The organism is Prauserella sp. PE36, from assembly GCF_003311655.1.
GTDB classification, from domain to species: domain Bacteria; phylum Actinomycetota; class Actinomycetes; order Mycobacteriales; family Pseudonocardiaceae; genus Prauserella_A; species Prauserella_A endophytica.
Genome location: NZ_QEQT01000050.1, coordinates 1 through 56,259, shown reverse-complemented (window position 1 = coordinate 56,259; position 56,259 = coordinate 1). Strand labels below are relative to the sequence as shown.

Annotated in this window: 54 protein-coding genes (1 of these 54 only partly in view); 30 read left to right on the top strand and 24 right to left on the bottom strand. The window is 71.6% G+C overall.

Annotated elements, in window-relative coordinates:
• The 5 genes in view from DI005_RS11265 to DI005_RS11245 are tightly spaced (at most 36 nt apart) and all read left to right on the top strand, a layout consistent with a single transcriptional unit that may run on beyond the window.
• Positions 1-1,277, top strand: the 3' portion of a protein-coding gene (locus tag DI005_RS11265; protein WP_369973570.1) for an aldehyde dehydrogenase. It extends 157 nt beyond the left edge of the window; only the last 1,277 of its 1,434 coding nucleotides appear in the window; its start codon lies off the left edge, out of view; its stop codon occupies positions 1,275-1,277.
• A 36-nt stretch (positions 1,278-1,313) separates the two neighbouring features.
• Complete coding sequence (locus tag DI005_RS11260; RefSeq protein ID WP_113642077.1) at positions 1,314-1,988, top strand: EthD domain-containing protein; 675 nt, start codon at positions 1,314-1,316, stop codon at positions 1,986-1,988.
• Between the two features lie 22 nt (positions 1,989-2,010).
• On the top strand, positions 2,011-3,612 hold the full coding sequence (locus DI005_RS11255) for an NAD(P)/FAD-dependent oxidoreductase (protein ID WP_147263838.1): 1,602 nt from the start codon (positions 2,011-2,013) through the stop codon (positions 3,610-3,612).
• 11 nt (positions 3,613-3,623) lie between these two features.
• Positions 3,624-4,559 (top strand): alpha/beta hydrolase, encoded by a 936-nt coding sequence (locus tag DI005_RS11250; protein WP_112270535.1) that lies wholly within the window; start codon positions 3,624-3,626, stop codon positions 4,557-4,559.
• 23 nt (positions 4,560-4,582) lie between these two features.
• Positions 4,583-4,885: an EthD family reductase gene (locus tag DI005_RS11245; protein ID WP_199542750.1), complete on the top strand. Its 303-nt coding sequence runs from the start codon at positions 4,583-4,585 to the stop codon at positions 4,883-4,885.
• Positions 4,886-4,990: 105 nt separating this feature from the next.
• Here the strand turns inward: DI005_RS11245 and DI005_RS11240 are convergent, their stop codons facing one another.
• From DI005_RS11240 to DI005_RS11230, 3 genes are all read right to left on the bottom strand, one after another.
• Entirely contained in the window at positions 4,991-5,839 is an 849-nt protein-coding gene (locus DI005_RS11240; RefSeq protein WP_112270531.1) for a TIGR03620 family F420-dependent LLM class oxidoreductase, read from the bottom strand.
• 97 nt (positions 5,840-5,936) lie between these two features.
• A complete protein-coding gene (locus DI005_RS11235) occupies positions 5,937-6,686 on the bottom strand; it encodes an ABC transporter permease (protein ID WP_112270529.1) in 750 nt (249 codons plus the stop codon).
• Complete coding sequence (locus DI005_RS11230; RefSeq protein ID WP_113642075.1) at positions 6,683-7,666, bottom strand: ATP-binding cassette domain-containing protein; 984 nt, start codon at positions 7,664-7,666, stop codon at positions 6,683-6,685. Before DI005_RS11230 ends, DI005_RS11235 begins: the two co-directional genes overlap by 4 nt.
• A gap of 74 nt (positions 7,667-7,740) precedes the next feature.
• Here DI005_RS11230 and DI005_RS11225 point away from each other — a divergent pair, with 74 nt between their 5' ends.
• Positions 7,741-8,721 (top strand): YafY family protein, encoded by a 981-nt coding sequence (locus DI005_RS11225; protein ID WP_199542732.1) that lies wholly within the window; start codon positions 7,741-7,743, stop codon positions 8,719-8,721.
• Here DI005_RS11225 and DI005_RS11220 read toward each other — a convergent pair.
• The 3 genes from DI005_RS11220 to DI005_RS11210 all read right to left on the bottom strand — a co-directional run bounded on the left by DI005_RS11220 (position 8,711) and on the right by DI005_RS11210 (position 10,996).
• Positions 8,711-8,935, bottom strand: a complete 225-nt coding sequence (locus DI005_RS11220; RefSeq protein ID WP_112270523.1) for a DUF5703 family protein — start codon at positions 8,933-8,935, stop codon at positions 8,711-8,713. The two genes, DI005_RS11225 and DI005_RS11220, sit on opposite strands and share 11 nt — an antisense overlap.
• Complete coding sequence (locus DI005_RS11215; protein WP_233520088.1) at positions 8,932-9,963, bottom strand: YncE family protein; 1,032 nt, start codon at positions 9,961-9,963, stop codon at positions 8,932-8,934. The genes DI005_RS11220 and DI005_RS11215 overlap by 4 nt, the downstream gene beginning before the upstream one ends.
• A gap of 70 nt (positions 9,964-10,033) precedes the next feature.
• Complete coding sequence (locus DI005_RS11210) at positions 10,034-10,996, bottom strand: aldo/keto reductase (RefSeq protein WP_170200522.1); 963 nt, start codon at positions 10,994-10,996, stop codon at positions 10,034-10,036.
• 85 nt (positions 10,997-11,081) lie between these two features.
• On the opposite strand from DI005_RS11210, the gene DI005_RS11205 reads away from it, so the two are divergent.
• The 4 genes from DI005_RS11205 to DI005_RS11190 all read left to right on the top strand — a co-directional run bounded on the left by DI005_RS11205 (position 11,082) and on the right by DI005_RS11190 (position 15,861).
• Positions 11,082-12,128, top strand: a complete 1,047-nt coding sequence (locus DI005_RS11205; protein WP_113642219.1) for an LLM class F420-dependent oxidoreductase — start codon at positions 11,082-11,084, stop codon at positions 12,126-12,128.
• Positions 12,128-12,967, top strand: a complete 840-nt coding sequence (locus DI005_RS11200) for an undecaprenyl-diphosphate phosphatase (protein ID WP_113642072.1) — start codon at positions 12,128-12,130, stop codon at positions 12,965-12,967. The genes DI005_RS11205 and DI005_RS11200 overlap by 1 nt, the downstream gene beginning before the upstream one ends.
• A 120-nt stretch (positions 12,968-13,087) precedes the next feature.
• A complete protein-coding gene (locus tag DI005_RS11195; RefSeq protein WP_112270517.1) occupies positions 13,088-13,804 on the top strand; it encodes a histidine phosphatase family protein in 717 nt (238 codons plus the stop codon).
• Positions 13,801-15,861, top strand: coding sequence for a M3 family metallopeptidase (locus DI005_RS11190; RefSeq protein ID WP_113642071.1), 2,061 nt, complete (start codon positions 13,801-13,803; stop codon positions 15,859-15,861). Before DI005_RS11195 ends, DI005_RS11190 begins: the two co-directional genes overlap by 4 nt.
• A 75-nt stretch (positions 15,862-15,936) precedes the next feature.
• Here DI005_RS11190 and DI005_RS11185 read toward each other — a convergent pair whose 3' ends face one another.
• The 5 genes from DI005_RS11185 to DI005_RS11165 are packed head-to-tail and all read right to left on the bottom strand — an operon-like array spanning position 15,937 to position 24,402.
• Complete coding sequence (locus tag DI005_RS11185; protein WP_112270513.1) at positions 15,937-16,926, bottom strand: malate dehydrogenase; 990 nt, start codon at positions 16,924-16,926, stop codon at positions 15,937-15,939.
• Positions 16,923-19,070: an FUSC family protein gene (locus tag DI005_RS11180; RefSeq protein WP_113642070.1), complete on the bottom strand. Its 2,148-nt coding sequence runs from the start codon at positions 19,068-19,070 to the stop codon at positions 16,923-16,925. Before DI005_RS11180 ends, DI005_RS11185 begins: the two co-directional genes overlap by 4 nt.
• A complete protein-coding gene (locus tag DI005_RS11175) occupies positions 19,067-22,195 on the bottom strand; it encodes a GH92 family glycosyl hydrolase (RefSeq protein WP_113642069.1) in 3,129 nt (1,042 codons plus the stop codon). Before DI005_RS11175 ends, DI005_RS11180 begins: the two co-directional genes overlap by 4 nt.
• A gap of 33 nt (positions 22,196-22,228) precedes the next feature.
• Complete coding sequence (locus tag DI005_RS11170; RefSeq protein ID WP_113642068.1) at positions 22,229-23,560, bottom strand: M20/M25/M40 family metallo-hydrolase; 1,332 nt, start codon at positions 23,558-23,560, stop codon at positions 22,229-22,231.
• 14 nt (positions 23,561-23,574) lie between these two features.
• The gene (locus DI005_RS11165) at positions 23,575-24,402 is read right to left on the bottom strand and encodes a M55 family metallopeptidase (RefSeq protein ID WP_112270505.1); all 828 of its coding nucleotides are present in this window, start codon (positions 24,400-24,402) and stop codon (positions 23,575-23,577) included.
• A 120-nt stretch (positions 24,403-24,522) separates the two neighbouring features.
• On the opposite strand from DI005_RS11165, the gene DI005_RS11160 reads away from it, so the two are divergent.
• Genes DI005_RS11160 through mptB form a run of 5 tightly spaced genes read left to right on the top strand, consistent with a single transcriptional unit; the run spans position 24,523 to position 31,509 of the window.
• Entirely contained in the window at positions 24,523-26,334 is a 1,812-nt protein-coding gene (locus tag DI005_RS11160) for an ABC transporter substrate-binding protein (protein WP_113642067.1), read from the top strand.
• A gap of 6 nt (positions 26,335-26,340) precedes the next feature.
• The gene (locus DI005_RS11155) at positions 26,341-27,363 is read left to right on the top strand and encodes an ABC transporter permease (protein ID WP_113642066.1); all 1,023 of its coding nucleotides are present in this window, start codon (positions 26,341-26,343) and stop codon (positions 27,361-27,363) included.
• The gene (locus tag DI005_RS11150) at positions 27,360-28,244 is read left to right on the top strand and encodes an ABC transporter permease (RefSeq protein WP_113642065.1); all 885 of its coding nucleotides are present in this window, start codon (positions 27,360-27,362) and stop codon (positions 28,242-28,244) included. Before DI005_RS11155 ends, DI005_RS11150 begins: the two co-directional genes overlap by 4 nt.
• On the top strand, positions 28,241-29,887 hold the full coding sequence (locus tag DI005_RS11145) for an ABC transporter ATP-binding protein (protein ID WP_112270499.1): 1,647 nt from the start codon (positions 28,241-28,243) through the stop codon (positions 29,885-29,887). Before DI005_RS11150 ends, DI005_RS11145 begins: the two co-directional genes overlap by 4 nt.
• A 14-nt stretch (positions 29,888-29,901) precedes the next feature.
• The gene (mptB, locus tag DI005_RS11140; protein ID WP_112270497.1) at positions 29,902-31,509 is read left to right on the top strand and encodes a polyprenol phosphomannose-dependent alpha 1,6 mannosyltransferase MptB; all 1,608 of its coding nucleotides are present in this window, start codon (positions 29,902-29,904) and stop codon (positions 31,507-31,509) included.
• On the opposite strand, the gene DI005_RS11135 is transcribed toward mptB, so the two are convergent.
• From DI005_RS11135 to DI005_RS11125, 3 genes are all read right to left on the bottom strand, one after another.
• Positions 31,475-31,885: a TIGR03668 family PPOX class F420-dependent oxidoreductase gene (locus DI005_RS11135; protein WP_113642218.1), complete on the bottom strand. Its 411-nt coding sequence runs from the start codon at positions 31,883-31,885 to the stop codon at positions 31,475-31,477. The genes mptB and DI005_RS11135 overlap by 35 nt on opposite strands.
• A 94-nt stretch (positions 31,886-31,979) precedes the next feature.
• Positions 31,980-32,870, bottom strand: coding sequence for an LD-carboxypeptidase (locus tag DI005_RS11130; protein ID WP_112270495.1), 891 nt, complete (start codon positions 32,868-32,870; stop codon positions 31,980-31,982).
• Positions 32,867-34,795, bottom strand: a complete 1,929-nt coding sequence (locus DI005_RS11125; RefSeq protein ID WP_113642064.1) for a prolyl oligopeptidase family serine peptidase — start codon at positions 34,793-34,795, stop codon at positions 32,867-32,869. Before DI005_RS11125 ends, DI005_RS11130 begins: the two co-directional genes overlap by 4 nt.
• Positions 34,796-34,880: 85 nt before the next feature.
• Here DI005_RS11125 and DI005_RS11120 point away from each other — a divergent pair, with 85 nt between their 5' ends.
• Together DI005_RS11120 and DI005_RS11115 are read left to right on the top strand one after the other, a co-directional pair.
• Complete coding sequence (locus DI005_RS11120; protein WP_110336007.1) at positions 34,881-35,462, top strand: DUF3090 domain-containing protein; 582 nt, start codon at positions 34,881-34,883, stop codon at positions 35,460-35,462.
• 7 nt (positions 35,463-35,469) lie between these two features.
• A complete protein-coding gene (locus DI005_RS11115) occupies positions 35,470-36,276 on the top strand; it encodes an SCO1664 family protein (protein ID WP_113642063.1) in 807 nt (268 codons plus the stop codon).
• Here the strand turns inward: DI005_RS11115 and DI005_RS11110 are convergent, their stop codons facing one another.
• Positions 36,277-37,101: an NAD(P)H-binding protein gene (locus tag DI005_RS11110; RefSeq protein WP_113642062.1), complete on the bottom strand. Its 825-nt coding sequence runs from the start codon at positions 37,099-37,101 to the stop codon at positions 36,277-36,279.
• Positions 37,102-37,186: 85 nt separating this feature from the next.
• Between DI005_RS11110 and DI005_RS11105 the strand changes: the two genes are divergently transcribed.
• The 4 genes from DI005_RS11105 to DI005_RS11090 all read left to right on the top strand — a co-directional run bounded on the left by DI005_RS11105 (position 37,187) and on the right by DI005_RS11090 (position 40,767).
• A complete protein-coding gene (locus tag DI005_RS11105; RefSeq protein WP_112270692.1) occupies positions 37,187-37,930 on the top strand; it encodes a TetR/AcrR family transcriptional regulator in 744 nt (247 codons plus the stop codon).
• A gap of 49 nt (positions 37,931-37,979) precedes the next feature.
• Positions 37,980-38,786 (top strand): DUF3097 domain-containing protein, encoded by an 807-nt coding sequence (locus DI005_RS11100; protein WP_112270487.1) that lies wholly within the window; start codon positions 37,980-37,982, stop codon positions 38,784-38,786.
• 81 nt (positions 38,787-38,867) lie between these two features.
• Complete coding sequence (locus tag DI005_RS11095; protein WP_112270690.1) at positions 38,868-39,299, top strand: NfeD family protein; 432 nt, start codon at positions 38,868-38,870, stop codon at positions 39,297-39,299.
• A gap of 124 nt (positions 39,300-39,423) precedes the next feature.
• Positions 39,424-40,767, top strand: a complete 1,344-nt coding sequence (locus DI005_RS11090) for an SPFH domain-containing protein (protein ID WP_233520106.1) — start codon at positions 39,424-39,426, stop codon at positions 40,765-40,767.
• 201 nt (positions 40,768-40,968) lie between these two features.
• Here DI005_RS11090 and DI005_RS11085 read toward each other — a convergent pair whose 3' ends face one another.
• Both DI005_RS11085 and DI005_RS11080 read right to left on the bottom strand, forming a co-directional pair.
• Complete coding sequence (locus tag DI005_RS11085) at positions 40,969-41,739, bottom strand: SGNH/GDSL hydrolase family protein (RefSeq protein WP_113642061.1); 771 nt, start codon at positions 41,737-41,739, stop codon at positions 40,969-40,971.
• The gene (locus tag DI005_RS11080) at positions 41,736-42,290 is read right to left on the bottom strand and encodes a CGNR zinc finger domain-containing protein (RefSeq protein ID WP_113642060.1); all 555 of its coding nucleotides are present in this window, start codon (positions 42,288-42,290) and stop codon (positions 41,736-41,738) included. Before DI005_RS11080 ends, DI005_RS11085 begins: the two co-directional genes overlap by 4 nt.
• A gap of 25 nt (positions 42,291-42,315) precedes the next feature.
• On the opposite strand from DI005_RS11080, the gene DI005_RS38530 reads away from it, so the two are divergent.
• On the top strand, positions 42,316-42,489 hold the full coding sequence (locus DI005_RS38530) for a hypothetical protein (protein ID WP_170200523.1): 174 nt from the start codon (positions 42,316-42,318) through the stop codon (positions 42,487-42,489).
• A 90-nt stretch (positions 42,490-42,579) separates the two neighbouring features.
• Here DI005_RS38530 and DI005_RS11075 read toward each other — a convergent pair whose 3' ends face one another.
• Positions 42,580-43,677, bottom strand: coding sequence for a tyrosine-type recombinase/integrase (locus DI005_RS11075; protein WP_113642059.1), 1,098 nt, complete (start codon positions 43,675-43,677; stop codon positions 42,580-42,582).
• 140 nt (positions 43,678-43,817) lie between these two features.
• On the opposite strand from DI005_RS11075, the gene DI005_RS11070 reads away from it, so the two are divergent.
• Positions 43,818-44,243 (top strand): YciI family protein, encoded by a 426-nt coding sequence (locus DI005_RS11070; RefSeq protein ID WP_112270479.1) that lies wholly within the window; start codon positions 43,818-43,820, stop codon positions 44,241-44,243.
• Between the two features lie 34 nt (positions 44,244-44,277).
• Positions 44,278-45,561 (top strand): RNA polymerase sigma factor, encoded by a 1,284-nt coding sequence (locus DI005_RS11065; RefSeq protein WP_113642058.1) that lies wholly within the window; start codon positions 44,278-44,280, stop codon positions 45,559-45,561.
• On the opposite strand, the gene DI005_RS11060 is transcribed toward DI005_RS11065, so the two are convergent.
• The 3 genes from DI005_RS11060 to DI005_RS11050 all read right to left on the bottom strand — a co-directional run bounded on the left by DI005_RS11060 (position 45,542) and on the right by DI005_RS11050 (position 48,499).
• A complete protein-coding gene (locus DI005_RS11060; protein WP_113642057.1) occupies positions 45,542-46,531 on the bottom strand; it encodes a BtrH N-terminal domain-containing protein in 990 nt (329 codons plus the stop codon). The two genes, DI005_RS11065 and DI005_RS11060, sit on opposite strands and share 20 nt — an antisense overlap.
• Positions 46,532-46,685: 154 nt before the next feature.
• A complete protein-coding gene (locus tag DI005_RS11055; RefSeq protein WP_112270474.1) occupies positions 46,686-47,339 on the bottom strand; it encodes a response regulator transcription factor in 654 nt (217 codons plus the stop codon).
• Complete coding sequence (locus DI005_RS11050) at positions 47,336-48,499, bottom strand: sensor histidine kinase (RefSeq protein WP_113642056.1); 1,164 nt, start codon at positions 48,497-48,499, stop codon at positions 47,336-47,338. Before DI005_RS11050 ends, DI005_RS11055 begins: the two co-directional genes overlap by 4 nt.
• Positions 48,500-48,629: 130 nt before the next feature.
• On the opposite strand from DI005_RS11050, the gene DI005_RS11045 reads away from it, so the two are divergent.
• Positions 48,630-49,250, top strand: a complete 621-nt coding sequence (locus DI005_RS11045; protein WP_112270470.1) for a class I SAM-dependent methyltransferase — start codon at positions 48,630-48,632, stop codon at positions 49,248-49,250.
• The gene (locus tag DI005_RS11040) at positions 49,243-49,866 is read left to right on the top strand and encodes a DedA family protein (protein WP_113642055.1); all 624 of its coding nucleotides are present in this window, start codon (positions 49,243-49,245) and stop codon (positions 49,864-49,866) included. Before DI005_RS11045 ends, DI005_RS11040 begins: the two co-directional genes overlap by 8 nt.
• On the opposite strand, the gene DI005_RS11035 is transcribed toward DI005_RS11040, so the two are convergent.
• Both DI005_RS11035 and DI005_RS11030 read right to left on the bottom strand, forming a co-directional pair.
• Positions 49,830-50,372 (bottom strand): TetR/AcrR family transcriptional regulator, encoded by a 543-nt coding sequence (locus tag DI005_RS11035; protein WP_112270466.1) that lies wholly within the window; start codon positions 50,370-50,372, stop codon positions 49,830-49,832. The genes DI005_RS11040 and DI005_RS11035 overlap by 37 nt on opposite strands.
• Complete coding sequence (locus tag DI005_RS11030; RefSeq protein WP_233520087.1) at positions 50,369-51,796, bottom strand: MFS transporter; 1,428 nt, start codon at positions 51,794-51,796, stop codon at positions 50,369-50,371. The genes DI005_RS11035 and DI005_RS11030 overlap by 4 nt, the downstream gene beginning before the upstream one ends.
• Positions 51,797-52,118: 322 nt before the next feature.
• Here DI005_RS11030 and DI005_RS11025 point away from each other — a divergent pair, with 322 nt between their 5' ends.
• Positions 52,119-53,282 (top strand): Cmx/CmrA family chloramphenicol efflux MFS transporter, encoded by a 1,164-nt coding sequence (locus DI005_RS11025; RefSeq protein WP_113642054.1) that lies wholly within the window; start codon positions 52,119-52,121, stop codon positions 53,280-53,282.
• A gap of 36 nt (positions 53,283-53,318) precedes the next feature.
• Here the strand turns inward: DI005_RS11025 and DI005_RS11020 are convergent, their stop codons facing one another.
• Entirely contained in the window at positions 53,319-54,122 is an 804-nt protein-coding gene (locus DI005_RS11020; protein ID WP_113642053.1) for an aminotransferase class IV family protein, read from the bottom strand.
• A 155-nt stretch (positions 54,123-54,277) separates the two neighbouring features.
• On the opposite strand from DI005_RS11020, the gene DI005_RS11015 reads away from it, so the two are divergent.
• Genes DI005_RS11015 through DI005_RS11005 form a run of 3 tightly spaced genes read left to right on the top strand, consistent with a single transcriptional unit; the run spans position 54,278 to position 56,203 of the window.
• Positions 54,278-55,342 carry a hypothetical protein gene (locus tag DI005_RS11015; RefSeq protein ID WP_112270460.1) on the top strand — a complete coding sequence of 355 codons (1,065 nt, stop codon included), beginning with the start codon at positions 54,278-54,280 and terminating at the stop codon, positions 55,340-55,342.
• A gap of 50 nt (positions 55,343-55,392) precedes the next feature.
• A complete protein-coding gene (locus DI005_RS11010; protein WP_112270458.1) occupies positions 55,393-55,722 on the top strand; it encodes a helix-turn-helix transcriptional regulator in 330 nt (109 codons plus the stop codon).
• Positions 55,709-56,203 (top strand): SRPBCC family protein, encoded by a 495-nt coding sequence (locus DI005_RS11005; protein ID WP_112270456.1) that lies wholly within the window; start codon positions 55,709-55,711, stop codon positions 56,201-56,203. The genes DI005_RS11010 and DI005_RS11005 overlap by 14 nt, the downstream gene beginning before the upstream one ends.
• The last annotated feature ends 56 nt before the right edge of the window (positions 56,204-56,259 follow it).

Sequence of the window (56,259 nt, the reverse complement as noted above, 5' to 3'; positions counted from 1 at the left end):
GGAAGGCCTTCGACGAGGGACCCTGGCCACGAATGACCCCCGCCGAGCGCGGCGCGATCCTCGCCCGTGTCGGCAAGGAGGTGGAGAAGCGCTTCGACGAGATGGTCGCAGCGTTCACCGCAGAGATCGGCGCCCCGACCGCCGTCAGCACGGCGTTCCACCAGAACGCGCTGAAGATGTGGGACGACGTGTCCACCCTGCACGAGCGGTTCGCGTTCGAGGAGGAGCGCTCCTGGGCCGACGGCAGCGGCAAGCTCGTGCACGAGCCGGTGGGCGTGGTCGCCACGATCATCCCCTGGAACGGCCCCGTCGCCACCGCGTCGCTCAAGATCGGCCCCGCGCTGGCCGCCGGCTGCACCGTGGTGCTCAAACCCGCACCGGAAGGTCCGGTCAGCGTCATGCTGCTGGCGGAGGCGCTCGAGGCCGCCGGCCTGCCCGAGGGCGTGGTCAGCGTGTTACCAGCGGGCCGCGAGGTGGGGGAGTACCTCGTGCGCCACCCCGGCGTCGACAAGGTCGCCTTCACCGGCAGCACCGCCGCGGGCAAGCGGATCATGAGCCTGTGCGGCGAACGCGTCACCAGGGTCACGCTGGAGCTCGGCGGCAAATCAGCCGGGATCATCGCCGACGACATCCCGCTCGGAGACGTACTGCCGACGCTGCTCTTCGCGGGCATCGGCCACTCCGGACAGGTCTGCGCCGCGCTCACCCGCATCCTCGTGCCCCGCGATCGGCAGCAGGAACTGCTCGACGCCATGGTGCCCGCCCTCGAAGCGCTCAAGGTCGGCGACCCGCTGGAGGCCGACACCGTGCTCGGCCCGCTCGCGGCGGAGCACCAGCGCGAGCGCGTCGAGAACTACATCAGGATCGGACTCGACGAGGGTGCCCGGCTGGTGACCGGCGGCGGCAGGCCCGAGGGACTCGACCGGGGCTGGTACGTCCAGCCGACGCTCTTCGCCGACGTCCGCAACGACATGCGCATCGCCCGTGAGGAGATTTTCGGCCCCGTCGTGTGCGTGATCCCGTTCGACTCTGTCGACGAGGCCGTCGAGATCGCCAACGACTCCGACTACGGGCTCTCCGGCGCGGTGTACGCGCGCGACACCGCGCTCGCCGAGCAGGTGGCCCGCCGCATCCGCACCGGCCAGATCTCCATCAACAGCTGGGGCATGTGCGTGGTGCAGCCCTTCGGCGGCTACAAGCAGTCCGGCCTCGGCCGGGAGGGCAACGTCGAGGGCCTCTCCGCCTACCTGGAGACCAAGCTCATCCAGTACGCCTGAGCACTTCCCGCCGCTACTCGACGACGAGGAGCCCCCTTGATCAAGACGATGGCCTTGCTGACCAAGCTGCCGGAGCTGTCGCTGGAGCAGTTCGACGCGCACTGGCACGAACCCCACGGCGACCCGCTCACCCTCGCCATCTCGGTGATTCGCCACGCGGTGCAGAACGCGCGGCTCGCGGCTGCCGACGACCTCATCGACGCGCCGTACCACGGCATTCCCGAGGTGTGGCTCGACGACGTGGAGTCGGCGCTCAAGCTGCAGGACGACCCCGCGTACGCCGAGGCGGAGGCCGACCAGGTCCACTTCATGGACATCCCCAAGCTCGCGTTCCTGCTCACCACCGAGGAGGCCGTCGACGGCTCCGCGGGGCCCGGTGACGCGCGGGGTGTCAAGCTGATCCGGCTGCTGCGCCGAGCACCCGGCCTCGACCAGGCCGCGTTCGACGCGGTGTGGAGCGACGACCGCGACGTGGAACGCGGCCGCGCCGTTGGCGCTCTGCGGCACGTGCGCTCCAGGAGCATCCCGGAAAGCTACGCCGCCGGGGAGCCCGCCTTCGACGCGGTGCGCGAACTCTGGTTCGCCGACCTCGGCGCGCTGCGAGCCGCGCCGGCCCGCGATCCCAGGGCCTGGCGCGAGCTGTCCGAGCCCACCGCGTGCGACGCCACCGCGTCCGTCACCTACATCGCCACCGAGCGCAGGCTGCGCTGAAAAACCGGGAGAAGGCACGTCGATGTCAGACACGACCACCGAGTTCGACGCGATCGTCGTCGGGGCCGGGTTCTCCGGCCTGTACATGCTCTACGAGCTGCGCAGGCGCGGACTGACCGCGCGGGTGCTCGAGGCCGGCTCCGACGTGGGCGGCACCTGGTACTGGAACCGGTATCCGGGCGCGCGCTGCGACGTGGAGAGCCTCGACTACTCGTACTCGTTCGACGAGGACCTGCAGCAGGAGTGGAAGTGGACCGAACGCTACCCGGCGCAGCCGGAGATCCAGCGTTACCTCGCCCACGTGGCCGACCGCTTCGACCTGCGCAAGGACATCACGTTCGACACCAGGGTGGTGGCCGCCCACTACGACCCGCCCAGTGCCACGTGGACGGTCCGCACCGAGGCCGGTGACCGGCTCACGGCCAGGTACTGCATTCTGGCCACCGGCTGTCTCTCGGTTCCGAAGGCTCCCGAGATACCGGGCCTCGAAGACTTTCGCGGCCCGGTCTACCACACCGCCACCTGGCCAGAGTCCGATGTGGACTTCAGTGGCAAACGCGTCGGTGTCTTCGGTACCGGGTCCTCGGGTGTGCAGGCGATCCCGGTGATCGCCCAGCAGGCCGGCCACCTCACGGTGTTCCAGCGCACGCCCGCGTTCTCGGTCCCCGCGTTCAACGGCCCGCTCGACCCCGAATGGGAGCGCGAGATCAAGGCCGACTACGCCGAGCGACGCAGGCAGAACCGCGCCTCGGAGGCCGGCCTCGTGCGCGGCGACAACCCGCAGTCGGCCCACGACGTGGACGACGAGCAGCGGCAGCGGGAGTACGAGACCCGCTACACCAAGGGCGGGTTCGGCATTCTCGGCGCGTACGCGGACCTGATGGCCGACCAACGGGCCAACGACACGGTGTCGGACTTCGTGCGGCAGAAGATCCGCGAGCGGGTGACCGACCCGGAGGTGGCCGAGCGGCTGCTGCCGTGGGAGTACCCGCTGGGCACCAAGCGCATCTGTGTCGACACCGACTACTACGAGACGTTCAACCGCGACAACGTGACCCTCGTGGACCTGCGCCGCGACACGCTGGAGACGGTGGCGGAGAACGGGGTCCGCACCGCGCGGGGCGAGGTGGAGCTCGACTGCCTCGTGCTCGCCACCGGCTTCGACGCGATGACGGGTGCGGTCAACCGGATCGACATCCGTGGCCGCGACGGCGCCGCGCTGGCCGAGAAGTGGGGCGCGGGCCCGAGGACCTACCTCGGTCTCGCCACCGCCGGCTTCCCGAACCTGTTTCTGCTGGCCGGACCGGGCAGCCCCTCTGTGCTGACGAACATGGTCACCGCGATCGAGCAGCACGTCGAGTGGACGGGCCGGTGCATCGAGCACCTGCGCACGCACGGCTACCGCACGATCGAGCCCACCGTCGAGGCCGAGGACGGCTGGGTCGACCATGTCAACGAGGTCGCGTCGATGACGTTGTTCCCGAAGGCCGCGTCGTGGTACCTCGGTGCGAACGTGCCCGGCAAGCCTCGGATCTTCATGCCCTACGCGGGCGGTTTCGCGACGTACGAAAAGCAGTGCGACGAGGTGGCGGAGCAGGACTACCGCGGCTTCGTGCTCAAGTAGAAGGGTGGCCGATGGCTCTCGACGAAGCGACCGCGGACTTCCTGGCCAAGATGGCCGAGACCGGCGCGAAACCACTGCACGAGCTGAGCCCCGCAGAGGCACGCGAGGTCAGCGCCGGGCTCAAGGACCTTTACGGCCCCGGCCCCGACATGGCGCGGATCGAGGAACACATCGTGTCCACTGAGGATGGTGGATCGGTGGGGATCCGGCTGCTGGTGCCCAACTCCAGCCCACGCGGGCTGATGGTGTACTACCACGGCGGCGGCTGGGTGCTGGGCGCGCTCGACGAGTTCGACACGCTGGGCAGGCAGCTGGCCGAGCGCACCGGTTGCGCGGTGGCGCTGGTGGACTACCGGCTCGCGCCGGAGCATCCGTACCCCACGGCGGCCGAGGACGCGTGGGCGGCGCTGCGCTGGCTGGACGCTCAGCGGGAGACGCTGCTGGGCTCCCGGCTGCCGCTGGTCGTCGCCGGTGACAGCGCGGGCGGGAACCTGTCGGCGATCGTCACCCGCCGCGCGCGGCGGGAGGGCGGCCCGGAGATCCTGCTGCAGGTGCTGGTGTACCCGGTGACCGACTGCGATCTCGACAACGCCTCCTACACCGATCCGGCCAACCAGCTCATGCTCTCGCGCGAGACGATGATCATGTTCTGGGACCACTACGCCGCCGACCCGCAGGCCCGGCGGAACGAGGACGCGTCGCCGTTGCGCTGCCGGGACCTCAGCGGTTTGCCACCGGCCGTGGTGCTGGTCGCCGAGCACGACGTGCTGCGCGACGAGGGCGCCGCCTACGCACAGCGGCTGCGGGAAGCCGGGGTGACCGTGCACGAGCGACTGTTCGAGGGCCAGATGCACGGGTTCTTCACGATGGTCAACGTGCTGCCGGGCAGCGCGGAGGGCCTCGACTACGTGACCAGGCACGTGAACGCCTACCTCGAGGGGCACTGAGGAGAGGAGCTGCCGTGTACCGCATGACCGTCACCTACCACCATCCCGCCGACCCGGAGGAGTTCCTGCGGCACTACCGCGAGGTGCACGCCCCGCTGGCGGCGAAACTGCCGGGGCTGCGTGCCTACGAGTGGGCCGTCGCGGAGAGCCCGGACGGCTCCAGGCCGCGGCACTTCATGGTCGCGACGCTCGACTGGGACACCAAGGAGGAGGCGCTCGCCGCGTTCGCCTCGCCGGAGGGCGAAGCCGGCACGGCCGACATGGCCAACTTCACCACGCCCGACGGGTTCGAGATGGTCCTCGGCGAGGTGACCAAAACCGTCTAGGACAGCCGCAGTGAAGGCCACCTTCACTGCGTTGAACGCAGGCATGGTGGCCTTCACTGCATTCGAGGCGTTACCGGGGCGAGGGCGAGCGCTTTCGGCAGGCTCCTAGGCGAGGAGCGCCTCGGCGAGCGCCCGCCACTCCCCGTGAAGCACGGCATCCGGGTCCGTCGGCTGGACCACGAGCACCACCTGGTCGGCGCCCGCGTCGAGGTGCCTTCTCACCCGGGCCGCGACGGCGTCGATGTCGCCCCAGGCGACCAGCCCGTCGAGCAGGCGGTCGCTCGTCACCGCGATGTCCTCGTCGGTGAAGCCCATCCGGCGCAGGTTCTGCGCGTAGCCACCGACCCTGGTCAGAAACCGGATGGGCTCGCGGACGGTGTCTCTCGCCAGCCGAGGGTCGCGCTCCAGCACCACGTACTCCATCACGGCCAGCGTCGGCTGCTCGCCCAGTGTCTCCCTGGCCTGCGCCGTGTACTCGGGTGTGACGAGTAGCGGCACCGCACCGGCCGCGCGGTCGCGGGACAGTTCCAGCATCCGGGGCCCCAGCGCCGAGAGCATGCGCGCGCCGGCCGGCACGGGCGGGTCGGCGGCGTCGAAACTGTCCAAGCTGTCGAGGTAGGCGTTCATGGTGCGCAGCGGGCGCGCGCCATGCGCTCCGCCCAGTCCGGTGATCAACCGTCCTGGCGCGGTGGCCTCGAGGTCCCGCCGGAACGCGATCACGTCCTGGGCGGCGTAGCGCTGGACGGGGATGATCGCGCTGCCGACGGGGATCGCGTCGGTGGCTCGGACCACGTCCCGCAGCGGGTCGAGCGTCGCCAGCTGCCCGCCCGCGATCCAGATCGTGGAGTAGCCCAGCTTCTCCAGCAGGGCGGCGTCGTCGAGGTGACCGCCGTCGGCGCGCACGTCCAGGGTCACTCCGACGCGCCCCAGCTCGCCGAGGTCCAGCTTCGCCATCTGCCAACGCCTTTCGGTGGTCGTCTCCGTGAGCCACAGCCACGCTAGTAGCTGGACCTAACTGGAGGTCAACACCGATCGGACGCCACCCGCCGAGTCAGGCGCTCGCCCTGCGCATGGCCTTCGTGCCGATCCACAGGCCCAGCACGCCGACCACCGCGGCCGCCAGTAACCCGTAGCCCACGGTGGCCGACACCAGCTCGCCGTTGAAGAGCGCGCGCTCCGCGTCCACCACGTAGGTCAGCGGGTTGAGGTGCGAGGCCACGCGCAACCACTCCGGCGCGTTGTCGATCGGCAGCAGGATCCCGGCGAGCAGCAAGAGCGGGAACAACAACGTCTGCTGCACCGCCCAGAACGTCCACTCCTTGTTCCGCGCCGCGAGCGCCAGCGTGTAGGAGAGCGAGCCGAGCCCGACGCAGAACAGGGCCAGGATCACCAGTGCGACCAGCGCGCCGCCGACGTGCAGCTCGAAGCCGAACGGGATCGTGACCAGCACGATGATCACGGCCTGCGCGAACATCGGCACGATCTCCTTGAGCGCACGGCCCACGATCAGCGCCGGTCTGCTCAGCGGCGAGACGAGCATCCGCTCGTGCGAACCGGTCTGGATCTCGAACAGCAGGTTCGCTCCGGTCGCCGACGTGCCGAACAGGCACGACATCACCACGATCCCGGGCACGAACCACTGCAGCGCCGAGCCGTCACCGGTGTCGGGCAGGAGCGGTGCGAACAGCGCGAGGAACAGCAACGGCTGCAGCATCGAGAAGATCACTGAGAACGGGTCTCGCAGCACGGGCCGCAGCTCCCGGCTGAAGACCGTCGCGGTGTCGGTGGCGAAGGTGGTCATGCCGCACGCTCCCGGCTGTCGGCACCGGTGATCTCCTCGCGGAGGCTGCGCCCGGTGAGGTTGAGGAAGACGTCGTCGAGCGTCGGCCTGGTGACCTCGACGCTCGCGACGGGGATGTGGGCCTCATCGAAGCCGCGCAGCAGCTTCGGGGTCAGCTGGGCGCCGCCGTCGATCCGGATCTCCAGCCGGGTGCCGGTGCGCTTGGTCTCCGCGCCCTCGGCGATCCCCAGCGCCCGCGCCTCGGCGCGCTCGGCGTCGTGCTCGTGGTCGAACTCGAGGTCGATCCGGTCGCCCGCGTGCGCCGCCTTGAGGCGCGCCGGGGTGTCGTCGGCGATGACCCGGCCGTGGTCGATCACCACCACCCGCTCGGCGAGCTGGTCGGCCTCCTCAAGGTAGTGCGTCGTGAGCACCATCGTGGTGCCGTGCTCCGCGCGTAGCCGCCGCACGTGCTCTGCGAGGTTCGCGCGGTTCTGCGGATCCAGTCCGGTCGACTGCTCGTCGAGGAACAACAGCTCCGGCGCGTGGATGAGACCCATCGCGATGTCGAGGCGCCTGCGCTGCCCGCCCGAGAGCGAGGACACGACGCGGTCGGCGACGGCGCCGAGGTCGAGCGAGTCGACCAGCTCGTCCGCGCGGGCTCGTGCGGCGGCCACGGTCATGCCGTACGCCCGGCCCTGGCTGAGCAGCTCGTCACGGGCCCGCTGGCTGTGCCCCGCGCCGTTGCCCTGGCCGATGTAGCCGATGCGGGAGCGCACGCCACGCGGGTCGCGGGTCACGTCACGGCCGGCGACCTCGGCGGTACCGGACGTCGGCCGCAGCAGCGTCGTGAGCATTCGCAGCGTGGTGGACTTCCCGGCGCCGTTGGGCCCGAGCAGTGCCACCAGCTCGCCTTCCTCGACGTTCAGGTCGAGCCCGCGTACCGCCTCGACGGTCCGCTTCTTGACGGTGAAGTGCCTGGTCAGTCGGCTTGTGCGGATCATGGTGGAAGCCATGGAAACTACGCTAGAGTGCACTCCGGCCACTTTCTGACCGCAATGAAGGCGAACCTGGAGCCATGACGAACACGAGTGGACGGATGCTGCGGCTGCTGTCGCTGCTGCAGACCCATCGGTACTGGCCCGGCAGCGAGCTCGCCGAACGGCTGGAGGTCAGCGAACGGACCCTGCGCCGCGACATCGACCGGCTGCGCGAGCTCGGCTACCCGGTCGACGCCAGCCGGGGTGTCGCGGGCGGCTACCAGCTGAGGTCAGGGGCCGCGATGCCGCCGCTGCTCGTCGACGACGAGGAGGCCGTCGCGATCGCCGTCGGACTGCGCACGGCCGCGGGCGGCGCCATCGACGGCATCGAGGAGATCTCGGTCCGTGCGCTGAGCAAGGTCATCCAGGTGATGCCGCCCCGGCTGCGGCGCCGGGTCGACGCGCTGCAGGCGTTCACCGTTCCCGCGACGTTCACCGGCGGTCCCACGGTCGACGCCGCGGCGCTCACGGTGCTCGCCCAGGCGTGCCGCGACGACGAGCGCATGCGGTTCTCCTACACGGCGCGCGACGGCGAACGGACGTCCCGGCTGGTGGAGCCGCACCGGCTGGTGTCACTGGGCCGCCGCTGGTATCTCGTGGCGTGGGACGCCGAGAAGCACGGGTGGCGGACTTTCCGCGTCGACCGGCTCTCCGAGCCGAGAACGACGGGGGCGCGGTTCCGGCAGCGGGAGCTGCCCGGAGGAGACGCCGCCGAGTTCGTGCGACAGCAGGTGAACGTGGTGCCGACGCAGTACGAGGCCGTACTGCTGGTGCGGGCGCCGGCGGAGCACGTGGCCCGGACCGTGCAGCGCTGGGGCGTGGTGGAGCCGGCAGGCACGGAGTCGTGCCGCCTGACGATGAAAGTCGACAGCTTCGAATGGCCGGTGCTCGTGCTGGCTGCGATCGGGGCGGACTTCGAGGTCGTGGGCCCGCCGGAGCTGCGCGAGTACCTGCGCGAGACGGGGGCGCGGCTGCTGAAGGGTGCGGCCGCGGGCGAGGACGGGCGGGCTACGTCATGAGGCCGGGCAGGCCTACCCCCGCCCGGCTGCGCCGCCTGCGCAGCCACACCCTGCGGGTACCGTCCGCGTAGAGCCGCACGTTCGACAGCTCCCACCCGGAGAACTCGGCCTGGATCGAGAGCTGGACGGCGGCGGTGACTCGGGAGAGGCCCGGGGGCAGCTGCACCCGGCGATACTCCCAGTCCTCGTCGACCACCGCTTCCGCTTGTGTCATAGAGCGATCACCTGGATCCCTTCTCCGGCTGCCGAGCCGACGACGACCCGTGACGTCCGTTCGTCGACCGTAACCGAATTCGGCTGCCGAACGGTGGGGAGCCGGAACTTCTCCGTGGGCTCACCACCCCGTACGTCGAAGCCCACGACCTCGTTGCGCTCGGTCAGGGTCACCCACACGACGTGGCGTTTCGCGTCGTAGGCGATCCCGTAGATACCGCCGGGCACCGGATAGCGCTGGCGCAGCAGCAGGGGATCGGTCCCGAAGGCGAGCAGGCTGTCGCCGCGCGTGTCGGCGACGAGCACCCGCCCGTAGGAGTCGACGACCGCGTTGGTGGCGCCGTCACCGGCCCGCAGGCCCTCGTCGATCGAGCCGCCAGCCACGTCCACGGTGAACACGGCCGTGCGGAGCCGGTCGAGCACGATGGTCGTGTCGCCCGCCACGAGCACGTCGTCGGCGCTGTAGAGGTCGCCGGTGATCGTCTCGGCGACCCGGTCGCCGTCGAGCACCTCGATGGCCTTGCGGTCGCGCACGGCCACCAGCGTCTGCCCGTCCCTGACCGCCGTGCCGGCGGGCTTGCCCTTGACGTCGACGGTGCGCACCTCTCCGGACGGCAGTGCGATGCGCGCTAGCCGGTGCGCGGAGGGCAGGCTCGCCAGCAGCTCGCCGTCGGCGGCGGTCAGCTCCTCGGCAGGGGCGGGCAACTCGACCGACCGCGGCCTGGCGGTGAGGTCGTCGAGGTCGTAGAGCAGCACCGACGCGGGCTCGGCCAGCGCGACGGCGAGCGTACTGCCGGAGGCGACCATGGTCGTCACCTCGGCGCGCTGTTCGAGCACCCGGCCCGCGGGCTCCGCCGAGCGCTCCGGCGACGTGGCCGCGACGGCGGCCGTCGGGTTGGCGACGACCTGTAGCTCGTCCCCACCTCCGCCTGCGGACGTGCAGCCGCTGAGGAGCAGCGTCCCGACAACGGCAACGACGGCGACCCGGCGCACACCAGGGGTGGGCCGCCGCAAGGGGGCAGGGAACACACAGCCTCCGGATGAGAAGAACACGGTTACCTACAGCATCCCGCAGCTTGGTGGTGGCGTCACGTGGCCGTTACCTCGGCCACCGTTCCGGGTAGCCGAACTCGATCGACGACACGTCGTCGAGTGCGGCGCGGATGGCGGTCGGCAGCGTCAGCTCCTCGGCCGCGAGCGAGCCGGAGAGCTGGCCGGTGTCGCGAGCGCCGACCACGGGGGCGACCACGCCGGGCCGGTCGCGGATCCACGCCAGGGCCACGGCGAGCGGCGAGGTGCCGAGGCCCTCGGCGGCGGTGGCGACCGCCTCCACGATGCGGCTCGCGCGCTCGGTGCGGTGCTGCTCGACGTAGCCGGCGTAGGTGGCCGAGGCGCCGCGCGAGTCGGCGGGCGTGCCCGTGCGGTACTTGCCGGTCAGCACACCCCGGCCGAGCGGAGCCCACGGCAGCAGGCCGATGCCGTGATGCGCCGCGGCGGGCACCACCTCCCGCTCCACGCCGCGCTCCAGCAGCGAGTACTCGACCTGGGTGGAGACGAGCAGCCGCGGCCGTAGCGCGGCGGCCGTCGCGAGCTGCCAGCCGCAGTAGTTCGACACGCCGGCGTAGCGGACCTTGCCGCTGCTGACGGCGAAGTCGAGCGCGGAGAGGGTCTCCTCGAGCGGCACGGTGCTGTCCCACGCGTGCAGCTGCCACAGGTCGACGTGGTCGACACCGAGCCTGCGCAGCGAGCCGTCCAGCGCGGTCAGCAGCGCCCCACGGGACGCGCCGCCGCCGAAGGGGCCGTCGGTGCGCCTGGCCACCGCCTTGGTCGCCAGCACCACGTCCTCGCGCGGCACCAGGTCGGCGAGTAGCGAGCCGAGGATGCGCTCACACTCACCCTCGGCGTAGATGTCGGCGGTGTCGACGAGCGTGCCGCCCGCGTCCACGAACGCGACGAGCTGGCTGGCGGCCTCTTCCGAGTCGGTGGCGGTACCCCAGGACATGGTCCCCAGCGCCATGCGGGACACCTTCAGGCCGGAGGTGCCGAGCGGACGGCTTTCCATGACTGCCCACCCTATAGTTCGGCCATCCGAGCTCTTGACCAAGGCAAGTGTGGACGCGATCAACCGCCCGATAGTGTCGGCGACCGTGCGATTGGGATTGAACCTCGGATACTGGGGCGCGGGTAACGACGCGTCCAACTTGGCGCTCGCCAAGCATGCCGACACCATGGACTACTCGGTGGTCTGGGCCGCGGAGGCGTACGGCTCGGACGCCCCCACCGTGCTCGCGTTCGTCGCGGCACAGACGTCGAGGATCGACGTCGGCAGCGCGGTACTGCAGATCCCGGCGCGGACCCCCGCGGCCACCGCGATGACGGCCGCCACCCTCGACTCGCTCTCCGGCGGCCGGTTCCGGCTGGGCCTCGGCGTCTCGGGCCCCCAGGTCTCCGAGGGCTGGCACGGCGTGCGGTTCGGCTCGCCGCTCGGGCGCACCCGCGAGTACGTCGACATCGTGCGCATGGCGCTGCGCCGCGAACGCGTCCGCTACGACGGCAAGCACTTCCAGCTGCCGCTGCCCGATGGGCCCGGCAAGGCGCTCTCCCTCACCGTGCACCCCGTACGGGACCACATCCCCACGTACCTGGCCGCGATCGGGCCCCGCAACCTGGAGCTGACCGGCGAGATCGCCGACGGCTGGCTCCCCGTGTTCTTCTCACCCGAGCACGCCGGCGAGCAGCTGGGCCACCTGCGCGCCGGCGCCGAGAAGGCCGGCCGCACGCTGGAGGGCTTCGACATCGCTCCCACCGTCCCGCTCGTGCCCGGTGCCGACTGGCGGACCTGCGCCGACGCCGTGCGCGGCTACGCGGCGCTGTACCTCGGCGGCATGGGCAGCCGGGAGAAGAACTTCTACAACCAGCTGGCCTGCCGGATGGGCTTCGAGGCTCAGGCCGCCGAGGTGCAGGAGAAGTACCTCGCCAAGGACTACGCGGGCGCGATGGCCGCGGTGCCGCTGGAGTTCATCGACGCGACGTCGCTGCTCGGCCCGAAGGAGCGGATCGCCGAGCGGATGGCCGCCTACGCCGAGGCCGGCGTCACCACCCTCACCGTCGCGATGTACGTCGGCGACGCAGAGGCGGGATCGGCCGCGCTGCGTACCGCGGCCGAGGCGCTGGACCTGGCCGGAGTCGCGTGATGGGCTGGTTCGAAGCACTCGTCCTCGGGCTCGTACAGGGCCTCACGGAGTTCCTGCCGATCTCCTCGAGCGCCCACCTGCGGGTCACCGCCGCGTTCGCGGGCTGGGACGACCCCGGCGCGGCGTTCACGGCGGTGACCCAGATCGGCACCGAGCTGGCGGTGCTGCTGTACTTCAGCCGCAAGATCGGCCGCATCATCTCCCACTGGTTCAAGTCGCTCTACAACCGTGAGTACCGGCACGACCCGCACGCCAGGATGGGCTGGCTGATCATCGTCGGCTCGCTGCCGATCGCGGTGCTCGGGCTGCTGTTCGAGGACCAGATCGAGCACACCTTCCGCGACCTGCGGATCACCGCGACCACCCTGATCGTGTTCGGGCTGCTGTTGCTGCTGGCCGACCGGATCGGGCAGCAGCAGCGCGACCTCGACCACCTCACGGTGAAGCACGGCCTGGCGTTCGGGTTCTTCCAGGCGCTCGCGCTCATCCCCGGCGTCTCGCGCTCGGGTGGCACGATCACCGGTGGGCTCTTCCTCGGCTACAAGCGCGCGGACGCCGCCGAGTACTCGTTCCTGCTAGCTGTGCCCGCCGTCATGGCGTCCGGCTTCTACCAGCTCGCCGACATCGCGTCCGGGGAGGGACCCGCGTGGGGCCCGACCATCCTGGCCACGGTGGTGGCGTTCGGCGTCGGCTACGTGGTGATCGCCTGGCTGATGGCCTACATCAAGAAGAACAGCTTCCTGCCGTTCGTGATCTACCGCGTGGTGCTCGGCCTCATCCTGCTCGCGCTGGTCTTCGCCGGTGTCCTCGACCCCAACGCGGGACCGGTCGAATCCTAGTACCCCCAGTCCGGGGAGGTTGATCACATTCCTCGACGGCCCGGCCTGACACTGGCTGGGTCGCCGGCTGAACGCGACAACCTCCCCGGAGAGCACACCGGTAACCCGTAGGGTGGCCGTGTGGCAACTGTGATTCTGCTGCGGCACGGCCGCTCCACGGCCAACGGCTCCGGGGTGCTGGCCGGCCGCACCCCACGGGTCGGTCTCGACGAGCGGGGCCGGGCACAGGCCGAGGGCCTGGTCGAGCGGCTGGCGGCGGTGCCGCTCGCGGCGCTCGTCACCTCGCCGCTGCTACGGTGCAAACAGACGCTCGGCCCGCTGGCGACGGCGCGCGGGCTCGACCGGCTCACCGAACCCCGGCTGTCCGAAGTGGACTACGGCGAGTGGACGGGCAAGGAGCTCAAGACGCTGGTGAAGGAACCGCTGTGGCGCGTGGTGCAGGCGCACCCGTCCGCGGCGGTGTTCCCCGGCGGGGAGGGCCTGGCGGGCGTGCAGTCGCGGGCCGTCGCCGCCGTCCGCGAGCACGACGCGCGCATCAGCGCCGAGCACGGCGATCACGCGGTGTGGCTGCTGTGCAGCCACGGCGACGTGATCAAGGCGCTGCTCGCCGACGCGCTCGGGCAGCACCTCGACGGCTTCCAGCGCATCGTCGTCGACCCCGGATCCCTGTCGGTGGTGCGCTACACCGAGACGCGCCCGTTCGTGCTGCGCGTCAACGACCTCGCCGGTGACCTCGGCGGGATCGTGCCGCCGGAGCCCAAGAAACGGCGCAGGTCGAAGAAGCTGTCCTCTGACGCGGAGGTCGGAGGGTCGACGGGAAGAAAGGAACGATCGTGACAAGCCGCGACAACCCCCTGCTGGCGCCGAGCGAGCTGCCCTACGGCCTGCCCCCGTTCGACCGCATCGCCGACGAGCACTACCTGCCCGCGTTCGAGGCCGGCATCGCCGAGCACGCGCAGGAGGTCCGCGCGATCGCGACGAACCCGGAGCCGCCGACGTTCGAGAACACGATCGTGGCGCTGGAGCGGGCCGGTCGACTGCTCGGCCGGGTGTCGTCGGTGTTCTTCAACCTCGCGGCCTCCAACACGAACGAGACGCTGCAGGCCGTGCAGGCCGAGATCGCGCCGAAGCTGGCCGCCCACTCCGACGCCATCCACCTCGACCCGGAGCTGTTCGCCCGAATCGAGGACCTCTACGAGCGCAGGGACTCCCTCGGGCTCGGCGCGGAGCAGGCGTGGCTGCTGCGGCGCTACCACCTGGACTTCCAGCGGGCGGGCGCCGGGCTGCCCGAGGAGAGCCAGACCCGGCTGCGCGCGCTGAACGAGGAACTGTCCACGCTGTCCACGCGCTTCCAGGACAACCTCCTCGGCGACACCAACGACCTCGCCGTCGTGGTGTCCACACGCGACGAGCTGGCCGGGCTGTCGGAGGACGCGATCGCCGCGGCGGCCGAGGCGGCCACCGCCCGCGGTGAGGACGGCAAGTACCTGATCAAACTCGGCCTGCCGACGGCTCAGCCCGCGCTGGCGTCGCTGCACGATCGCGGCCTGCGCGAGCGGGTGTTCCGCGCGTCGACCTCGCGCGGCAACCGGGGCAACGAGTACGACAACACCGAGGTGCTGGCGAGGATCGCCACGCTGCGCGCCGAGCGGGCAGCGCTGCTGGGGCACCCGCACCACGCCGCGTACGTGATCGAGGACCAGACCGCGAAGACCCCGGACGCGGCGCTGTCGCTCCTGCAGCGGCTCGCGCCCGTGGCCGTCGCCAACGCGCAGGCCGACGCTGCCGAGCTGCAGGAGGAGATCGAGAACGACACTGCGTCCGGCGAGGACTTCACCCTCCAGCCGTGGGACTGGGCGTACTACGCCGAGCGCGTGCGGCGTCGCCGCTACGACCTCGACGACGCGGAGCTGCGGCCGTACTTCGAGCTGGAGCGGGTGCTCGTCGACGGTGTGTTCTACGCGGCGAGCCGGCTGTACGGGCTCACGTTCACCGAGCGCCAGGATCTGCCGAAGTACCACCCGGACGTGCGCGTGTTCGAGGTGACCGACGCCGACGGCAGCCCGCTCGGGCTCTTCCTCGGTGACTACTACACGCGGGACTCCAAGCGCGGAGGCGCGTGGATGAACACGTTCGTCGACCAGTCCCGCCTGCTGGGGGAGCGGCCGGTGGTGGTGAACAACCTGAACATCGCCAAGCCGCCGGCGGGGGAGCCGACGCTGCTGACCTACGACGAGGTGACCACGGCGTTCCACGAGTTCGGGCACGCGTTGCACGGGCTGCTCTCCGACGTCGAGTACCCGACGTTCTCGGGTACGAGTGTGCCGCGTGACTTCGTGGAGTTCCCCTCGCAGGTCAACGAGATGTGGGCGCTGTGGCCGGAGGTGCTGACCAACTACGCCCGGCACCACCGCACCGGCGAGCCGCTGCCCGCGCGGCTGGTGGAGCGGCTGGAGGAGTCACGGCAGTACGGCGAGGGCTTCGCGACCACGGAGTACCTCGCGGCCGCGCTGCTGGACCTCTCGTGGCACCTGATCGGCGCGGACTCCGCCATCGGCGACGTGCGGCGGTTCGAGGCGGACGCGCTGGAGAAGGCGGGCGTGGCGCTGGAGACGGTTCCGCCGCGCTACCGCAGCACCTACTTCGCCCACATCTTCAGCACCGGGTACGCGGCGGGGTACTACTCCTACATCTGGAGCGAGGTACTGGACGCCGACTCGGTGGAGTGGTTCCGCGAGAACGGCGGGCTCACCCGCGAGAACGGCGACCACTACCGCCGGGAGCTGCTCGCCAGGGGTGGCAGCGTGGACGCGATGGAGGCGTTCCGCGCCTTCCGCGGCCGCGACCCCGAGATCGAGCCCCTGCTGAAGCGCCGGGGCCTCACCGGCGCCTGAGCCAGAATGCAGTGAAGGCCACCATCACTGCGTTGAACGCAGGCATGGTGGCCTTCACTGCGGATCGGGAAGCGCTCAGACGAGGCCGAGCTGCTTGACGGCGTCGCGCTCCTCGGTGAGCTCGCGCACGGAGGCGTCGATGCGCTCGCGGGAGAAGTCGTCGATCTCCAGGCCCTGGACGATCTCGTACTTGCCGTTCTTGCAGGTGACGGGGAACGACGAGATGATGCCCTCCGGGACGCCGTAGGAGCCGTCCGACGGGATGCCCATCGAGACCCAGTCGCCGTCCGGGGTGCCGTTGACCCAGTCGTAGACGTGGTCGATGGCCGCGTTCGCCGCGGACGCCGCCGACGACGCGCCGCGGGCCTCGATGATCTCCGCGCCGCGCTTGGCCACACGGGGGATGAACTCGTCGGCCAGCCACGCCTTGTCGTTCACGGCCTCGGCCGCGTTCTTGCCGCCCACCTCGGCGTGGAAGATGTCCGGGTACTGGGTCGCCGAGTGGTTGCCCCAGATGGTCAGCTTCTTCACGTCGGAAACGGCGACGCCCAGCTTCTTCGCGAGCTGCGCGATCGCGCGGTTGTGGTCCAAGCGGGTCATCGCGGTGAACCGCTCGGCCGGGACGTCGGGCGCGTGCGACTGCGCGATGAGGGCGTTGGTGTTGGCCGGGTTGCCCACCACGAGCACCTTCACGTCGTCGGCGGCGCCGGCGTTGATGGCCTCGCCCTGCGGCTTGAAGATGCCGCCGTTGGCCTCGAGCAGGTCACCGCGCTCCATGCCCTTCGTGCGCGGGCGCGCGCCCACCAGCAGTGCCACGTTGACGCCCTCGAACGCCTGCTTCGCGTCGTCGAAGATGTCGACTCCGGCCAGCAGCGGGAACGCGCAGTCCTCCAGCTCCAGTGCGGTGCCCTCGGCCGCCTTCACCGCCTGCGGGATCTCCAGCAGCCGCAGCTTCACCGGAGTGTCCTGACCCAGCAGCTGACCGGACGCGATGCGGAACAGCAGCGCGTAGCCGATCTGGCCGGCAGCGCCGGTGACGGTGACGTTGACAGGGGCTTGGGTCATAACGTTCTCCTGCTGACGGGTTCTGTTCTTGTATCGGGGATGTTATCGGCCGCTGCTCCGGATGGGTGGGTGCGTCGCCTCACCTGTACCGATTGAGCGGCGGAGGTCTCCACGTCGAAGGCCCTGCCGAGCGCGAGCAGTGCCTCGTCCAGCTTGCCCAGGCTCGACAGCACGGTCCTGGCCTGCGCGCTGTCTGCCAGGTCGCCCGGCGGCGCGCCCCCGGCCTCGGCAAGCGCCCGCTGCTCCGTGCCGCCGCCGACGACCTCGAGCAGCACGTCGATGTTGCCGGTGAGCCGTTCGATCAGCGCGGGCAGCCGCCCGTCGAGCGCGAGCAGGCCGGGCTGAGCCCTGGCGGCGATGTTGCGGGCACGGAAGGCGATGGCCTCGAGCGTGTTCAGCACGTACCAGCCGTAGTCGCGACGCGCGCCGCGGAGGTTGATCGGGTGGGTCAGCGGTTCGACGGTCGCGCGCAGGCGTTCCACCGCCCGGTCCAGCTGCCGGGAGAGCTCGATGACGTTGACGTTCTCCCGCCCGGTCAGCAGCGCGTCGGCCTGCACCACGAACTCGCGGAGATCCTCCAGCGCTGCGGCGACGTCCTCGAGCAGCACCGACCTGGTGCGCACCGGCACGATCACCACGGCGGCCAGGACGCCCGCGAGCGCGCCAACGGCCGTCTCGGCCAGCCGCACGCCCAGCACCTCAAGGCTGAACGTGCCCAGCAGGCTGTAGAGCAGGCCCAGCATCGTGGTGATGAAGAACGCCATCGCCGTCTGCGAGACCCTGGCGACGAACGCCGTGCCGAACACGCACACGAGGATCAGCACGATCGTCGCCGTGGTGCTGCCGGTGACGAGCAGCGCGCACAGGGCGCCGGCGAAGATCCCGACCAGCGTGCCCGCGAACCGGCGGGCGCCCTTCACCAGGGTGGCGCCCGCACTCGACGTGCCGACGAACACGACGAACACGGTCAGCACCGCCCAGTACCACCGCTGGGGCGACACCAACTCGCCGCCGACGACCGCGAGCCCGCCGCCGATCACGGCCTGCAGCGCGCTGCGGGTGCGGTTGTCCCAGGCGAAGACCCGGGTGCGCTCGGGCTCCTCCGGCTCGGGTGGCTCGGTCTCGGCGGAGTAGTCGCGCTCGGCGATGCGCTGAGCGTTGACGTCGGCGAGCGCGAGCTCGGCCATGGCCCTGCGCAGCTCGTCGCCGGGCCGGGGCTGATCGCTGAGCCTGCTGCCCTCGACGAGCAGTTTGCTGAACTCGTCGGTCTCGCTGATCACGGGCAGCTCGCGCGGATCGCGTTCGATGAGCGTGCCCAGCCGCCGCAGCCGGGCCAGCAGGTCGTCGCGCACGGCCTCGTCCAGGGTGTCGGCGCACGTGCGGCGGGTGGTGATCGTGAGCCACTGCACGGCGAGCTCGACCTCGATGGCGCGCCTGCGCAGGAGGGCGGCCGCGGCCGGGTCGATCACGTCCTCGGCGGTGTCCTCGATCAGCAGCACGCATTCGTGGAGCCGGTCGCCCGCGCGCCGCAGCTGCTTGTCGCTGCGGGCCGAGCCGCCGGAGGCGAGGTGGGCGATGGCCGCGCGCACGACCGCGCCGAGCCGGGCGCGGAATGCCCTGCGCACGCTCAGCAGCTCCCGCTCCGGCCTGCGCGGCAGAAACGCGAACCGCACGAGCGTGTTCGCGCCGAGTCCCACCGCGAGCGCCAGCAGCAACACCGGCACCTGTCCGACCCTGGTCTGCAGGAACATCGCGAAGAAGAACAGGAAGAACGCCAGCGAGCCCAGCGCGATCCCGCGTGGTCCGAACCGCTGCGCGTACACGGCCACGAAGATGAGCAGCACGAACACGATGCCGTCCAGCGGCGGCGCGGCCTGGCCGAGGCTTGCCGCCGTGAGCGCGGCGGCGCCGACCGCGAAACCCAGCACCAGTGTCACGGCCTGCTGTCCCGGCTCGGGGTCGGTGACCGTGAACGCCGACATCATCGCCGCGATGGCGCCGACGAGCACGACCGTTAGCGGCTGGCCGAGGGCCACGAGCGCGCCCGCCGCGATCCCGATGCCGAGCACCGCCGACGCGGCGGACCGCACCCACACGAGCCCGGGGTCGGAGGCGCGCAGCCGGTCGAGCGCGGTGGCGATCATGCGAGCAGCTCCCACTGGGCCAGCCGCAGGCGCCCGCGTGCCTCCGTGATCCGCAGCCGGTGTTGGAGGAACGGCTTCGGCTCGGCCACGCGGAACGCGCGGGTCTGCCTGCGCCAGGGGAACATCTCGTCGCGGCGCGCGTCGAGCACCGTCCACTCGGTACCGTCGGCCGAGCCCTCCAGCACCCACGAGCACGGGTCGCCCTCGCGGCCGGCCGAGGTCAGCGTGTAGCAGCGCACCGTCGCCGGTGCGGGTGCGACGTGGCCGAGTACCGGGGTCGCGGAGGAGAACGTCACCTCGGTGCGGCTGGTGTCGTCGCGCAGGGCGGTCACGTCGGTGCCGTCGAGGCAGTGCGCCGGACCCGGCAGGTCACGCAACGGGGCCGGTGGCTCCGGTGCCGTGCTCAGCACACCCCAGTCGCTCGGCTCGGGGCCCAGCTGGACGTCCAGCACCGCGCCCGCCGTGAGCACGTCGTGGTCGAGCCATGGTGTGTCGTGCGGCTCGCCGTCGATGCGCAGGCCCTGGACGTAGACGTCCCCCTCACCCGCGCGGGGCGCGTTGATCACCAGGTCGTTGCCGTTCTCCAGGTGCACGACCGTCCGGGGGAACAGGGGAGAACCGAGCACGTACCGGGTGCCCCCGGGGTCCAGCGGGTAGAAGCCCAGCGCGCTGAACAGGTACCACGCCGACAGCTCGCCGTTGTCCTCGTCGCCCGGGTAGCCCTGCCCGATCTCGCCGCCGAGGTAGCAGCGGCGCAGCACCTCGCGCACGATCCGCTGCGTCTTCGCGGGCGCGCCGGCGTGGGCGTAGACGTACGGGATGTGGTGGGACGGCTGGTTCGAGTGACCGTACTGGCCGAGCCGCACGTCGCGCGCCTCGGTCATCTCGTGGATCACCTTGTGGTAAGACCCGGTGCGCAGCCCCGTCTCCGGTGTCGCGAAGAAACGGTCCAACATGGACTCAAGACGCGCGCGCCCGCCGTGCAGCGCGGCGAGCCCCTCGCCGTCGTGCGGCGCGGAGAACGCGGTGTTCCAGCCGTTGGTCTCGGTGTAGTCGTGACCCCATTCGGCGGGGTCGTAGTCGCCGGGGTCGCGGCGCCAGCGGCCGTCGGCTCTCCGGCCCTGGAAGAACCCGGTCCTGCCGTCGAAGTGGTGCACGTAGTTCCGTGCCCTGCTCGCGAAGTAGACGGCGTTGTCCTCGTCGCCGAGCGCCCTCGCGAGCGCGGCGATGCCGGAGTCGTTGACGCAGCCCTCCAAGGCCCACGACAGTCCCTCCCGCGTGGACAGTGGCGTGTAGCCGAGGAAGACCGACTCGGTGAGGCCCTTGCGGCCGACGGCGCGGTTCGGCGGGGCGACGGTGGCGTTGCGCAGGGCCGCCTCGTACGCGGCGCGCACGTCGAAGCCGCGCACGCCCTTGAGGTAGGCCCCGGCGAACGCGACGTCGGAGCTGGTGCCGACCATGGAGTTCGCGTAGCCGGGCGCCGACCAGCGGGCGATCCAGCCGCCCTCGCGGTACTGCTGCACGAACCCCTCGATGAGCTCACCGCAGCGGCGAGGGGTGAGCAGGGCGAGCGCGGGCCACGTGGTGCGGTAGGTGTCCCAGAAGCCGTTGTTCACCGACATCGGCCCGTGCAGCACCTTCGCCCCGGTGCGCGTGCGAGTGCTGGGCCACCGGCGGCACACCACCGGGCTCGCGTGCCGCACGCCGCGCGGGGTGTCCTCGTGCCCGGAGTTCGGGTAGAGGAACAGCCGGTACAGGCTGGAGTAGAGGGTGGCCAGCTGGTCGTCGGTGGCGCCCTCGACCTCGACCCGGCCCAGCAGCTCCCCCCACGCCTCGCGGGCCCGGTCGCGCACGTCGGCGAAGGTGAGCGGCGCGGCGACCTCCAGCTCCAGGTTCCGCCGGGCCTGCTCGAGGCTGATCAGCGAGGTGGCCATGCGCATGGTCACCTCCCGGGCGGTGAACCGCACGTGGCCGGTCACGGTCCGCCAGAACGGCTTCCGGTTCCGCCCGCCGCCGCTGGGCTGCTCGTCGAACGTGGCGTACACGAACATGCGGCGCGCGCCCGCCGACGACCGGCTGCGCACCCACGTGTGGCCGGTGACCGTGCGGTTGGTGACGTCGACGCGCAGCCCGCCCCGGTTGCGGACGTTGTCGAAGAGCAGCCAGCCGCCCTCGCCGGGAAACGTGAAGCGCAGGATCGCGCCGTGGTCGGCGGGTGCGATGTCGGCGGTGATGCCGCACGCGAACCGCACGCCGTAGTGGTGGGGCCGGTCGATCTCGTCGTCGTGCGAGAACGCGAGCGCCCTCGCAGCCGGATCGGTCACCACCTCGCCCATCCCCGGCATCACCTGGAACGTGTGCCGGTCGCCGACCCACGGGCTCGGCTGGTGGCTCAGCGCGAGCGCCTGCAATGCCGGGCGACTCCCGGAGTGGTACTCGTAGACCCAGTCGAGCGCGCGGGCGTCGGTCACCGGGGTCCACAGGTTGAAGCCGTGCGGCAGCGCGGTCGCGGGCAGGCAGTTGCCCCGCGAGAAGCGGGCGCTGGAGTGTGTGCCCCTGGTGGTGCGGACGTGCTCGACGGGCTCCCTGGCGACGGAAGGGCGATCCGCGAGGCGGATGTCGTCGAGCCAGCCGGTCAGCTCGGGACCCTCACCGGGCACGTCGGTGACGAGCACGATCGCCCGCACCGTGCGGCCGGCGGCGACCGCGCCCACCGGCACGCGCACGAGGTTCCACTGGTCGACGTACAGCTCCTTCGACTCGCCTCGCGCGCGGGCCCGTGTGTGCGGGGCCAGCTCGCCGAGCGTGGTGCCGTCGGCGAACTCGAGATCCACGCCCACGAAGGTGCTCCGGTAGCTCGGCGGCGTCCCGTCCGATTCCGGGCACACCACGTAGGACAGTTCGGTGTGCTCGGTGATCGGCACCTCGACCGTGAACAGGCCGGCCCGCGCCGGACCGGCCACGCCGGTCGCGTAGTGCAGCGCCCTGGTGCCGGTGAATCCCGCGCCCGCCGTCGCGGCGAGCGGCCGGACGGGACCGGTTCCGACGTGGGTGCGCAGGCGCTGGCCCGTGCCCGGTTGTGGGTCGCCGTCCTCGAACGAGGAGAAGAACTCGGTGGCCACCACGCCAGTCACCGTAGTGGCGATCGCGGGAACCGCTCAGACCGACACGAGCAGGCGTTCCAGCACGCGCGTCCCGAACCGCAGGCCCTCCACGGGCACCCGCTCGTCCACGCCGTGCGCCATCGCCCGGTAGGCGAAGCCCTCGGGCAGCCACAACGGGGCGAAGCCGTAGCAGTCGATGCCCAGCGGGGCGAACGCCTTCGCGTCGGTGCCGCCGCCCATGCAGTACGGCACCACCACGGCCTCCGGGTCCTCGGCACGCAGGGCCGCGGCCATCGCGTCGAACCACGGCGAGTCCACCGGAGCCTCGACGGCGGGCTGGTGCGACACGAACTCGCGTTCCACGCCAGGGCCGAGCAGCGCGTCGACCTGGGCGAGCAGCCCTTCCTCTGTGCCCGGCAGCACGCGTGTGTCCACCAGGGCGTTCGCGATGCCGGGGATGACGTTGACCTTGTACCCGGCCTGCAGCATCGTCGGCGTCGTGCTGTTGCGCACCGTCGACTCCACCAGCCCGGCCGCGGGGCCGAGCCGGGCCAGCGTGCCGTCGATATCGGCGAGGTCGATCTCCACGCCCAGCGCCTCGCCGGTGCGCTCGAGGAACGCCCGCACCGAGGGCGTGAGCACCACCGGCCACGTGTGCGCCGCGAGCGCGTGCAGCGCGTTGACCAGCCGCACCACGGCGTTCTCCTCGTTGCGGCGCGAACCGTGCCCGGCCCGCCCTCGCGCCGTGAGCCGCAGGTGGGCGGTGCCGCGCTCCGCGGTGCCGATGGGGTAGAGGCGCACGGGCGTGCCGTCGGCAGCGCGCACGTGGTAGCTGTAGGCGCCCGACTCGCTGATCGCCGCGGCGCAGTCGGCGAACAGCTCCGGGTGCTCCGCGGTCAGCCAGTGCGCGCCGTAGCCGCCCTGGTCCTCCTCGTCGGCCACGAACGCGAGCACGAGGTCCCGGCGCGGGCGACGCCCTGAGGCGGCGAGCGAGTGCACGACGGAGAGCACCATCGCGCAGAAGTCCTTCATGTCCACCGCGCCCCTGCCCCACAGGAAGCCGTCGCGCACCTCCCCGGAGAACGGGTGGACGCTCCAGTCGGCGGCGTCGGCGGGCACGACGTCGAGATGGCCCTGCACCAGCAGTGCCGGCAGCGACGGGTCCTCACCCGGCACCCGCGCGACGACGTTGGCCCTGCGCGGTGCCGACTCGTACGTGTGCGACTCGACGCCCGCGGCGGCGAGCACCTCGGCCACGAACTCGGCGGCTTCCCGCTCACCCTCGGAGTCCCCGTTGCCGTGGTTGGTGGTGTCGAAGCGGATCAGCCTCGCACACAGCTCCACGGTGTCGGTCAGGTCGGTCAGGTCGGTCAGGTCGGTGTTCATCGTGCCTCGCCCGCTCAGCCGTACTTGCCCTGCACCGCGCCGTCCGCGATGGCCGTCACCACCTTGAACGCCTTCATCGCCTCGGTCATGCCGGGCGCGTCGAAGCCCACCCTGCGCACCCCGGTCTGCTCGACTGTCGGCACCACCGCGGCCGCCTGGGCGAGGTGGCTGGCGTCGAACTCGACCTCGATCCGGTGCGGGCCGGTCACCGGCTCGACACGGCCCGCGCGCTTCATGCCCGTCGCGGCGGCCTCGGTCAGCAGCGCCGCCGTGACCGAGGGCGGGCTGCAGATCGCGGCGTAGCGGCTCACGCACTGCTTCACCGCCACCAGCGCGGCGTCCGATGCGTAGTCGCGGGCGTCCTCGACGGTCTTGTCGTCGCCGCTCACCACGAGCACGGGCACGCCGTACTCGGCGGCCAGCGCCGCGTTGAGCCTGCCCTCGCTCGCCGGCACACCATCGAGCCACACGCCGGTGATCTGGTTGGGCAGGTAGGTGTGCGACAGGACGCCGTCGCAGCCGGCGCCGGCGTGGTAGCCGAGGAACACCACGCCGTCGACGCCGGAGTCGATGCCCTCCATCATCGACAGCGGCTTGTGCCGCCCGGTGAGCATGCGCGCCCGCGGATCCAGGTCCTCGAGCAGGAGGTTGCGCTGCGAGGAGTGGGCCTCGTTGACGAGCACGTCGTCGGCGCCCGCGTCGCACAGTCCCGCGATCGTGGCGTTGACGTCGCCGGTGAACAGGCGGCGGAACCGTTGCCACTGCTCCGTTCCCGGCACCACGTCGTCGGTCCAGGTGACTCCGGTGGCGCCCTCCATGTCCGCCGAGACCATGATCCGCATGGGGCAAACCTACTGCGTCGGTCACGGGTTGGCATTCGGTTCGGCAAATCGTTGACACGACGAAGCGGGAAGTGGTTACTTTTCCGCTTCGGGATCTCGGACAGCAACGAGGGGTGCACAGTGGGTTTCAGTCGTCTCCGCAGGGCGAGAGCGGCGCTCGCCCTGCTCGCGGTTCCGCTCCTGGTCGCCGTGCCGCCATCGCCGCAGGCGCAGGCCCAGTCCGACACGGTGCTGCGCGTCGCGCTCGTCCAGGAGATCGACCATCTGAACCCGTTCACCGCGAGCTTCGCGTCGAGCACCATGATCGGCCGCTTCGCGTGGGAGTTCCTCACCCTGCCCTCCGCCGAGGACGCCACGCCGACCGGGGGACTCGCCGAGAGCTGGGAGACCTCGCCCGACAAGCTGACGTGGACGTTCACCATCCGCGAGGGCATGACGTGGTCCGACGGCAAGCCGGTGACCGCCAAGGACGCCGCGTTCACCTTCAACCGGATCATGAGCGACCCCAAGGCCGCCGAGGCCAACGGCAGCTACGTGGAGAACTTCGAACGCGTCACCGCGCCCGATCCGCGCACCCTCGTCATCAAGATCAAGAAGCCGCAGGCCAGCATGACGGCACTCGACGTGCCGATCGTGCCCGAGCACGTCTGGTCCGGTATCGACGACATGGCCGATCCGGAGACCGACAGCGTCGACGTGGTCGGCGTCGGCAGCGGACCGTTCCTGATCTCCGAGTACCGGCCCAACGAGATCGTCACCCTCAAGGCCAACCCCGACTACTGGCGCGGCGCGCCGAGGATCGACGAGCTGCAGTTCGTCAAGTTCGAGAACGCCGACGCAGCCGTCGCCGCGCTGAAGAACGGCGAGATCGACTTCGTCAACCGGCTCACCCAGGCGCAGTTCGACAGCCTCAAGGGCGAGGACGGCATCGAGACCAACCAGGCCTCCGGCCGCCGCTACCGCGAGCTGCTGATGAACCCCGGCGCCAAGAACATCGAGGGCCAGTCCATCGGCGACGGCCACCCCGCGCTGCGCGACGTCCGCGTGCGGCGCGCCATCGCCAAGGCCATCGACCCGCAGGCGCTGGTGGACAAGGTGCTCGGCGGCTACGGCGAGCTGCCCGGCGGCCTCGTCCCGCCGATCTACTCCGACTTCCACTACACGCCGCCCGCCGGCGAGAAGTACACGTTCGACCCCGCCGCGGCCGGCCGTGAGCTCGACGCCGCGGGCTACCGCGAGGGCCCCGACGGCGTCCGCGTCGGCCCCGACGGCCGGAAGCTCGAGTTCCGGCTCACCGCGCGCTCCAGCGAGGACTACGGCCTGCGCGCCAGCGACTACATCGCCGGCTGGCTCGGCGACATCGGCATCACCGTGACCAAGCACCTGGTTTCCGACAACGAGGTGGACGAGACCACGTCGTCCGGCCACTACGACCTCGCGCTGTCGGGCTGGGGCACCAACCCCGACCCGGACTACATCCTCGGCAAGCAGACCTGCGCGAGCCTGCCCGCCACCTCGGGCAGCAGCAGTAGCAACGCGTTCTTCTGCGACGCCGTCTACGACGACCTCTACGCCCGGCAGGCCGCGGAGACCGACCGGACCAAGCGTGCGGAGCTGGTCAGGCAGGCGCAGGCCCGCTACTACGAGCAGGCGCCGAGCCTCGTGCTCGACTACGACAACGTGCTGGAGGCCTACCGCTCCGACCGGTTCACCGGCTTCGTCCGGCAGCCGGCCGGCGAGGGCCAGATCATGGAGCAGACCGGCTACTGGGGCTTCTACGGCGCCCGGCCCGTCGAGGGCGGCGGGGGCGGTGACGACGGCGGACTGCCCGCGGGCGCGTGGGTGGCGATCGGTGCGGGGGCGCTGCTGCTGCTCGTCGGCGGCGGCACGGCACTCGCCCGCCGCAGGACACCCGCCGAGGACCGGGAGTAGCCGGCCTTGACCACCAGCACGACCGGCGGCCCGCCCGCCGCCGACCTCGACGAGCGCCGGGCCGGGACCTCGACGTCCCGGTTCGTCGCGGGGAAGGTCGGCGGCGCGCTCGCCAGCCTGGTGTTCGTCGTGGTGCTCGGGTTCCTGCTGTTCCGCATGATCCCCGGTGACCCCGTGGCCACCATGACGCGCGACCGCCCGACGAGCCCGGAGCAGCTCGCGCGGCTGCGCGAACGACTCGGCGTGGACGAGCCGTTGTGGCGGCAGTTCCTCGACTACGCCCTCGGCCTGCTGCGCGGCGACCTCGGCACGTCGTACCTGTACAACCGCCCGGTCGCCACGATGATCGGCGAGCGGTTGTGGCCCACCGTCCTGCTGGTGGGCACGGCGACCGTGCTCGCCGTCGCGCTCGGCATGTGGCTGGGCGTCAGGGCCGCGTGGAAGCGCGACAGCGCGTTCGACCGCGCGCACACCGGCGTCGCGCTCACGCTCTGGTCCGTGCCGCAGTTCTGGCTCGGCCTGCTGCTGCTCATCGCCACGCAGGGGTTGTTCCCCAGCCGTGGCATGCGCTCGCCGGACCTGCCGGAGGGTTTCCTCGCCCAGACCCTCGACGTCGCCTGGCACCTGACCCTGCCGTGCCTGACGCTGCTCGCGGTGATCTACGCCCAGTACATGCTCGTGATGCGCTCCTCCCTGCTGGAGGAGATGGGCTCGGAATACCTGACCACCGCGCGCGCCAAGGGCCTGCGCGACGACCTCGTGCGGCGCCGCCACGCCGTGCCGAACGCGCTGCTGCCCGCCGTCACGCTCGTGTTCCTGCAGTTCGGAATGGTCGTGTCCGGCACGGTGACCGTCGAGGCCGTGTTCTCGTGGCCCGGGCTCGGGCTGCTCACCTACGACGCGCTGCGGGGACCGGATCTGCCGCTGCTGCAAGGAGTGTTCGTGGTGCTGGCCGGATCGGTGATCGTCATGAACCTGCTCGCCGAGCTGCTCTACCGCGTGCTCGACCCACGGGTGCGTGCGGCATGACCTCACCGGCGTGGCAGCGGCGGCGCACCGCCGCGAGGGACCTCTGGCGGGAGTTCCGCACCAACCGCGGCGGGCTCGTCGGACTGTGCGTGCTCGCGGCGATCGTCGTGCTCGCCGTCCTGGCCCCGCTCATCACCGACGAGAGCGGGCTCGACGTCATCAGCGCCACCGGAACCCCGCTCCAGCCACCGTCGGGCGAGTACTGGCTCGGCACCGATGTCGACGGCCGCTCCGTGCTGCTGCTGACGTTCTGGGGCGCGCGGGTGTCGTTACTCGTGGGCTTCGCCGCGACGGTGCTGTCGGTGTTCATCGGCACACTCGTGGGCATCGTGGCCGCGCACTTCCAGGGCTGGCCATCCGCCGTGCTGCTGCGCGTCACCGACTTCTTCCTGGTCCTGCCCTCGCTGGTGCTGGCCATCGCGCTGTCCAGCGTGCTGACCAAGGGCGTCTGGACCATCGTGCTCGCCATCGGCGTCACGTCGTGGCCGTCGACGGCGCGGCTGGTCCGGGCGCAGACACTGACGATCGAGAGCAGGCCCTACATCGAGCGCGCGAAGGCGCTCGGCGGCGGGCACGCCCACCTCATCGGCAAGCACGTGCTGCCGGCGGTGCTGCCGCTCGTGCTCGCCAACACCACCCTCGTCGTCGGCAGCTCGATCATCGCGGAGTCGACGCTGTCGTTCCTCGGCCTCGGCGACCCCACCTCCGTGTCGTGGGGCTCGATGCTGCAGACGGCGCTGTCCTCCGGCGCGGTCACCGCCGGCGCCTGGTGGTACCTACTGCCGCCAGGACTGGCGATCGTGGTGATCGTGCTGTCGTTCACCCTCGTCGGGCGGGCACTGGAGACGGTGCTCAACCCGCGCCTGAAGGCGGGAAGATGAGTCAGCTGCTCGAACTGCGCAACCTCGGCGTCACATACTCGACCGGCGGCGAGGCGGTGCAGGCCGTCCGCGGCGTGAACCTGGCCCTTGCGCCCGGCGAGACCCTGGGCATCGCGGGGGAGTCGGGCTCCGGCAAGTCCACGGTCGCGCTCAGCGTGCTGCGGCTGCTGCCCAGGTCCGCGAACGTCACCGGCGAGATCCTGCTCGACGGCGAGGACGTCACCACCATGCGCTGGGGCAGGCTGCGGGCGGTGCGCTGGTCGTCGGCCTCGGTCGTGTTCCAGGGCGCCATGCACGCGCTGAACCCGGTGCGCCGCGTCGGCGAGCAGATCGCAGAGCCCATCCGCCTGCACACCGACCTGCCCGAACCGAAGGTGCGGGCGCGGGTGACCGAACTGCTCGAGCAGGTGGACCTGCCACCGGAGAAGGCCCGGTCCTACCCGCACGAGCTCTCCGGCGGGCAGAAGCAGCGCGTGATGATCGCGATGGCGCTCGCGTGTGAACCGAGGCTCATCCTCGCCGACGAGCCGACCACGGCGCTCGATGTCATCGTGCAGGCACAGGTGCTCGCGTTGCTGGGCGAGCTCGTCGCCGAGCGCGGCATCGGGCTCGTGCTCATCACCCACGACCTGTCGGTGCTCGCGGCGACGTGCCGGCGCATCGCCGTGATGTACCGGGGCGAGGTGGTGGAGGAGGGACCCGGCGACGAGGTGATGGCGCGGCCCCGGCACGAGCACACCAGGGCGCTCGCGGCCGCGTTCCCGACGGTCGGCGACCCGGCCTCCCGGTTCGCCCCCGCCACCGCGAACCCCCTGCCGCCCGAACCGGACCGGGCCACACCCGACGAGGAGACGCCCGGACTGCTGGCCGCACGGGATCTCAGGGTCACGTTCCGTGATCGGCGCGGCGAGGCCGTCCACGCCGTCGCCGGAGTCGACCTCGACGTGCGCCGCGACGAGATCGTCGCGCTCGTCGGCCAGTCCGGCTCCGGCAAGACCACGCTCGCGCGGACCCTGCTCGGCCTGCAACGGCCCACCGCGGGCTCCGTGCTATACGACGGCAGGCTGGTGCCCACGTCGTCGGCGGGGCTGAAGGAGTACCGCCGCCAGGTACAGCTCGTGCTCCAGGACCCGGCGAGCGCGCTCAACCCCCGCCACACCGTCTACGAGGCCGTGGCCGAGGGCCCGCGCATCCACGGGCTCACCGGCGACGAGCGCTCGCTCGTGCTGGAGGCGCTCGCGGCGGCCGAGCTGCGACCTGCGGAGACATACCTGTCCCGGTTGCCGCACGAGCTCTCCGGCGGACAGCGGCAGCGCGTCGTCATCGCGGGCGCCCTCGCGCTGCGGCCCAGTGTGCTGGTGGCGGACGAGCCGGTGGCCTCGCTCGACGCGTCGGTGCGGGGCGAGATCCTCGGGCTGCTGCTGCGCCTGCGCAGGGAACTCGGGCTCGCCGCGCTCGTCATCACCCACGACCTCGGACTCGCGTGGAACATCGCCGACCGCGTGGCCGTGATGTACCGGGGTGAGCTCGTCGAGGTGGGCCCGGTGGAACAGGTGCTGCTCGAACCGCGGCACGAGTACACGAAGTCCTTGCTCGCCGCCCTGCCGACGGGTACGGCGCGTGCGTCCGAACGCGGTGTGTAACCTCGAAGCTCGACATGGCCACCACCACAGACCCCGTGCCCAACCCAGGCACCGACGCGGACCGGCCTGCTGCCGAAGCGGCGCTGGCCGATGTTCGTGAGCCGTCGCGGTTCCCGTACCGCACGATCGCGATGGGCGTCGTGGGAAGCATCCTGGTGCTGCTCGCCTCGTTCGGCGCCGCCGGCGTGCTCGTCCGCGATCCCGTGCTCGGCACGGGCCCGCTGTCGTGGATCCGGTACGGCCACGGCAAGGCGCTCGCCACGGTGCTGCTCTACGCGGGTTTCGGGCTGGTCGTGTGGGCGTGGGTCAGGCTAGGCCGCCACGCGCTCGCCGGGCGCATCGGGGCCAGGCCCGTCGTCGTGGCCGCGCTGTGCTGGATGGTGCCGCTGCTCGTCGCGCCGCCGTTGTTCACGCGCGACGTCTTCTCCTACCTGGGACAGGGCGCGCAGCTGCTGCACGGGCTCGACCCCTACGCCTACGGCCCCGCCGCGCTGGACACGCTGCCGGACGTGGTGCAGAACGTGCACCCGCTGTGGCAGACCACACCCGCGCCGTACGGGCCGCTGTTCCTGTTGGTCGCCAAGGGCATCGTGTCCTTCACCGGCAACAACATGATCCTCGGCGTCATCGTGACGCGGCTCGTGCTGCTGGTCGGGCTCGGCGCGATGCTGTGGGCACTGCCGAGGCTCGTGAAGCACCTCGGCGGCAAGCTGCCGGTGACGATGTGGCTCGCGGTTGCCAGCCCGATGATGGTGATCCACCTCGTCGGCGGTCCGCACAACGACCTACTGATGCTGGGGTTGCTCACTCTCGGCGTGCTCGCCGCGCTGGAACGCAGGCACCTGCTCGCCGTCGTGCTCGTGACCATCGGCATGCTCATCAAGCCGACCGCCGCGATCGCCCTGCCGTTCCTGGTGTGGGTGTGGGCCAACCACCTGCCGGCGGAGGAGAGCCTGTTCCGGCGCTTCGTCAAGGCGGTCGTGCCGTCGCTGGCCGCGTTCGGCGCCGTGTTCGTGGTCGGCACCTGGTTGTCGCTGGGGTCGTTCAACCTCGGCTGGGTCACCGGACTGCAGGCGCCGCAGATCATCGCGAACTGGCTCAACTTCCCCACCGGCATCGGCGAGATCTTCTACACGCTCGTCAACGTCGTGGTGGACGTGCAGGCGTCGCCGTTCGTCACCGTGGCGCGCGGCATCGCCTGGGTCGTGCTCGCCGCTTTCCTGGTGCGGCAGTGGTGGCTCTCGCGGCACGGCGGCACCGAGGCGATCTTCCGGATGGCGTTGTCGCTGCTCGCCGTCGCGATCCTCGCGCCTCCGACGCTGCCGTGGTACCTCACCTGGGGCTTCGTGATCGCCTCGGCGTTCCCGTGGAAGCGCCTGCACCTGGCCGGGATGGTCGGCGTGTCGATGTTCCTCGTGCTCGTGTACTACCCGACCGGCGAGCAGAGCCTCTACGACTGGTGGTTCATCGCGATCGTGATCGCGGCCAGCCTGTACGGCGCCGCGTCGCTGCTGCGCCCCGACCCGCTCGGCCTGATCGCCGCGTGGCGCAGGGAGCCGAAGCGGCCCGCCGAGCCGGAGCCGTCGGTCATGGACGAGCCGACCAGCCCCGCCACGCGCTGATCCCGGCCCGCACGAGCGGCCCCTCCGGAGGAGTCTCGACGTACTGCGGGTACTTGTCGCGCAACGCGGTCAGCATCCGCGCGTCCTCGGGCACCACGGTCGCGGCGCCGTCGGCGCGGACCCACCACAACCGGCTCCAGTCGTCGTCGTAGTGATCGACGAGGAACGAGACGTTGGGGTTGGCGGCGATGTTGCGCAGGCGGCGCAGGTTCGTGGTGCTCTTCGGCTTGGCGTCGATGACGAACGCGACGGTGTCGCCCACGACCGCGAAGGTCACGGGCACCAGGTGCGGCGCGCCGTCCGGTCCGACCGTGGCGAGCCTGGCCACCCGCGCGGCGGCGAACCGGCGCCGCGCCTCCCGCTCGTCCAACCGCACCCACTCAGCGTAGGCGGAGCCCACCTCCCCGGACTGCAGTGAAGGCCACCTTCACTGCGTTCAACGCAGTGAAGGTGGCCTTCACTGCAGTCGGCTAGCCCTCCAGCACCAGGCTGGCGGCGTCCGCGTCGAGCTGCGCGGGCACTCCCAGTGGGACGGTCAGCGCACCCGGGTGGTGGCCGAAACCGAGGTCCCACACCATCGGCACCTCCAGCGGGCCGAGCCGGTCCAGCACCAGCGCACGCACGGAGTCTGGCGAGGCGCAGCCGCTCCACGAGCCGAGCGCGATGCCGTGGACGCCGTCGAACCAGCCCGCGCGTAGCAGGTGGGTGAGCATGCGGTCGATCCGGTAGAGCTCCTCGCCGACGTCCTCCAGCAGCGCGATGCCACCCCTCGCCGGCCGGCACTCCGGCGTGCCGAGGCCGGCGGCCAGCAGACTGAGGTTGCCGCCGACCAGCGTGCCGCGTGCGCGACCCGGTACGAGGGTCTCCGCATCCGGCCCCCGGAGCACGCGCCCGGCGGCGGGCGTGAACAGCGCCGCCCGCAGCCCCTCCGCGCCCACGGCGTCGAAATGCGTGGTCGCGGGCATCGGGCTGAACAGCGTCGGCAGCCCGAGGTGGACGCCGATCGCGTCGTGCAGTGCGGTGGTGTCGCTGGAGCCGGCGAACAGTGTCGGTCCCGCCGCGCGCAGTGCCGCCCAGTCGACGAGGCCGAGCATGCGCTGGCAGCCGTAGCCGCCCCGCGCGGCGAACACCGCCGCGACCTCCGGATCGAGCCACGCCTCCTGGAACTCGGCCGCCCGTTGGACATCGGTTCCCGCGAGGTAGGACAGCTCCGGGTGCCGCGCCCGCACGCCGGGTAGGCATCGAACCCGCAGGTCCCACGTCTGCAGTACGGCGACTCCGGCGTCCAGCCGGTCGGCGGGCACCGGACCGGCGGGTGCGACGAGTGCGACCGTGTCACCCGGGCGCAGCGCCGTCCTCACCGCCGCAGGTCCACCGGCGGCACGCCGGGCGTGGCGAAACCGAACACCTGGCCGTAGAACGCCAGCTCCGACTCGAGCGCGGTGACGATCGTGTCCGCCTTGCGGAACCCGTGCTGCTCGCCCTCGAACGTCAGGTGCGCGTGCGGGATGCCGGTGCCGCGCAGCGACTCCACGAACCGCTCGGCCTGCTCGGGCGGGCAGATTTCGTCTTCCAGCCCCTGCAGCAACAGCACCGGGCCCGCGAGGGCGCCGATGTTGTTGATGGGGGAGCGTTTCAGGTAGCGCTCGGCGGTCTCCGGCAGCGGGCCGATCAGCCCGTCGAGGTAGCGGGACTCGAAGTCGTGGGTCTCGCCGCCGTCGCCGGTCCACGGCTCCAGGTCGAGGATCGGGAACTTGATCGTTGCCGCGCTGTACGTGCGCACCGTCGTCATCGACGCCGCGGAGGTGAACCCGCCCGCGCTGCCGCCCCGGATCGCGATCCGCTCGCCGTCGGCCGTGCCCTCGGCGACGAGTGCCCCGGCCACGGCGGCGCAGTCGGCGACGTCAACGAGGCCCCAGCGTTCCCGCAGCCGCTCGCGGAACTGCCTGCCGTAGCCGGTGGAGCCGCCGTAGTCGACCGCGACCACTCCGATGCCGCGGCTCGTGAAGTAGGCGAAGTCCAGCGACAACACCGGGTAGTTCCGCCCGGTCGGGCCGCCGTGCGCGTGCACGACGTAAGGCGGCAGCTCACCGTGGGGCGCCGTGAACTCCGGGTTGGCCGGCGGGTAGACGTAGGCGGGCACCGGCTCGCCGTCCGCGGTGTGGAACGTCCGCGCCCGCGGAACCGGCAGGTAGCCGGCCGGCGGCAGCGGTGGCTGCGGCGTGAGGTCGGTGACGGTCCCCGTGCCGAGGTCGACGTGGACCACGGCGATGTCCCGCCGGGGCCCGGCGGCGATCCCGACGACGCCGCCGTCGAACACCGCGGGCGAGGTGGCCCACTCGGTCAGCTCGGGCGCCACCGGGGTCAGCGACCGCGTGGCCTCGTCGAGCACCGCGAGCCTGCCGGAGTGGAGCACGGCGTGCCTGCCGCCGCCGAGCGGAACCGTCCAGCGGGCACCGAGCTTCCACAGCGCCCCGCCGAGCTCGGCCTCGGCGGGCGCGAGGTTGGTGAGCTCGCCGTCGAGTGTCACGCGATGCAGGTTCCACCAGCCGTCCGGATCGAGCAGCGCCAGCAGCGTGCCCGATTCCTCCCACTCCAGCTGGCACACCGAGACGTCCGGACCGCCCGCCAGCACGTGGTGGGCGCCGAACGTCCCGTCCTCGTGGACCTCGGCCACGCACAGCTCGGTGCCGTCCCACGGCATCGCCGGGTGGTTCCAGCCAAGCCACGCGGCGTGCCGGCCGTCGGGCGAGAGCTGGGGTGCGGTGAGGAAATGGTGGCTCGCCGAGAGCGAACGCGGCTCACCCCCGGTCAGTGGGATGGCGACGAGGTCGCGGGCGATGTCGGTGCGCCGGGGGCCGGTGGTGCGCTCCCGAACCGCCCACACCTCGCCCTCGCGGCCGGGCCGCAGGTCACCGTAGCGGATGCCGTGGTGCTCGTGGGGCTCCGGTGTGATCGGTGTGACTTCGCCGGAGATCAGGTCGCGGACGTGGACGCGCTGGTCGGTCCAGTTGGTGAAGACGAGAGTGGTGCCGTCGGAGAGCCACGGCCTGCCGCCGTACTCGTGGACCCGGTTGCGGGCGTTCCACGGTGCGGGGAGCAGCTCCTCCACGTCGCCGTCCACCAACCTGACCAGCGACACCCGGCCGCCCTCGGCGGGGCGCGCCTCGGCCCACCACACGGCGCCGTCGACGACGTCGAGCCACTGCGGGACGACCCCGGCGGAGGCGACGTCGGCGGCCTGGATGGGCGATGACCAGCTACCGTACGGCGCGATCTTCGGCATTCGCCCACCTTAGGTGACTCGCGGGACGCGAGTGCTCGCCCCGGACGAGCTTGATCTTGGAAGTTGGCTTAGGGTCGTAAGTGCCATGGCTCGCGTCATACACGTCTTCCGTCAACCCGACCGCTTCGTCGCGGGAACCGTCGGGGAACCCGGCGACCGCACGTTCTTCCTGCAGGCGTCGGAGACCACCCGCACGATCAGCGTGACGATCGAGAAGCAACAGGTCGCCGTGCTGGCCGAACGGCTCGGCTCGCTGCTCGAGGAGATCGCCAGCCGCTTCGGCGCCGACGTGCCGGAGGAGGTCCCCGACGAGCTGGTCGACACCGAACCGCTCGACGTTCCCGTCGAGGAGGAGTTCCGGGTCGGCACGATGGGCCTCGGCTGGGACGCCGAGAGCAAGGCGGTGGTCATAGAGCTGCTCGCCATCACGGAGGGCGAGGTGGACGAGACGGTGGTGCTCGACGACACCGAGGAAGGCCCCGACGCGGTGCGGGTCTTCCTGAGCCCCGCCGCCGCGCGCGCGTTCGCCGCGCGGGCCGACCGCGTCGTCAACGCGGGCCGCAAGCCGTGCCCGCTGTGTGGTGAACCCCTCGACCCCGCGGGACACATCTGCCCGCGCCAGAACGGCTATCGTCGGGATTCGGAACTCACCGACGACGAAAGCTGACAGCGAGTTGGCAGCAGAACACGTGGACCCGGCCGACCCCGCGGCCAGGGAGCTGGTCGCGCGCGGCCGCATCGACGTCGAGGGCAGGCTCGTCGACGCCTCGAACGTCACGCTGTTCTGCAACATCGAGCTCGACGGCGTGAGCGCCAACGCGGTGTACAAGCCGTTGAACGGCGAACGCCCGCTGTGGGATTTCCCCGACGGCACGCTCGCGGGCCGCGAAGTGGCGACGTACCTGGTCGCGGAGGCCGCCGAGCTGGGGAGCGTGCCGCCGACGGTGCTGCGTGACGGGCCGTTCGGCGAGGGCATGGTGCAGCTCTGGATCGAGACGACCGACGAGGAGCTCGTCGACGTCTGCGCGCCCGAGGACCTGCCGGAGGGCTGGCGTGTGGTGTTGCACGCCCACGACCGGCTGGGCGAGCCCGCGGTGCTCGCCCACGCGGACCATCAGGGCCTGCGGGACCTGGCCGTGCTCGACATCGTCGTGAACAACACCGACCGCAAGGGCGGGCACGTTCTGGCCGGTGGCGACGGGCGGATCTACGGCGTCGACCACGGCATCTGCCTGCACACCGACCCGAAGCTGCGGACCGTGCTGTGGGGCTGGGTGGGTGACCCGCTGCCCGGCGAGTCGGTGGACAAGCTGCAGAAGCTGCGCTGGGCGCTGGACCACGAGCTGGGGGAGACGCTCGCCGCGCACCTCACCCGCGCGGAGATCCGCGCGGTGGCCCGGCGCGCCGACCAGCTCCTCGCGGAGCCCGTCTTCCCGGCGCCGGGCGACGACTGGCGTGCGATACCGTGGCCGCTGTTCTGATCAGCGGAACAAGTCGGCGTTGCGCCGGGCCCACTCGGCGTAGGTGATGGGCGGTCGGCCGGTGGCCCGCTCGAAGTCGTGCTCGACGGGTACCCGCAGGTCCGGGCCTCCCGCCAGCAGCCACTCGGCGGTGTCCTCGTCGATCCCGGAGGCCAACCAGGCCTGTTTGGCCTCGTCCCTGGTCTGCTCGATGTAGCGGATGTCCCGGCCGAGCGCGTCCCCGAGCGCCCGCACCTGCTCCGGGATCGTGATCTGCTCGGGACCGCTGAGGCAGTAGACCTTGTTCTCGTGGCCGTCGCCGGCGAGCGCGGTGGCCGCGATGGCGGCGATGTCCGACATCGCGATGGCCGTGTCGGAGGACTGCGGGAACGGAGCAAGCACGACGCTCTCGGTGCGGATGCTCTCCGCCCAGTTGGTCGTGTTCTCCATGAAGGCTCCCGGACGCAGGAAGGTCCAGTCCAGGCCCGACTCGCGCAGCGTGCGCTCGATGGCGACGAACGACAGCGCGTACTCGTCCTCGGCGTCGTCGGTGGCGAGGATCGACGTGAGCGCGACGACGTGGCGGACGCCGGCCCGCTTCGCCATCTCCGCCACGGTCTCGATCGTCTCCGCGGTGGGCGGGAGGTAGAGCTTCTCCACGCCGTCGAGAGCGGCGGTGAGTGTCTCCGGCTTCCGCACGTAGCCGGTGAACACCTCCACCTCGGCGGGTAGCGCGGCCTTGGCGGGGTTGGTGGTGAGTGCGCGAATCGTGTGGCCGCGGCCGGACAGCTCGTCGACCACCATGCGGCCGATGTTGCCCGTCGCGCCGGTCACCAGGATCGTCATCTGGACAGCCCCCAACTCAGTACGGTGTACGAAGTGAAGGTGCCAGCTTACCCCGTACAGCGCACGGAGTCATAGGATGGCCCCGATGACGCACGACAACGACGGTTCGCCCGACCTCACGCGGGGCATGCGACTGCTCTGGCGCGCCGAGAACGGCGCCCGCCGCGGCCCCAAACCGGCGCTCGACCTCGACCGGATCGTCCAGGCCGCCATCGAGATCGCCGACGCCGACGGCCTCATGGGCCTATCGATGCGCAAGGTGGCCGACCGGCTCGGCGTCGGGACGATGTCGCTCTACACCTACGTGCCCGCGAAGGCCGAGCTGGTGAGCCTGATGCTCGACGCCGTGGACGCCGAGGGCGTGCTGCCGCACACGGTCGAGGGCTCGTGGCGGGCCAAGACCGAGTCGTGGGCGCGCGAGGACTGGAGGCTCTACCACCGGCACGAGTGGACGCTGCACGCCTCCGGCCGCCACCCGCTCGGACCGAACACGATGCGCCGCTTCGACTCGGCGCTGCGGTCGCTGGCCGGCACCGGACTGCCGGAGGCCGAGATCGTGGCCGTCGCCGACGTGATCGACACCTACATCCGCGGGATGGCGCGCCGCTCGGTCGAGATGCGGGACCGCGAGCAGCGCACCGGCGTCAGCGAGGCGCAGTGGTGGGCCGAGCACGGACCGATGCTCGACGAGTACCTGGCCGGCGATGCGTTCCCCGCCGTGCGCGAGGTCAGGGCCGCAGGGGCGTTCGAAAGCGACCTCGACAGCTTCGAGTACGGGCTGCAGCGGATCCTCGACGGCGTCGAGGGTCGCATCGAGGCGGCGGGCTGACGGCGTGGCGGGGAGCGCCGGGCGACGGCCTCCCGCTAGGTTCGGCTCCGTGCGCTCCCATTCCTACGACGACATCCTGAGCGGGCCGCGCAGGCGGAAGGTGCCGGAGGTGCCCGCCGAGCCGGGTCTGGTGCTGGAGGACCCCGCGAGCGGCTACTGCGGGGCGCTCGTGAAGCTCGAGTACGGCAGCGCCGTGCTCGAGGACCGGCACGGCAACCACCGCGTTTTCCCGCTGGGACCGGCCGCGTTCCTGCTGGAGGGCAAACCGGTGACCCTGGTACCCGCCCGCCAGACCGCCACACCCGCGCGCACGATGTCGGCGTCGGGGTCGGTGCGGGTCGAGGGGCTCAAGGCCCGCGTCGCGCGCGACTCGCGCATCTGGGTCGAGGGCAAGCACGACGCCGAACTCGTAGAACGGGTCTGGGGACACGACCTGCGCGTGGAGGGCGTCGTCGTCGAAGCTCTGGACGGCGTCGACGTGCTCGCCGAGCGCATCGCGGAGTTCGGCACCGGGCCGGGCCGCAGGCTCGGGGTTCTCGTGGACCACCTCGTGCCCGGCAGCAAGGAGTCCCGGCTCGTCGCGGCGATCGACGACGAGAACGTGCTGGTCACCGGCCATCCCTACGTCGACGTCTGGCAGGCGGTGAAGCCCGCGTCGGTGGGGATCCGGCAGTGGCCGTCGGTGCCCAAGGGCGTGGAGTGGAAGGAAGGCATCTGCACCGCGCTCGGCTGGGGCGAACCCTACGAGGGCTGGCAGCGCGTGCTCGCCGGGGTGAGCAGCTTCCGCGATCTCGAGACCCCACTCATCGGTGCCGTCGAACGCTTGATCGACTTCGTCACCGATCCGGAGGCGTGAGCATCCTCCGGCAAGGTCACGCGTAGATCACTTCCCGTGATCTTCTCGGTGGAAATGGTGACGATCTGGGAGCATGGCGGCATGACAGCGGCACTCATCTGGCTCATTGTCGGAGTCGGCCTGATCGTGGCGGAAGTGCTTTCCGGCGATTTCGTTCTCCTCATGCTCGGGCTCGGCGCCTTGTTCGGCGCGGGCTCGGCGGCGTTGTCCGGGAACGTGTTCATCGACGTCGCGGTGTTCGCGGTCGCCTCGCTCGGCCTTATTGTGCTCGCCAGACCGGCGCTGAAACGCCGGTTCCTCTCCGGCCCTGGAGTCAAGACGAACGCCGACGCCCTGGTGGGAGCCCAGGCGCTGACAGTGTCTACTGTGGATGCGCACAGTGGTCAGGTGAAACTCGCCGGTGACGTGTGGTCGGCCCGCAGCATCGCCGAGGGGCAAGTGATCGATCCAGGCACGACGGTCACGGTCGTCGAGATCTCCGGGGCGACCGCCGTGGTTTCGGCGGAACCGTGATGGCCGTCGGCGCCAGCGCGGAAAACGATAGAAAGACGAAGGGAAGTACGTTTTGTCGACGGCAGCGATAATCGTTGTCGCCATCCTCGCACTGTTCGTGATCGTCACGGTCGCGAAGGCGCTGATGGTGGTGCCTCAAGCGCAATCGGCGGTGATCGAGCGCCTCGGCCGGTTCAAGACCGTTGCCTCTCCCGGCCTGAACTTCCTGGTCCCGTTCCTCGACAAGGTACGGGCCAGGGTCGACCTGCGCGAGCAGGTCGTCTCGTTCCCTCCGCAGCCGGTCATCACGCAGGACAACCTGACCGTCTCGATCGACACGGTGGTGTACTTCCAGGTCACCGACTCCCGTGCCGCGGTCTACGAGATCTCCAACTACATCGTGGGTGTGGAGCAGCTCACCACCACCACCTTGCGCAACGTGGTCGGTGGCATGAGCCTCGAGGACACACTGACCTCGCGTGACTCGATCAACCAGCAGCTGCGCGGTGTGCTCGACGAGGCGACCGGCCGGTGGGGCATCCGTGTCGCCCGCGTGGAGCTGAAGGCGATCGACCCGCCACCCTCCATTCAGGACTCGATGGAGAAGCAGATGCGCGCCGACCGGGAGAAGCGCGCGATGATCCTCACCGCCGAGGGTCAGCGGGAGTCCGCGATCAAGACGGCGGAAGGTCAGAAGCAGAGCCAGATCCTCGCGGCCGAGGGTTCCAAGCAGGCCGCGATTCTCGCCGCCGAGGCGGAACGGCAGTCGCGGATCCTGCGCGCACAGGGTGAGCGGGCCGCCCGCTACCTGCAGGCGCAGGGTCAGGCCAAGGCGATCGAGAAGGTGTTCGCCGCCATCAAGGCGAGCAGGCCGACACCGGAGGTCCTGGCGTACCAGTACCTGCAGACTCTGCCGCAGATGGCGCAGGGCGACGCCAACAAGGTGTGGCTCGTGCCCAGCGACTACGGCAAGGCGCTCGAGGGCTTCGCGCGTTCGCTCGGTGCGCCCGGTGAGGACGGCGTGTTCCGCTACGAGCCGCCGAAGGAGGAGCGGGTGGAGATGCCCGCGCTGGACGACGACGAGGTCGCCAGCTGGTTCGACACCTCGACCGACCCGAAGGTCGCCGAGGCCGTGCGGGAGGCGGAAGCCGTTGCGCGGCAGGAAGTTCCCGGTCCGCTGACCTCCACTCCGGGGCCGAGGCCGTCGGCGCTGTCCCCGCTCGGTGGCACACCACGGCCCACCGAGCCCGAGCCGGAGGCGGACGAGGCGCAGGAGCCGCCCCAGCAGCAGCAGCTGCCGCCGACCCCGCCACCGCCGCCGCCGGCTCCGCCTGCGAACAACCCGCCGACCCCGCCCTCGGGGCCGTTCGGTGCGAGCCCACAGCAGGGCTACCCGCAGCAGCCGGGTCCGTTCAACCCGCCGCAGGGCGGCGGTGGTCCGTACCCGCCGCAGAACCCGCCGTATGGCGGGCCGCCTCGGCAGCAGTAGCCACAGTGGCAAGGGGCGCCCTCGCGATCGACTCGCGAGGGCGCCCTTTCCTTTGTGCTCAGCGCTTTCTGGCGCAGACGCCGTCGTCGCTGAGGTCGGCCCGCACACGACCGTGACCGCTACGGTGTGCCGGTGGTGTGCGGTAGCCACGTCGCCGACACCGACACGAGCGGGCGGTCAACAGGCCGGACGGGCCGGCTCTCAGCGCCCGAGGTCGGACACCGGCGAGAGCTCGGGGCGCTTGGGCGTGACGGCGTCGCCGGAGGACTCGCCACGCAGGCGACGACCGATCCAGGGCAGCGCGTGCTCGCGAGCCCACCGCAGGTTCTGTGCCCGCTCCTGCCGGGGGCTGAGCACCGCACGCGGACCCAGCTCGTCCGGTGCGACGGTGTGCTCCACGCCGAGGACGTCGAGCACGGCGCGGGCGATTCGCGTGTGGCCGAGCGCGTTGAGGTGGATGCGATCGGCCGACCACAGCCTCCGGTCGCGCAGCTCGCGCATGGCCCACATGTCCACGAGCAGCGTGCTGTGCCGGGCGGCGATGAGGCGCACATGCTCGTTGTAGATGGCCGTGCGGCCGCGCATCCGGCGGAACAACGGGTCCTCGACGCCGTCGACGCCGGTGAAGAGCATTACGGTGGCGCCGGTTGCGGCGAGCGTGCCCACGGCGGCGTCGTACTGCTCGGCGAGCGCGTCGATGTCGGTCTTCGGCCGCATCAGGTCGTTGCCGCCCGCGTAGAGGCTGACGAGGTCGGGCTTCATCTCCACCGCGGGCCCGAGCTGCTCGGCCAGCACCTGCGGCAGGAGCCTGCCGCGGATCGCCAGGTTGGCGTAGGCGAGCGCGGGGTTGTGCCGGGCGAGCTGCTCGGCGGTGCGATCGGCCCAGCCGCGCACGTTGTTGGGGTAGGCCGGGTCGTCGTCGCCGACGCCTTCGCTGAACGAGTCGCCGAGGACCACGAACCGTTCGATCATGCTCCGCACTGTAGTGATGCCGTCGTTGTGGCCTGGAACACGCGCTGTCGTTCGCGGTGGTCGGCGACGTGGACCCGGGTGGCGCAGCGGGTGGAGCAGAACCGGCGGCGGCCGTTGCGCGAGGTGTCGACGTACACGACGTCGCAGCCCTCACGCGCGCACACGCCCATGCGGGCGGGGTCGTCGCAGAGCAGGTGCGCGAGGCCGCCCGCGGTGTAGGCCTGGATGCGGCGCACCCAGCCGTCGTCCTCGGCGGCGTAGTGGATGTGCGGCGGCTTGCCGTGGTGCCGTGAGATGTGCGGGCGGCACGCGGAGTCGGCCAGCAGCGTGTTCAGCAGCTCCACGCGCCTGCCGACGTCCGGCTCGGCGAACACCTGCCGCAGCCGCTCCGCCCATTCGGCCACGTCACGAGCCTGTGCCGTGGTCAGCGACGTGAGCCGCATGTCCTCGGCCCGCAGCCGGGACACCAGTTCCTCCGGCGGTGCGCCCGCCGCGTTGACGATCACCACGGCGACGCGTGCAGCGGTGCCGCCGTAAGGGTTGAACTCCACTAAGGCATTACATCACGATGGCGGCATGATTGACCAACGTTGCCCGCGATGCGGGTGGCCCATTCGCGAACTGCCGGTTCCCGCGGCCTCGACCCATCCGATGTCGAGCGGCCAGGTCAGCTACCGGCGCTGTGTCTGCGGCAGCTGGCTACTGGTGCTCAACGGCGAGGTCCTCGGCGCGACGCGCACCCCAGCGTGACGCCAGCTCGACTGCAGTGAAGGCCACCTTCACCGCGCTGAACGCAGTGAAGGTGGCCTTCACTGCAGTCGGGGTCCCGTGGTGGCTTGGCTAGGTCTGGCCGCGGTGCTCGGCGAGGATCTGCGCGAGGGTGTGGGCCGGCGAGCTGTCGAGCTTGTGCCGATGGGCGTCGTAGCGGTCGCGAGTGGTGCGGATATCGGCGTGGCCCAGGAGGTCCTGCACCTTCTGCACCGGGACGTTGTGAGCCAGCAGCAGGGTGCCGGTGGTGCGGCGGGCCGTGTGCGGCGAGATGGTCGCCGCGGCGGGCAGCCCGGCGGCCTCGGCGAACCGGCGCAGCGCCTGCCACACGTCCCGCTGCCGCAGCGGTTTGCCGCCGGGCTTGGCCGGGTCGTGCGGATGCGGGGTGGTTGCGAGCAGCGGCCCGGTGAGCCGCTCGGGGGCCAGCCCCACACGGTCGGCGCGGCGGCCGAGGTAGCGCGCGAGCGGGCGCAGCGCCGGTGCCACCACGGGGACGAAGTCACGCTGCCCGCCCTTGCCGGTGTAACGCAGGATCGTGTGCCCCGAGTCGGTGTCGAGGTCGGCGACGGTCGCGGTGGTGATGCCGGAGACGCGCAGCCCCGTGTAGAAGAGCAGCGCCAAGAGTGCGGCGTCGCGCCAGGCGGCCTCCGTGTCGAGGCGCAGCGCGCGGGACTCGACATGGTCGAGCAGCGCGGCGGTGGATCGCTCGTCGAGCGCCGAGCGAGGCGAGGCCTTGGCCCGCTTGGGCCTGGTCACGGCGCCGATCGGGTTGGTGTCGGTGACGTCGTTGGACTGGAGGTACCGGTACCAGCTCGACACGCCGGCAAGGGTGCGTGCGACCGTCGATGGCGCGGCGGGCCGGGGAACGCCGTCGCGGCCGGTCACCGTGAGCGTCGTCTTCCACGCGTCGACATCCGCGCGCCGCGCGCGGAGCGGGTCGAGCCCGCTGCGGTCGCACCACGACAGCCAGGCCGCGAGGTCGGCGTAGTAGGCACGACGGGTGTGCTCGCTCTTGTCGGAGCTCAGCCAGAGCACGGTGACGTGCCGGACGGCGTAGCGGTCCGACGGGTCGGCGGGTGGCAGGGCGGGCAACAGGGCCACGGCCTCGGCGAGGTCGTGCGCGGTGGCCTGCCGAAGGGCCAGCTCACCGGAGTTCGGGCGGTCGATCATGGTCTGGCGATTGTGCACTGTCGCCGGAGGAAAAAGTCGGAAAAGATGTCGGGGCCGTGTCGATTCCGCCGGGGGTCCGTTCGACGCGTCGTTGACGACCGGCACGGGAGCCGGTCACCGACACAGAGGGAGACAACGACATGCGCTTCATGATGATCGTCAAGGCCAGCGAGGAATCCGAGTCCGGCGCGGTGCCGTCCGAGCAGGAGCTCGCCGAGATGGGCAGGTACAACGAGGAGCTGGTCAAGGCGGGCGTGATGCTGGACGGCAACGGCCTGCTGGAGACCGCCAAGGGCGCGAAGGTCCAGTACCACGGCAAGGGCAAGACCACCGTGGTCGACGGCCCGTTCACCGAGACCAAGGAGCTCATCGCCGGCTACTGGATCATCGACGTCAAGTCCAAGGACGAGGCCATCGAATGGGCTCGCCGGATCCCGTTCGCCGAGGGCGAGGTCGAGATCCGCAAGGTCGCCGAGGCCGAGGACTTCGGCGACTCCTACACACCGGAGATCAAGGAGGCCGAGGACAAGCTGCGCGAGAAGATCGCTGAGCAGCACAAGTCCTGAACCCGCTTGCCGTCACGCCGCCGTCCTGCTGTGATTGGCGGCTGTGACGGCTGCCGTGGAAACCCATCGCGCGATCGAGGCCGTCTGGCGGATCGAGTCCGCCAGGCTCATCGCCGGGCTGGCCCGGATGATGCGTGATGTCGGGGCCGCGGAGGAGCTCGCGCAGGACGCGCTCGTGGCGGCACTGGAGCAGTGGCCCGAGTCGGGCGTCCCCGACAACCCCGGAGCCTGGCTCATGGCCGTGGCCAAACGGCGGGCGATAGACCAGTTCCGCCGCCAGGAACGGCTGGAGCGCAAGGTCGAGGAGATCGGTCGTGACCTGGAGACGCGGGTCGAGCCCGAGCCCGAACTGGACGACATCGGCGACGACCTGCTGCGACTGGTGTTCACGGCGTGCCATCCGGTGCTGTCCACCGAGGCGCGCGTCGCGCTGACACTCCGCCTGCTCGGCGGCCTGACCACCGACGAGATCGCACGCGCGTTCCTGGTGCCCGAACCCACCGTCGCGCAGCGGATCGTGCGCGCCAAGAAGACGCTCGCGAAGAAGAAGATCCCGTTCGAGGTGCCGCAGGGTGCGGAGCTGGCCGAGCGCCTGTCGTCCGTGCTGGAGGTCGTCTACCTGATCTTCAACGAGGGCTACTCCGCCACCGCGGGCGACGACTGGATGCGGCCGGAGCTGTGTACGGACGCGCTGCGGCTGGGCCGCGTGCTGGCCCAGCTCGCCCCGAAGGAACCCGAGGTGCACGGGCTGGTGGCGCTGCTGGAGATCCAGGCGTCCCGCGCCAGGGCCCGCACTGGGCCCGACGGGGAGCCGATCCTGCTGCTCGACCAGGACCGCGGCCGCTGGGACCGGTTGCTCATCCGCAGGGGGCTCGCCGCGTTGCAACGCGCCGAGGCGCTCACCGACTCGCTCGGCCCGTACGCGCTGCAGGCCGCGATCGTGGCCTGCCACGCCCGTGCCCGCACGCCGCAGGAGACGGACTGGTCCCGCATCGCCGCGCTGTACGGCGAGCTGAACCGGGTGAACCCGTCGCCGATCGTGGAGCTCAACCGGGCGGTCGCGGTGTCCATGGCGGACGGTCCGGACGCCGGGCTCGCGCTCGTCGACCGGCTGACCGGGGAGCCGGCGCTCGCGAAGTACCACCTGCTGCCGAGCGTGCGCGGCGACCTGCTCGCCAAGCTCGGCAGGCACGCCGAGGCACACGAGGAGTTCACCTCGGCGGCCGGGCTGACCCGCAACGAGCGCGAACGGACGCTGCTGCTGGCGCGGGCCGAGCGCGCGGCCGAGGCAGCCGGACTCAACTCCCGAGGCGGCTGAGCGACTGCATGGCCTCCCGTTCGATGCGAGCCAGCTCGCCCAGCACGGCGCTCGCCTGCACGAGCCGGTCCGCGTCGCCGGACTCGCCGGCCCTCGCGATCAGCGCCGCGGTCTCCGTCCACAACAGGGCCGCCTCGGCGTACAGACGGTGACCGGTGCGCAGGTGCGCGCTGTCGAGCACCCCGGTGGCCTCGGCTAGGAAGTCACGGTAGAGGTTACGGAACAGGGCACCGCCGGTGCCCGCCTGCTCCATGAGACGCGCGGCCTGCGGCAGGTCCCGCCGCGGGTCGTCGGCGCGTTCGAGCCAGGTTCGCACCAGCTTGCCCGCCTTCGCGATGCCCCGGTGGCCGACGTTGGCGATGGGCGGGTCGAGGAAGGCGTCGGCGCAGGCGGTGATGGCGGGTACGAGCCGGGTGCACGGCGAAGGCGCGCCGCTCGGCACGGTGAGGGTGAACGAGCGGTGCCGTGCCGTCATGGGGCCACGTGCGGCCCTGGCCTCGGCGAGGCTGGGCAGGCTCGTGGACACCGCTCCGCCCTGCTGTTCGGTGTCCACGAGGTAGGCGGCGTGGTCGTCGTATCCGTACATCGCCACGACGTGCCCGCCGAGGTGGACCTTCGCGGTGAAGTAGTCCAGGTGGTAGCTGTCGAGCTGCAGGCCGACGGGGTGCCCCGCATCGAGTGGTCCCGCGACGTTCTCCCACGCCCTGCGGGCCGAGCCGGTCTCTCGGACGCGCAGCTCCAGCCCGAGCGTCGTGGCCAGCTTCCTGGTCAGCTCGAACGGTTTCACCCGGCCGCCGAGGAAGGGAAAGTCCAGGTTCTTGCCGTCCCAGTAGAGGAATGACAGACCCGAGCCGAGGCCGAAGAGCATGGGCTCCGAAAGGTCGAGCCCCTCGTGGCGCAGCAGCACCCCCAGTGCCGTGGTCTCGCAGTGCTGCCCGCCGCGGGTGTCGACGCCGTTCACCATGGTCATGCGCTGTGCTCCTCGACGTGGACGGCGTAGCAGCGGTAGCCCGAGCTCGCGTCCACGTGGACCGGGGCGAGCGGCTTCGGCGCGAAGCTGCCGATGGTGAGAAGTTCGTGCTGCACACCACCATGGTGGACTCTCCCATGGTGGGATGGTCCACTCAGCCGAGCGTGAGGTCGGCCCGCGCCGCCAGCACGGCCAGCCGGACGCGGTTCGGGATGCCGGTCTTGGTCATCAGGCTCGCCACGTGGGTCTTCACCGTGGTGACCCCGATGTGCAGGCGCTGGGCGATCTCGCCGTTCGACAGCCCGTCGCCGATCAGCGCGAGCACGTCGCGTTCGCGGTCGGTGAGTTGCGCCAGCTCCGGCAGCGGGCGCGCCGGGTCCGACTCCCGCGCGGTGACGGCGGTCCGGACGAGCCGGTGCAGCACGGTGCGGCTGAACGGGGCGTCCCCGGCCGCGACGCGCCTGATCGACTCCAGTACCTCCTCCGGCGCCGCGTCCTTGGCGAGGAAGCCGTGGGCCCCTGCCGCGAGCGCGGGGTACAGGTGCTCGTCGTCGTCGAACGTGGTGAGCACGAGGATCCGGGTGGCAGGCCGCGACGCCAGGATGCGGGCGGTGGCCGAGATCCCGTCCACACCGGGCATCCGCAGGTCCATCACCACGACGTCGGGCGTGGTCCGCTCCACCAGCTGGGTGGCCTGGTGCCCGTTGTCGGCCTCGCCGACCACTTCGAGATCCTCGGTGGTGCCGCACAGCATGCGCAGGCCCGCCCGCACCAGCTGCTGGTCGTCGACGAGCAGGACCCGGATCACCGCACCGCCTCCGGGACGCCGGTGGGCACGGCGACGGTCAGCTCCCAGCCGGACGCCAGCGCACCCGCCCGCATGTGCCCGCCCAGCAGCTCCACCCGTTCGCGGATGCCCACCAGGCCGAAACCGGTGCCGGGGCGGAGTTCGTGGCCGCCCGTGCCGCCGCCGTCGTCGCGCACCTCGACCCGCACCTCGTCGTCGCGGGCGTGCACGCGCAGGCTCGCGCGCGCCCGGGTACCGGCATGTTTGATCACGTTCGTCAGGCCCTCTTGCACCACTCGCAGGACCGCGAGCCGCCGCATGGCATCCAGTGCGGCGACGGCGGGATCGATCTCCGCGTCCAGTATCAGGCCGGTGCCGCGCGCGCGTTCGACCGCAGCGACGAGGGCGCCCGCGAGCCCGTCGGGTTCCGCGAGGGCCGCACCGGCCTCGTCGTTGACGGTCGCCGGGTCGCGCAGCGTCGAGACCAGCCGTCGCAGGTCGTTCAGCGCCGTGCGGGCAGTGCCGTGGACGTCGGTCAGCGCCTGTGCGACCTCGGGTTCCCGGTCGCCCAGCGCGACCCTGGCCGCGCCGACGCGCATCGCGACCGACGCCATGTAGTGGGCCACGAGGTCGTGCAGCTCCCGTGCGATCGCGGTCCGCTCGCCCGCCCTCGCCTCCCGCACGGCGGCCTGCCGCCTGCGCTCGGCCTCCATCGCGACGTTGAGCACCGAACGGATGTAGTAGCCGATCATGATCGGCGGCAGGGTGGCGACGGCGATCGTCGGCGGGGTCAGCAGCGGGTCGAAGTTCTGGGTGTACACCGCGAGCTGCGCCGCCACGTAGACGATGCCGCCGACCCAGCACTGCCTGCCCGCGCGGCGCATCGTCAGCTCGCCGACCGCGATGGCCGCGAACACGAAAAGCAGCGCCTCGGCCGCCGTCGCCGAGGCGACCCGCGTGCCGACGACGAGCAGCACGGACTGCGCGACCGTGACGGCCAGCGGGAACCGCCCACCCGCGATCGTGGCCGTGGCCGACGTCAGGCCGAGCACCCAGTCAGCCGTGCCGGGGTTCAGTGGGCGGCAGAGCAAGAAGAGGTACGCCAGCGCGCACACCAGCGGCAGGAATCGGACCGGTGCCCACACGAGCGTGGGAAACCGGCTCAGAAACCGCGACAGCACAACTCGACCTTAGGGAGGCCGCCGGATCCGCGCCTCCTACCGGGGGAGGAGGCGCGGATCCTTCACCCGGCCGCGAGGTGCGGCCCGCTGGCCGAGGGAAACGGGCTTGATCACTGAAACCGTGGGGATCATGACCACCAGGACACCCGCGCGCGGCTTGCCCGTCTTTCTCGCGGCGGCGCTGCGGCAACCGCATCTCGTCGGCGCCGTCGTCCCCAGCTCGCGTGATCTCGGTCGGCAACTGGCCACGGTGGTGCCCCGGCAGGGCAGCCCCGTGGTCGTGGAGCTGGGCCCCGGCACGGGCGCTGTCAGCGAGGTGATCGACCGTCGGCTGCCTCCCGGTGGCAGGCATCTCGCGGTGGAGATCAACCCGAGGATGGCGGAGCACCTCCGGCGCAGGCATCCCGCGATGTCGGTGCTGTGCGGCGACGCCGCCGAGCTGGACACGCTGCTCGCCGGCGTCGGCGCGGCGCGCGTGGAGGCCGTGGTGAGCGGCCTGCCGTGGTCGCTGTTCGGTGAGGACCTCCAGCGCCGGGTGCTGGCACAGGTGTGTGGGGCGCTCGGGCCGGGCGGGGGTTTCAGCACGTTCGCCTACCGGCATGCCTCGCGCCTCGCCGGTGCGCAGCGGTTCCGCGCGCTGCTGGACATCTTCTTCGACGAGGTGATCGTCACGCGTACGGTGTGGCGGAACCTGCCGCCCGCGCTCGTCTACGTGTGCAGGCGACCGGTCGGGCCGGGCGCCCATGCCTGACGTCCTGCCGTGGCTGGCTGGCCTGCCACGGCCCCTGCTGCTCGTCGTCGCCGGCCTGCTGGTCACCGCCGAGGCCGGGTTGCTGATCGGTGTGGCGTTGCCGGGGGCGAGCGCGGTGATCGCGATCGGGGTGCTGGCCAGGGGCGGGCTGGCCGAGCCGGCGCTCGCGGCGGCGACCGTGGCGCTGGCCGCCGTGGTGGGCACCCAGCTGGCGTACCTGCGAGGCAGACAGGGTGCCCTGCCGACGCCGAGGCGGCTGCACGGTCCGCGCGGTCGCGCGCTCGGGCTGCTGGAACGCAGGGGAGTGGCGGCGCTCGGCGTGGCGCAGTGGTTCGCGGTGACGCGGACGCTCACTCCCCGGCTCGCCGGGTACGGAGGGATGACCTACCGCCGCTTCGCCGCCGTGAGCGTGCCGGTGGCGGCGCTGTGGGGCGCGACGCTCACGACGCTCGGCTACGTGGCGGCGTCGGCCTACGACTCGCTCGCCCAGTGGTTCGGCTTGTCCGCCGTGGTCGTGCTCGCGGCCGTGGCCGTGGTGGGGTGGCTGGTGCGCAGGGCGCTGGCGAGGGCCCGGCGGGGCTATCCGTCGATGAGCGCCTGCAAGCCGGGCGCGTAGTGGTCGGCGACGCGCTCCGGGTTCACGGTCGCTGCCAGGCCCTCGCGGTCGACGGCCAGCACCGCGCCCAGCCCGAGCAGGTGCGCGACCACCAGCTCGGCGCGCAGGCCGGCGTCGGGGCCTTCCAACCGGGTCGCGATCCGGTCGGTCACCTGCTGGCGGAACCGCTCCCGCAGCAGGGCGCGTTCGTCGCCGCTTCCCGCCGCGAACACCACGCGCACCAGGAGGTCGCTGCCCTGTTCCCGGCGGTACCGCACGAGCGTGAGCACCAGGTGCCTGCCCAGTTCGGCGTTGGGCACGGCGAGCAGGGCGTCGGCCGCTCCGGTGAAGTCGGCGACCGTGTCGAACAGACCCTCCTTGCTGCCGAAGTGCTTCACGATCAGTGACGCGCTGACCCCGGCCTCCGCGGCGATGTCGCGCAGGGTCACGGCGGCGTAGGGCTGCCGGGCGAACGCCTTGCGCGCGGCCCGCAGGATCGCGCCCCGCCCTGAGTCGGAGGCGGTCACGCGGCCGCCTCCGCGAAAGCCGGCTTGGCCTTCCCCGCCCGTGCCCGCCCAGGGATCAGCAGGGTGCACACCAGCGCGGCGAGCGCCGCGGCGCCGGCGAGGACGAACACGAGGAGATAGGCGTTCAGCGTGGGCGCGGTGTGCCCGGCGCGGGTGGCGGTGACACCGGCCAGCACGGCGCCGACCACGGCACTGCACCCGGACTGGCCGATGGAGCGCATGAGGACGTTGAGCCCGTTGGCCGCGGCGGTCTCGGTCACGGGCACAGCATGCACGATCAGGGCGGGCAGGGCGGAGTACGCCACGGCGGTACCCGCCGCGACCACCGTCGCACCCGCGATGATCGTCGCGAGGTTCTCGCTCGTGAACAGGCGCACGACATAGCCGAAGGCGAGCAGCGTGCACGCGACCGCGAGGGTCCAGCGGGGCCCGCGGGCGGCCGACAACCTGGCCGAGACCGGGGACAACAGCACCATCGTGACCCCGGCAGGCAGCAGGCACAGCCCGCTGACCACCACGGACTCGCCGAGCCCGTAGCCGGTCGATGTGGGTTCCTGCACGAGCTGGGCGGTGGCCAGCGAGTTGGCGTAGTAGGCGAACCCGACGAGCAGGGCGGCGAGGTTGGTGAACAGCACCGGAGGGCGTGCGATGACCCGGAGGTCGACCAGCGGGCGCCGCGCGCGCAGCTGGTGCAGGCCCCACACCGGTGCGAGCGCGGCGGCCGCGGCGAACAGCCCGAGCGTGAGCGGCCCCGTCCAGCCCCACGTGCCGCCCTTCGACACGGCCAGCAGCCCGCACACCAGGATCGCGGTGAGTCCCAGCGCGCCGGCGATGTCGAACCGGCCGCTGGTGCGCACCGGTGACTCGGGCACGAGGAGCAGCACCAGCAGCGCCTCGGCGACCCCGAGTGCCACGCAGACCCAGAACATCGTGTGCCAGTCGGCGTAGCGCACCACGAGAGCCGAGAACGGCATGCCGAACGCCGCTCCCACGCCGATGGTGGAGCTCATGACGGCGATCGCGGACACCACGCGCTCCGGTGGCAGCTCGTCGCGCATGATGCTGATCCCCAGCGGCACGAAGGCGATCGCCGTGCCCTGCAGCGCCCTGCCCGCGATGAGCACCGGCAGCTGCGAGGTGACCGCGCACAGCGCTGACCCGGTGACCATGAACCCGAGGTTGAGCAGCAGCATCCGGCGCTTGCCGTACATGTCGCCGGCACGGCCGAGCAGCGGCGTGCACACCGCGCCCGTCAGCAGCGTGGCGGTGACGAGCCAGCTCACGTCCGATCGGGAGGCGCCGGTGAGGCCTGGTAACAGGGGCAGCAGCGGCACGACGAGCGTCTGCATCAGTGCGACGACGACACCGCCGAACGCGAGCGTGGCGACGAACAGGCGCGGGCGGGGGACGGGCTGGGCGGTCACGTCGCTCCAGGGGTGAACCGGTGTTTACCCGCACGATGGTAAACGTGTGTTCACCGCGCCGGCCAAGGCGGGTGCGTCCGGATAGTCGGTGGACTCGGCTCGGCGGGCGTTGCTACCTTGCGATCATGTCCAGTCCCGAGGCGTCAAGACTCTAGCCACCGGCGCGCCGGTGGCCTTTCTCGTGCCGTCGCTATCAGCGACCGCCGCCATCGATTCGCGCTCGACATCGGACTGATCCCTTTTCCGCGGTAGCGGGCCCCTTGGTGCCCGCAGCTCTGCCGCGTCCCTGTCGACCCACGACGTGGTTTTCCGGAGTCTTGCTGTGCCTCTTGTCATCTACCTGCTCGGACTTGCGGTGTTCGCCCAGGGCACGTCCGAGTTCATGCTGTCCGGACTGCTGCCGGACATCGCCGCCGACCTGCGGGTGTCGGTTCCGGCGGCGGGATCGCTGACCTCGGTGTTCGCCGTCGGCATGATCGCCGGCGCACCGCTGCTGGCGATCGCGAGCCTGCGCTGGTCGCCACGGCGAGCGCTGCTGACCTTCCTGATCGCCTTCGTGCTCGTGCACGTGGTCGGCGCGGTCACCCCTAGCTTCGGGGTTCTGCTCGCGACCCGTGTGCTCGCGGCACTCGCCAACGCGGGGTTCCTCGCCGTCGCGCTCGCCGTGGCGACCAGGCTCGTCGGTCCGGACGCCAAGGGGCGGGCCACGTCGGCATTGCTCGGCGGGGTGACCCTGGCGTGTGTGGCGGGGGTGCCCGCCGGTGCGCTGCTCGGTCAACTGTGGGGCTGGCGCTCCGCGTTCTGGGCGGTGGCCCTCGTGTCGGTGCCCGCGGTGTTCGCCATCCTGCGGTCGGTTCCCGGCGACCGAGGCGAGGACGCGCCGCCCAGCGCGCGGCGCGAGCTGCGGGCGCTGCGCCGTCCCCGGTTGCTGGTAACCCTGCTGCTCGGCTCGCTGGTGAACGGCGCGACGTTCTGCGCGTTCACCTACCTCGCGCCGCTGGCGACCGACGTCACCGGATTCGCGCCGGGCTGGGTTCCGGCGCTGCTGGCGGTGTTCGGCATCGGCTCGTTCGCGGGGGTGACCCTCAGCGGCCGGTTCGCCGACACGCACCCGCTGCCGTTGCTGGTGGCGGGAGGGCTCGCCCTGCTGACCGGCTGGATTGCGTTCGCCATCGTGGCCGCCAACCCGGCGGCGGCCGTCGTGCTCCTGTTCGCCCAGGCGACGCTGTCGTTCGCGGTCGGCTCGACCCTGATCTCCCAGGTGCTCTACGCGACACCGGAGGCGCCCACGCTCGGCGGCGGGTTCGCCACGGCGGCTTTCAACGTCGGAGCGGCCCTCGGGCCGTGGCTCGGCGGCGTCGTGATCGGTGGCGGTCTCGGTTACCGGTCACCGATCTGGGTCAGCGCGGCACTGGTGGCGACGGCGCTGCTGTGCGGCGCGCTCGCCGTGGGGTTGCGGCGGCCTGCCACCGTGCCAACGGCGTAGCGCGGACGGTCCCCGGCCGCCGAGCCGGGGACCGTCTCACAGGCCGGTCAGCGGCTCCGCGGCGTACGCCTGGTGGAGCAGCTCCAGCAACCGCGGAGCCTCGGGCAGCGCCACGGGTCCGATCCGGTTCACGGCGACCCCGGGCGTCCAGGAGTTCATCACCACGGCTCCCGCCAGTGCGCGAACGTCCGCGGGCGTGACGGCCGCCGTTCGCTGCGGCACGCCCAGCCGGTCGAGCTGCCTGCGGACGATGCCCATCGTGGTTCCGCCGAGCACGTCCGCCTCCGGCCACACCACGGCGTCGCCGTCCCAGAAGGCGAGGTTCCAGATCGTGGCCTCGCTCAGCCGTCCCCGGCGATCGACGAACGCGGCGTCGTCGAAGCCCTCCGCGACGGCCTGGCGGAGGAAGTACGTCTTGGCCACCTCGCCGACGTGCTTGATCCCGGGCAGCACCCGTTCGTGTTCGACGGTCAGCAGCGCCAGCGGCCCGGCCGGCCCTGAGGCGGGTGGGCCTGTGCGCACCAGCAGTTCGGGGGCGACATCCGGGTCGCCAAGGGTGAACTCGCCCTCCGGCGAGAACACCGTGGCCGTCGCCGACGCGTCGGCGGGACCGTTCTCCACGGCCGATCGCAGCCGGGACCGCACGATGTCGTCGGGCAGCGCCTGCCCGAAAAGCCGGATCGACGCGCGGCGCAGTCGCGACAGGTGGAGGTCGAGGCCGCGGACCCGGCCTCCGCGCACCTGAAGGGCGGCGAAGTGGGCGTAGCCGGCGAAGGCCAGCGGGGTCAGGTCCGAGGCGGTCGCGGTCCGGCCGTTGCGGTGGGCGACGAACGAGGTCATGGCCGCACGCTAAGCGCTCACACCGGTGTGAAGGTCAAGTTCTGCGGCTGGCTCCGTGATAAGGGGCATTATCACGGAGCTCTGCGTTAGATACGTTTCGCTGATTCGCGTGTCGCGTTACAGGTTTGAGTATCGCGTCCGCGAAACTATTCGACGTGGAGAACGAGCTGGTGACCGCCGAGGAGACCGAGGAAGACGCGCAACCGGAGCCGGTGTGCGCGCTGGAAGGCTGCGACAACCCGCTGCCGCCTCCGTCGGTGGACGAGAACGGGCGGCGCAAGGGTGGGCGGCCGTCGTCGTACTGCTGCAAGGCCCATGCCGACGCGGCGTCGCGGCAGCGCAGGGCGGCCCAGACGGCCGCAGTGGTGGACCCGCTGGTGGAGCTGCGGAGGGCCGCCGAGGTGTTCGGACCCGCTACGGGGCCCGTACTCGACGCTCTCCGGGACATGACGGCCCGGCTGGAGGCCGCCGAGCAGGGTGCGATCGCCCAGGTGCGGCAGGCCGAGGAGCAGGCGGTGGCGGCCCGGGCCCAGGCTGAGGACGCTCTGCGTCGCGCCGAACAGGCGGAACGGGCGAGAGACCGGGCACTGGCCCAGACCAGGGACGACAGGGCCGCGCGAGCGGAGGCGGAGAAGGCGGCACAGCGGGCGGCGGCCGAGGCCGAGCAGGTCCAGCGCGACGCGTGGGCGCGTATCGCGCAGCACGAACGCGCGCGGGGTGCGGCCGAGTCGGCCGCCACGGCGAGCGCGCAGGCCCGTGACGAGCTGGCTCACCAGCTCCGGGCCACTCGGCAGCAGCTCGACGAGGCGCGCGACGGCCGGGCCGCGCTCGCCGACCAGCTGGAGGTGGCGCGTGCTGAGCTGCGCGACCTGACCAGCGCCCACACCCTGGCCAGCGAACGGCTGGAGGCCGCGACCGCCCGGCTCACGGCCGCCGAGGCATCGCTCGAGCACACCCGCCGGGATCTCGCCGAGTCGCGGCAGGAGAACGCGACCCAGCGCGAGCAGCTCGACCACGTCCGTGGCGAGCTCGCCGAGCAACGCACCGCCACGCGGCTGGCGGAGGCCAGTGCGCAGACGGCCGAGCGGTCGCTCGCCGCCCACGAGGCGCGGCTGGCCGAGCTGGGGGAGCAGCTCGCCCAGGCCCACGCCAGGGTCGACCGGCTGCTCGCGGAGCGGGCCGATCCCGCGCCTGCCGAGGACGGGCCGCCGGAGACGTGACGAGCTTGTGTCAGTTGCAGGTTACGTAAAGCTATGGTTACATAGGCGTCGTGACCACGGACGTCTTCGCGGTACTGGCGGATCCGCATCGCCGGCGGGTGTTGGAGCTCGTCGCGGCGCGCGAGCGCACGGCGGGGGAGCTGGCCGCCGAGTTCGACGTGAGCAGGCCTGCCGTGTCGCGGCATCTCCGCGTGCTCAAGGAAGCGGGCCTGGTCACGTGCAGGCAGGACGCCCAGCGCCGGATTTACCGGCTCGACCCGGGCCCGCTGACGGAGGTCGCGGGCTGGGTCGACCGCATGCGCGGGTACTGGGCTGGCCGGCTCGACGCACTGGAAGACCATCTCGACACGAACCCGGAGGTACCGAATGTGTCCCGTTGACAGAGCCCCGCTCGACGACCTGAAAGGCACCGTCGGTCTCGGGCCGGACGGCGCCTGGCAGATCCGGTTCGAACGGCGGCTGCGGCACTCGCCCGAGCGGGTGTGGCAGGCCCTCGTCGACCCGGACGAGCAGGGGCGCTGGCTGCCGGGCGTGACCATCGACGCGCGGGTGGGCGGCGTCGCGGTGTACGACTTCGGCGAGGAGGGCCGCGCGGAGGGCACGGTGCGGGCGGTGGAGCCGCCGTCGGTGCTGGAGCACTCGTGGTCGTGGCCGGGCGAGGAGGACTCGGTCGTGCGGTGGGAGCTGCGAGCCGAGGACGACGCCACGGTGCTCGTGCTGTTGCACCGCCCGGTCCGGCCCGAGCCCGCCGTCCACTACTGCCTCGGCTGGCACGTCATGCTCGATGCCCTCGACGCGCACGTGGGCGGTGGCGAGCCGGCCGAGCCCGACTACGACCACCTCGCGTCGCTCTACGCCTAGAACGCAGCCGGCGGGAAGCTGGGCCGCCGAATTATGTGGCGAACTTCCGGCGGGGG

Bases quoted from the DNA above. Each gene is read 5' to 3' on its own strand.
- DI005_RS11255 (WP_147263838.1), top strand. From the start codon at position 2,011: ATGTCAGACACGACCACCGAGTTCGACGCGATCGTCGTCGGGGCCGGG.
- DI005_RS11250 (WP_112270535.1), top strand. From the start codon at position 3,624: ATGGCTCTCGACGAAGCGACCGCGGACTTCCTGGCCAAGATGGCCGAG.
- DI005_RS11245 (WP_199542750.1), top strand. From the start codon at position 4,583: ATGACCGTCACCTACCACCATCCCGCCGACCCGGAGGAGTTCCTGCGG.
- DI005_RS11240 (WP_112270531.1), bottom strand. From the start codon at position 5,839: ATGGCGAAGCTGGACCTCGGCGAGCTGGGGCGCGTCGGAGTGACCCTG.
- DI005_RS11235 (WP_112270529.1), bottom strand. From the start codon at position 6,686: ATGACCACCTTCGCCACCGACACCGCGACGGTCTTCAGCCGGGAGCTG.
- DI005_RS11230 (WP_113642075.1), bottom strand. From the start codon at position 7,666: ATGATCCGCACAAGCCGACTGACCAGGCACTTCACCGTCAAGAAGCGG.
- DI005_RS11225 (WP_199542732.1), top strand. From the start codon at position 7,741: ATGACGAACACGAGTGGACGGATGCTGCGGCTGCTGTCGCTGCTGCAG.
- DI005_RS11220 (WP_112270523.1), bottom strand. From the start codon at position 8,935: ATGACACAAGCGGAAGCGGTGGTCGACGAGGACTGGGAGTATCGCCGG.
- DI005_RS11210 (WP_170200522.1), bottom strand. From the start codon at position 10,996: ATGGAAAGCCGTCCGCTCGGCACCTCCGGCCTGAAGGTGTCCCGCATG.
- DI005_RS11200 (WP_113642072.1), top strand. From the start codon at position 12,128: ATGGGCTGGTTCGAAGCACTCGTCCTCGGGCTCGTACAGGGCCTCACG.
- DI005_RS11185 (WP_112270513.1), bottom strand. From the start codon at position 16,926: ATGACCCAAGCCCCTGTCAACGTCACCGTCACCGGCGCTGCCGGCCAG.
- DI005_RS11180 (WP_113642070.1), bottom strand. From the start codon at position 19,070: ATGATCGCCACCGCGCTCGACCGGCTGCGCGCCTCCGACCCCGGGCTC.
- DI005_RS11170 (WP_113642068.1), bottom strand. From the start codon at position 23,560: ATGAACACCGACCTGACCGACCTGACCGACCTGACCGACACCGTGGAG.
- DI005_RS11165 (WP_112270505.1), bottom strand. From the start codon at position 24,402: ATGCGGATCATGGTCTCGGCGGACATGGAGGGCGCCACCGGAGTCACC.
- DI005_RS11150 (WP_113642065.1), top strand. From the start codon at position 27,360: ATGACCTCACCGGCGTGGCAGCGGCGGCGCACCGCCGCGAGGGACCTC.
- DI005_RS11145 (WP_112270499.1), top strand. From the start codon at position 28,241: ATGAGTCAGCTGCTCGAACTGCGCAACCTCGGCGTCACATACTCGACC.
- mptB (WP_112270497.1), top strand. From the start codon at position 29,902: ATGGCCACCACCACAGACCCCGTGCCCAACCCAGGCACCGACGCGGAC.
- DI005_RS11125 (WP_113642064.1), bottom strand. From the start codon at position 34,795: ATGCCGAAGATCGCGCCGTACGGTAGCTGGTCATCGCCCATCCAGGCC.
- DI005_RS11120 (WP_110336007.1), top strand. From the start codon at position 34,881: ATGGCTCGCGTCATACACGTCTTCCGTCAACCCGACCGCTTCGTCGCG.
- DI005_RS11110 (WP_113642062.1), bottom strand. From the start codon at position 37,101: ATGACGATCCTGGTGACCGGCGCGACGGGCAACATCGGCCGCATGGTG.
- DI005_RS11105 (WP_112270692.1), top strand. From the start codon at position 37,187: ATGACGCACGACAACGACGGTTCGCCCGACCTCACGCGGGGCATGCGA.
- DI005_RS11095 (WP_112270690.1), top strand. From the start codon at position 38,868: ATGACAGCGGCACTCATCTGGCTCATTGTCGGAGTCGGCCTGATCGTG.
- DI005_RS11090 (WP_233520106.1), top strand. From the start codon at position 39,424: ATGGTGGTGCCTCAAGCGCAATCGGCGGTGATCGAGCGCCTCGGCCGG.
- DI005_RS11085 (WP_113642061.1), bottom strand. From the start codon at position 41,739: ATGATCGAACGGTTCGTGGTCCTCGGCGACTCGTTCAGCGAAGGCGTC.
- DI005_RS38530 (WP_170200523.1), top strand. From the start codon at position 42,316: ATGATTGACCAACGTTGCCCGCGATGCGGGTGGCCCATTCGCGAACTG.
- DI005_RS11075 (WP_113642059.1), bottom strand. From the start codon at position 43,677: ATGATCGACCGCCCGAACTCCGGTGAGCTGGCCCTTCGGCAGGCCACC.
- DI005_RS11070 (WP_112270479.1), top strand. From the start codon at position 43,818: ATGCGCTTCATGATGATCGTCAAGGCCAGCGAGGAATCCGAGTCCGGC.
- DI005_RS11060 (WP_113642057.1), bottom strand. From the start codon at position 46,531: ATGACCATGGTGAACGGCGTCGACACCCGCGGCGGGCAGCACTGCGAG.
- DI005_RS11045 (WP_112270470.1), top strand. From the start codon at position 48,630: ATGACCACCAGGACACCCGCGCGCGGCTTGCCCGTCTTTCTCGCGGCG.
- DI005_RS11040 (WP_113642055.1), top strand. From the start codon at position 49,243: ATGCCTGACGTCCTGCCGTGGCTGGCTGGCCTGCCACGGCCCCTGCTG.
- DI005_RS11020 (WP_113642053.1), bottom strand. From the start codon at position 54,122: ATGACCTCGTTCGTCGCCCACCGCAACGGCCGGACCGCGACCGCCTCG.
- DI005_RS11005 (WP_112270456.1), top strand. From the start codon at position 55,709: ATGTGTCCCGTTGACAGAGCCCCGCTCGACGACCTGAAAGGCACCGTC.